The organism is Streptomyces rugosispiralis, assembly GCF_024505145.1.
GTDB classification, from domain to species: Bacteria; Actinomycetota; Actinomycetes; order Streptomycetales; family Streptomycetaceae; genus Streptomyces; species Streptomyces rugosispiralis.
The window spans coordinates 346030-402724 of record NZ_JANIAA010000001.1 but is presented as its reverse complement, the minus strand read 5'-3'; the positions used below and the strand labels follow the sequence as shown (position 1 = coordinate 402724).

The following is a 56695-nucleotide window of genomic DNA, read 5'->3' as shown; positions in this document are numbered from 1 at the left end:
TCCACCGGTCCGGGCGCGAACACCCCGTCGCGCCCGGACCGCCCGCCTCCGATGGCCAAGAGGAAACGAGGAAGAGAACAACGATGCCGACCGCAGGCGACACCGTGAGCATCACCGGCCGGACCACGGACACCCAGGGCCGTTTCCTGGTGACCGCCAGAAGCAACCACTTCGTCTCCGACGCCCGTACGGGACCGGCCGAGGCCGTCCAGGCCGGAGAGCTGCTGCTGTCGTCCCTGGCCTCCTGTTCCCTGAGCAACATCCAAGTCCACGCCCAGGAGCGCGCGTCCGGCCTGACCGGTGCCCAGGCCCAGGTCGCTTACGAACGTGACCCCCAGGACCCCACTCGATACGTCTGCATCCGCCTCGACCTGCGCCTGAGCGGAGTCACCCAGGAGGAGGCCGAGACCCTGGCCGGGCTCTTCACCGACAGCTGCCCCATCTACAACACCCTCCGCCGGGGCGGCAACGTCGTGATCGCGGTCCGGGCGGAACCCCCCGCCCTCCGCGCCGTCTGAGGGACGGACCCGGCGCGAGCACACGTCACATCGCGGCCGGGTGGCTTCCCGGTGGTCAGCCCTGGCCGTGACGGCCCGCGCCGGCCTCGAGCCTGCGCCGGATGAGGTCGCGCGCCTCGGCGTCACCGGTATCGAGGGTCGTGTCACGTATCGGGTGGGCGCGACCGGCGGCCATGACGAAGCGGGGCTTGTGGAGGCCCGCGATGTCCTGGGTGGGGTCGCCCTCGACGGCGATCAGGTCGGCGCTCAGGCCGGGGGCCAGCCGGCCGGTGACGTCTTTCAGCCCGCAGGCTTCGGCGGCGACGTCGGTCGCGCTGGCTATCACTTGGCGGAGGGTCATTCCGGCGTCGAGGTAGACCTCCAGGCAGTCGGCATAGCGCTCGAAGTGGACGAGCGGGATGCCGGCGTCGGTGCCGGCGACCACGACGGCGTCCAGTGCGATGAGCTTTCGGAGGTTTCCGATGACGGAGTCCCGCTCGTCCCAGGGACACATGTAGTGCTCGGCCGTGCAGGCGGTGTTCATCGCGGGGCTGACGACGACGTCCCGTTCGACGATCATGGCGGCGATGCGGGGATCGAATCGGGTGCCGGCCTGCGTGACCCAGCCGCAGTGTTCGATGCAGTCGACACCGGCGAGGACGGCCCGCTCGATGCCATCGACGCCGAGTACGTGCGTGGTCACGGGCAGGCCGTGGGCATGGGCCTCGGTGACGAGGGCGGTGAGTTCGTCGAGGGAGTAACGGGTCTGGGACGGGTGGCTGCCGGGTGTCATGAACCCGCCCGTGGTCATGACCTTGATCAGGTCCACCCCTTGTTCGGCGTGCTCGCGCACCCGTGCCCGTATCTGGTCGACGCCGTCGGCGACGCCGCCCATGGACCAGGCATGGCCGCCTGTCACGGTGATCGGCGCGTTCGCGACCAGCATCCGGGGGGTGGCGTGGGGGAGTGTGGTGAGCCGATCGCGTATCTCGGTTCCCAGGGTGCCGGGTGCCCCGAGGTCGCGGGCGGTGGTGACGCCGGCGTCGAGCAGCCGCCGCGCGTTGGCCACCATCGTCCGGCGCAGGGCGTCCTGGTCGGAGGACATCCCCACGAGCAGACCGCTCGAGGTCGGATCCTGGCACAGGTGCACATGGCAGTCGATGAGTCCGGGCATCAAGGTGGTGTCCCCGAGGTCGGTGACCGTCTCGGCGGTGCTCGCCCAGGCCGGCGCGGAGCCGCGGGGCCCGGCGTAGGCGATGGTGTCGCCTTCGACGCACACCATCGCGTCGTGGACCAGCGGTGCGGACGACTCGGTCAGCAGCCTGGCGGCCGCGAGGGTGGTACGGGGGGTCACGACTGCCTCCGGTAGTCCTTGATCGCCGCGCACAGGCGGTCGATGTCGTCGCTGGTGTTGTAGTAGTGGAAGGCGACGCGCAGGTTCGACCCGCGCGGTGCGGTGACGATCCGGCGGGTGGCCAGGAAGGCCGCCAGGGTGTCCGGGTCGGTGTCGGCCACCGCGACCTGCGGTCCGGGCCGGGCACCGGGGGCCGGCGGGCTCAGTGTCTCGCCCGCCTCGGTCAGCCGGGCACCGGCTTCGGCGACCAGGTTCTCGACGTGTTCCCACCGGGCGGCCGGGTCGACCTGGTTGAGCGTTTCGATTCCGGCCCGCGCCGCGTACACCGAGGGGATGGAGAGCGTACCGGATTCGAAGCGGCGGGCCTCCGCGGGAAATTCGAGAGCGGTCGGATCGAAGTCGAACGGGTTGGGACGTCCGAACCAGCCGGTCATCCGCGGGGACTGCTGGTCGGTGACACCGGACCGGGCGAAGAGCGCGGCGATCCCGGCAAGACCCAGCATGTACTTCAGCGTGCCGAAGACGAGGTAGTCGCAGTCGATCTCGGCCACGTCGATCGGTACCACGCCGGCCGCCTGGTAGGCATCGACCAGCACGCGCGCCCCCACCGCACGCGCGTGTTTGGCGATCTCGTTGACCGGCTGGAGGGATCCGTTGGTGTACAAGGCCAGCGGGACCGAAACCAGCCGGGTGCTGTCATCGATTTGGGCGCGGTAGGCCTCCACCACACCCAGCGTGTGCATCGCCTCCTGACCGACCCACCGAACCTCGCCGGGCCCCGGACGCTGGGCGTGCAGCACCTGACCGACGCTGGGGAACTCCGCGGCCATCGAGACGATCACACCGCCTGCTGCGAAGTCCACCGCGTTGGCCACCTGGAAGGCGCCATGCGATGCGGATGGTACGAGGGCGACCTCGCTGGTGGACGCGTTGAGGAAGCCTGCCACCGCGGTGCGCAGTCGCTCCACCTCCACCATCCAGTCACCCCACGGCGCGCCCTGATCACGCAGCGCGTAGGCCATTTCAGCCAGCGCCGTGGTGACACCGGCGGAGATGGCGCCCTGACTGCACGAGGCCAGGTGCGTGGTGTCAACCATGCTGGGGAACTGTGCCCGAAACCGGTCGGGATCCATGAGTCGCCTCCGTGAGCAACGTCTTTACAGATTCAGCCACAGTGAACACGCGTCAGCGTGGCTGCGCAATACCGGAGAGATATCTGCGTCCGAAGGGTTGACGGTGGGGCGTGCGTCACTCACATTGATGCAAATTCATCTCGGCTGAACACGTAGGCGGCGTTCGGTCAAGCCGAGTCAAGGCCATGTGCTGATCGGAGTAGCATGTCTAGACCACTAACCCCCGTGGCCGGGCCCACCCCCCGGCGCCGCTGGCACTGGCTCCTGCTGGCGGTCCCGCCCGTGTGGTGCATCGGCGTGATTCCCCTGGTCAACCGTGTCGACTACGTCCTTGGCTCGATCCCGTTCCTGCTGGTGTGGATGACACTCGGTGTCCTGATCGGATCGGCCGCCCTCGCGGGCGTCTACCTCGTCGACCGCTCCCGCGGCGACGCGGACCGGGTTTAGGAGCGCGACATGGCACTGATTCTGGCGTTCGTGATCGCGGTCGGTTCCATCGTGTGGGGAGCCGTGGCAGCCGCCCGCGGCCGGACGATGAACATGCAGGAGTGGTCCGTGGGCGGGCGGCGCTTCGGCACCCTGCTGTTCTGGTTCCTGCTCGTCGGGGAGACGTTCACCACGTCCGCGCTGCTCGGTGCGTCTCAGGGAGTCTTCAGCAACGGCGCGCCCGGCTTCTTCGTCCTCGGCACCGTGGTCCTCAATGCCACGGTCGGCTACTGGATGGTCCCCAAGATCTGGCGCGCGGGTAAGCGGCGTGGGCTGGTGACCATGGCGGACTACTTCACCGCGCGATTCGAGGCGCCGTGGTTCGGTGGCCTGATCGCCGTGTTCGGCATCGTGGTCCTGCTGCTCTACGGCCAGCTGCAGCTGACCGGACTGGGCCTCATCCTGGGCAGCCTGTTCGGTACCGGGGTGCCGACGGTTGCCTACATTGTGGCCGGTGGTGTCCTGGTGGCCGCGTTCGTCCTGGTCGGAGGCATGCGCAGTGCCGCTTACACGGCGATCGTCAAGGACATTCTCCTGGTCGTGGTCCTGATCGTGATCGCCGTCGGCGCGGCGAAGGCGGCCGGCGTCCACGGTCTGCCGGGCATCTTCGACGGTGTCAAGGACGCCCACCCCGCCGCGGCCACTCTCCCGGGAATCCTCGGAGGCGCCGCGACGAACACCTGGTGGTGGACGAGCTTCCTGCTGCTCACTCCGCTGGGCGCCTTCGCCCTGCCCCATGTGTTCCAGGTGTCCTACAGCGCCAAGGACGTGACGACGATCCGCCGCAACCAGGTGATCCAGCCGTTGTACTCGCTGTTCTACGTCCTGATCATCGTTATCGCGTTCGCCGCACTGCTCGCGCTGCCGCACCTGGGCGCCGACCAGGCCAATCAGTCCCTGCTGCTGTTCGTGCAGGAGAAGTATCCGGACTGGGTCATCGGCGTTCTCGGAGGCGTGGGCATCCTCGTGGCACTCGTGCCCACCGCGGTGCTCATGCTCGCGGCCAGCAGCCTGCTGAGCAGCAACGTGATCGGCGCGGTATCGCCACGGTGGTCGTCGTCGCTGCCGCTGACCCGGTTCGGTGTGGTCGTGTTCACCGGCCTGTCGGTGCTCCTGGCCGCCACCAGCAACGACCAGCTGCTCACCATCATGACCAGCGTATACAGCGCTGTCGGCCAGTTGGCACCCGCGTTGTTCCTGTCCATGATGTGGCGGCGGGTCACCGCACGGGGACTGGCCGCCGGTGCCATCTGCGGCGGGCTGATCGTCGGCGTCCCCGCCCTGGGCTCCGTCGTGCTCCAGGCCGTGCCCGCCGGCATGGTCGTCGGCCTGCCCGCCCTCGTCATCAACCTCGTGGTGACGGTCGTGGTCACCCTGGCCACCGCGCCTCCCTCGGACACCGCGATCGATGTCGGGATCGAAGAAGGGACGCCCACGGATCCGCGGGGAACCAAGGAAGCCAGCCTTGCCGGGTAACCCGGGGGGTACCGGCCTCGGTCGGGTGTGCCGGGCGCTCCGCCCGGTGCACCCGGCCGGGGACCGTACTGGATAATGACGCCGTGGCCGTGACAAGGATCCGTGAATACCGCACCCTCCGGGGCATGACCGTCCGGGAACTCGCCGACCGTGCCGGGGTGTCCACCGGCCTGATCAGCCAGGTCGAGCGCGGTGTCACTGATCCCAGCCTCGAGACGATGCGACGGATCGCCGAGGCCCTCGACACCCCCTTGTTCAATCTTTTCCAGGACGGGGACCAGCAGACGGTGGCCGTCATCCGCCACGACGACCGGTACCGGATCTCCTCGCCCCACCACGCCATCACCTACACCCGTGCCTCACCGGGCGGAGCGAGGCTGGAAGTCCTCGAAGGGGCGCTGGAACCCGGTGCCGTCTCCTCCGACACCCCCCGATCGCACCCCTCGGAGGAGTGCGTCGTCGTCCTCACCGGTCGGCTCACGGTCCAGGTGGGCGACCAGACGCACCTGCTGAAGGCCGGAGACAGCTGCCACTTCGACTCCAACATCCCCCACCGCTTTCTCAACGAGAGCAGGAGCACCGTTCGCTTCATGCTCAGCATCACGCCACCCAGCTACTGACGGCGCGGCCCAGGCGCGCCGGGCAGGCGTCGCGCCCCGCTCACCGGACCCCACGGCCCGGTGAGCGGGGCGCGGCGGCCCTCAGCGCCAGGACGCCGCCGCGTCGGCGGGCTTCAGCAGTCGGGCCGCGGAGAGCGGAGCGCCGTCGCCGTCCCGGGACTCCTCGGCGAGCAGGGACATCCGCACGGTGGGCCGCCCGCCCTCGGCGGTGACGACGACCAGGTCGGCGCGGAGCCCCGGGACGAGGGCTCCGCGGTCGGCAAGCCCCGCGGTGCGCGCGGCGCCCGAGGTGATGAGTGCCACCGCGGTGTGCAGCGGCACCACCCCACGCTCCGCCAGGCGCAGTGCGGCGGCGAGCAGGGCGGTGGGCATGTAGTCGCTGGACAGGTTGTCCACCAGGCCCTCGGCGATCAGCGCCTCGGCGCCGACGTTGCCGCTGTGCGACCCGCCGCGCAGCACGTTGGGGGCACCGGCGACGACCGGCATCCCGGCGTCCTGCGCGGCGCGGGCCGCCTCGTGGGTGGTGGGGAACTCGGCGACGGCGGCGCCCGCGGCCCGTACCCCGGCGAGCTCTTCCGCGCTCTCCACGTCGTGGGCGAGCAGCCGGATCCGCCCCGCGCGTACCTCCTCGCCGAGGTGGGCGAGGGTGCGGGCGCGCTGCGGGACGCCGTCGGCACGCTCGTCGATGCGGTGGCGGATGAACCGGTCGGCGTCCTCGGCGGACAGGTGCTCCTGCCGCTGGATGATCGCTCGGTACGCCTCCAGGTTCCGGTACTGGCCCTGGCCGGGGGTGTGGTCCTCGTACGAGACCAGCGGCGGCACGTCGGTGCACCGCTGCCCGGCGAGGGCGCCCTTGAGGGCGTCCAGCGCGTCGGCGTCGCGGGCGTCGAGGCGGTGCAGCAGCCGGTGGTCGATCAGGCCGACGCCGGACGCGGCCCGTTCCCGTACGGCGGCGGCGAGCGCCAGCGAACGCTCGATGGTGCGGTCCTTCTCGGCGTTGGTCTGGTAGCTGACCGCGTGGTGCATCGTGGTGACGCCCGCCGCCCGGACCCGTCCCTCGAAGCTCAGGACGGCGAAGCCCGGCTCGAACTCCACGGTGGGGCGGGGGCGTTGCTCCTTCTCCAGCGCGTCGCTGTGGGTGTCGACGATGCCCGGCAGCAGCAGGGCGCCGCCGAGGTCGACGGCTCCGGCCGGAACCGCGCCCGGGGTGACAGGGGCGACCTCGGTGATCCGGCCGTCCTCGACGACGACGAGGGCGTCGTCGAGGGTCCGGTCGGGAAGCACGGCGCGGGCGTGGACGAACGCGTAGCGGCTCATCGGGCCACCTCCAGCGGCAGGTTCGGGTCGTGCAGGATCTCCCCGGGGGCGCCGGTGGCCAGCACCTGGCCGCCGCCGAGCACCACCACGCGGGTGGCGAGGCGCTCGATGGCGTCGAGGTCGTGGAAGACGGACAGGACGGCGGTACCGGTCTCCTCCAGGCGGGCGATGAGATCCAGGACCGCGGCGCGGTTGGCCGGGTCGAGGGCGGAGACGGGCTCGTCCAGCAGCAGCAACCGGGGCGGCGCGATGGTGCCGGCGGCGATGTTGACGCGCTGCTTCTGGCCGCCGGACAGGACGGTGGCGTGCGTGTCCCACAGGTGTTCGGCGATGGCCACCTGGCGCAGCGCGGCGGCGGCGGCCTCCCGGGCGTCGGCCCGGCCCATACCGCGCGCGACCCCGGCCGAGGCGACGATGGAGATCACCGAGCGGCGCGGCTGGGGGCGCAGGAACTGCGATACGTACCCGATCTCCTGGCCGCGCAGCTCGGCGGCGTCGGCGTCGGGCAGCGCGGCCACGTCGAGGAGTTCACCGCCCGCGGTGCGGAACCAGATGTGGCCGGAGCCGGTGAGGTAGGTCCGGTACACACAGCGCAGCAGGGTGGACTTGCCGGCGCCCGAGGTGCCGGCCAGGGCGACGTGCTCGCCGGGCCGGACGTCGAGGTCGACGCCGTGCAGGGCGTCGACGGTCCGGCCGTCGATGGTGTGCAGGGTGAAGTCCTTGCGCAGCCCGCGCACCGACAGGACGGTGTCGCCGGGGACGCCGGGGACGTGCGCGGGGGTGCCGGGCCGGACGGGGGTCTGTACGGGAGTCACTGTGGTCATCCTCGGGCCGCCGCGACGAGTTGCTGGCTGTAGGGGTGCTGGGGGTCTTCCAGGAGCTGGTCGGTGAGGCCGGACTCGACCACCCGGCCGTGCTTCATGACCAGGACCCTGCGGGTGAGCATGTCGATGACGCCGAAGTCGTGGGAGACGACGACGGCGGCCACCCCGGTCTCCTCCAACAGACCGCGCAGCAGGTCGAGCACGCCCGCGGCGACGGAGGCGTCGAGCCCGGTGGTCGGCTCGTCCAGGAGCAGCACCGGCGGGTCGTTGGCGAGGGCCTTGGCGATCTGCACCCGCTGGCGCATGCCGCCGGAGAAGGTGCGGACCAGGTCGTCCATGCGGCTGAGCGGGACCTCGACCCGTTCCAGGAGTTCGGCCGCGCGCTGCCGGATGCCGTCGTAGGAGCGCCAGCCGACGGCGGTGAGCGGGTCGGCGATGTTGCCGCCGGCGGTCACGTCGAGGTTGAGCCCGGCGGCCGGGTCCTGGTAGACGGCGGCGATGTCCTTCAGGCGGAGCCGGCGCCGGGCGGACGGCAGGAGGTCGCACAGGTTGACGGTGCCGTCGGCGACGGAGCGCAGGGCGATGCCGCCGGTGGTGGCCGCCTCGTCGCCGGCGATGCAGCGCATCACGGTGGACTTGCCCGAGCCGGACTCGCCGATGATGCCGAGGGCTTCGCCGGGCGCCACCTCGAAGGAGACGTCCCAGGCCGCCACGACCGCACCGGTCGATGGTGAGACGGCGGTGCCGTGTTCCGGTCCGGTGCCGGTCAGGGACGCGGGCGACGGGTCGCCGTAGATACGGCCGAGGCCGGACACCTTCAGGGCCCAGGGGCGGGACTGCGGGGTGTGCGTGCTCATGAGGTTTCTTCCTGTTCTCGGGTGGCGCGCCGCAGTGCCGCGCGGGCCAGTTCGACCGGCTGCCCGGCGACGTCGGCGGGGGCGTCGCCGGTACGGCGGCGGGTGCAGAAGTCGGTGTCGGAGCAGGACCAGGTGCCGGGGGCGCCGTTCTCACCGGGTTCCTCGACGAGGTAGGTGTCGTCCGAGCCGCACAGCCGGCAGGCGGTGCCGGGGGTGTACTCGACCTCGAAGGGGCGGTCGTCGAAGGTGAGGGGGACGACACGGGTGTGCGGGGGGACGGCGAACAGCCGCTTCTCGCGGCCGGCCGACAGGATGGTGATCGCGTCGGAGTCGTTCATCTTGGGCACGTCCCAGCGCGGGATGGGGCTGGGCGTCATCACGTACCGGCCCTCGACGAGTACCGGGTAGCCGGCGGCCGCCGTGATCAGTCCGTTGTGGACGATGTCCTCATAGAGCCAGACCCACATCTTGGCGTAGTCCGCCTCGGCGTGCATGCGGCGCTGCTCGTCCATCTCCTGCACGATGCGGAACAACGGCTCGGCGTTGGGCACTTGGAGCACCAGGATCTGCCCGTCGGTGAGCGGCTGTTCGGGGATACGGTGCCGGGACTGGATGATGTCGGCGGCGCGGGTGTCGGTCTCCTCGCCGGCACCGGTGTGCTCGGTGATCAGGCGGCGCAGGTTGGAGGCATTGACGCCGGCGTCCTCGCCCTGGTCGATGACCTTGAGCTGGTCCTCGTCGCAGACCAGCGAGAGGGTGGCCTGCAGGCCACCGGACCCCCAGCCGCGGGCGACCGGCATCTCCCGGGAGCCGTAGGGGACCTGGTAGCCGGGGATGGCGATCCCGCTGAGCATGGCGCGCCGCAGCTCGCGCTTGGACAGCTCGTCGAAGATGCCGGGACGGGGATCGGGCCCGGCGAGGGCTCCGGCACGGGAGGCGCCGGTGCCGGTGCGGGTCGGGGACAAGGTGTTCATGCGGTCTCTCCCGGGGGGTTGGCGTCCTGGCCGGCGGCCTCGGCGCGGTCCAGCACCGAGCGGTACTCCACGTGGTGCGGCAGCTTCAGGTGCTGCGCATAGCCGGTGGAGTCCAGGCCGTCGAGAGTGAGCAGGACGTCGTGGTGGAGCTCGGAGTCGGCGTCGTAGTGGGCCAGCGCCAGGTCGAGGCCCGCCATGGCGATGGACTTGCGCTCGTTGTGACCGAAGCAGATGCCGTAGCCGACGCCGAGGTGGCGCTGGGCGGCGGCGCGGGGCACGTTGTAGAAGGACTCGACCTCGCTGACCCGCACCTCGGCGACCGTCACCGGCTTGCCGGTGTGCGGGTGGGCGATGCGCACCGGCAGTGCGCCGTGCCGCAGTTCGCCGGGGATCTCGTGGTCGGGGCGCCAGTCGCAGCCGTACCACCACAGGTGCACCAGCGAACCGGTGTCACCCCGCGCCATGGTCTGCAGCCACGCCGATCGCGGGGCACCGGGCCGTGCCGGGCGCCGGGTGATGTCGTAGGGCTCGGGGTCGTCCGGGCGCTCGGGGAGCGGGGCGACCAGGCCCATCTCGCGGAGGATGGCGAGGACGTTTCCCGGGACGCGCTCGACGGCGACAGGGTCGGCCGAGTGCTCGTGGTCGTGGTCGTGGTCGTGGTGGAGGTGCCCGTCATCGGCGGGAGCCAGGGGCTCGTCGGTGACGTGGGCCCGGCCCTCGTCCTCGGGGAGCAGATCCAGCAGGCGACCGGCGTAGTCCACGGTGCGGCCGAGGATCTGGCCTCCGGGCGGGTTGCGGAAGGCGGAGCTGATCCGGCGCACCACCCGCAGTTCCGAGGTGGCCACCGGGACGGACACCGCGAGGCGGGGCAGTGCGGCGCGGTGGGCGCGCAGCAGGTGCGCGGCCTCCGTCGGGTCGCCCTCCGCCTGACGCACGGCGCGGGCCGCGAGCATCGGAGCCCACAGGCCGGCCTCGCCCATCGCCCGGTCCACGGCGAGGTTGAGGCGCTCGGTGAGCTGGTCCAGTTCCAGCCACGCCGGTTCTTCCGGATGGACGGCGGCCGCGGAGGCGGGCGCCGGGGCGGGGGTGATCACAGGCCCTCCTCGGGGTCGGGCGCCTGCAGGGCGCGGAGCCGGTCGACGATCGAGCGGAAGTCCACGTAGTGCGGGAGTTTGAGGTGTTCGAGGTAGCCGGCCAGCTCAGGTCCGTCCAAAGCGGTCAGCACTCGCTGCTCCAGGCGGTTGGTGGTCTTGTCGCGGTGCACCAGCAGATCCAGGCCCGCCATGGCGAGTGCCTTGGCCTCGTTGTCGCCGAGGCACAGTCCGTAGCCGATGTCGAAGCGGCTGCCGTCCGGATGGGGTCGGGCGTCGGGTCGGACCGTGCGCGCCTCGCTCACCCGCACGCCCGCCACAGTCACCGGAGAGCCGGTGAAGGGGTGCTCGATGCGCAGCGGCAGGTGGCCGCGGCGCAGTTCGAGGGGTATCTCCGGCTGGGCGTTGCGTGGCGCTTGGGTGACCAGATACCACAGGTGGGTCAGCGAGCCGGTCTCGGCGCGGGCCATCGCGGTCAGCCGGGCCGAGCGTGGTACGCCGGGGCGGGCGGGTGCCCGGGTGATGTCGAAGGGGTCGGGGTCGGCGGGGTCACGGCGGTCGGCCAGCAGTCCGGCAGGCGGGAGTCCGACGGGCGGCACGGTCGGATCCGGTGCCACGACGGGCGCTCCGGCGGTGGCGGGCCTGCGCGGTGGCGGCGCCGTGGCGCGGGCCGTGTCCTCGTCGGTGAGGTCGAGGATCCGGGGTGTGTAGTCGTCGGTGGCGCCGAGGACCTGACCGCCTGGCGGATTGCGGTATGCCGGGGCGATTCGGCGCACCGGGCGCAGCGCGACGGCGGGGACCGGCGAGCTGTAGGCAAGCCGGGGCAGGGTGGAGCGGTGGGCCCGCAGCAGCTGCGCGGCCTCCAGCAGGTCGCCGCGTGACTGCCGGATCGCCCGCGCCGCGAGTTCCGGGGCCCACAGTCCTGCCTCGCCCATCACCCGGTCCACGGCCAGGCCCAGCCGCCCGGTGACCTGGTCCAGTTCCAGCCACCGGCTGGTTCCGCCCAACCGGTCCCGGCGGGCGAGGCGCTCGGCGGCGGCGATGGCCTCCTGGCCGCCGCGTACTCCGGAGTACCCCATCTCAGGCCTCCTCCGGGCGCCGGACCCGGGTGGTGCGGGGGAGCCCGGCCACGGAGCCGTCGGCGGCGGCGAGGAAGAGGTCGACGCCGCAGGGGAATTCCGCATTGGCCGCCGCGAGCGCCGCCACCGTGTCCGCGGTCAGCCCGCGCACCGCGAGGCGCCGCTCGGTGCCGTCCGGCACACCCGGTCCGCTCAGGAGGAGCTCCGTGTCATGAGGGCCCTGGCCGCCGACCGCGTCCACCTGGGCGAAGAGCCGGGCACCGGTCTCCGGGTCGAGCGGGGTGCCCCGGTGCAGGGCGGCGATGTCCTCGGGGGTGAGCGGGCGCAGGGCGATCACGGTGCGGGCGTCGGGCAGCGCCGCGCGCGGCGCGCCGGTCGCGGCGTACACCGCCTCCGCCCAGGCCGCGGAGTCCGGGTCGGGGCCGGTCAGCACGTGCACCGGAACCTCTACGTCGATCAGTCCGCAACCGGCGACGGCGGCGGCCGGTGCTGCCTCCGGGAGGGTGAGCCGGCGGATGCGGCCGGGCCGGGCGAGGACATCGAGCAGCGCGGTGAAGTCGCGCTGGGACTGCTGGGGCATGCGGCGCAGGGCGCGGACGCGCTTGGCGTCGGGGGCGCCGGAGGGCGCGCGGTGGACGGGGGCCGGGGCGGTGCCGGCCGCTCGGTCGGTCACGTCAGCTCCTCGAAGACGACGGTGGTGGCGGTGACATCGGCCCACTCCGCGGCGTCCTGGGAGGCGTGGCGCTCGGCCACGGCCGCGCACAGGGCGTCGATCTCCGCGGTGGCCGGGCCGCCGGCCGCGGCGAGGGCGTCCAGGAGCGCTCCGGAGAGGGCGGCGACCCGGTCGTCGCCGGGCCGCATGCACCAGCCGGGCACGCCGGCGACCTCGACGGAACACTCGGTGACCAGCACTTCACCGAGGTAGAAGCGGGTCTCCTCGACGGGCTCGCGCACCTGGAGGACCACCATGCCGGTCTCGGGGGACTTCAGGACGGTCGGTTCGGGAAGGGCGCCGTCGGCCAGGAGCCGTTCGGCGAGCGGGACGATCTCCTCGTGGGCGGCGGCCGCGAGCAGTTCACAGCGCCGTTCACGAGTCGGTGTCGAAGACACGCGTGTTCTCCTTACGTTCTTGCAGGGGTCGCCGCGCGTGCGAGGCTTCGCTCGCGGTCGCGGCCGTAGGGGTGTGGCGGGACGCGGTGGGGCCGACGGCCCCGGGCCCCGGGCGATCAGTCGAGGTCGTCGAGTTCGATCACGAGGCGCAGGCCGTCGGGTCGGGACCAGGACTCGCTGCACATCAGGGGAGCTCCGGTGCGGGAATCCCGGCTCATGCTCTCCAGCAGCCAGACCGGCCGGTTGCGCTCGGCATCCAGTTCCGCCGCCACCTCGGGCGGGGGCAGTACGCTGCTGACCCGGCACCAGGCGCGCACCGGCACAACACCGCACATCTGGCGCAGAATCACATCGAGCGACTCCACGGCGCGCACCGCCGGGCCGAGATCGGGCAGCAGGTCGACCGGGATCCACGCCTGGGTCCAGCTGCTGACCAGGCCGTTGAGATAGGTCTGCGACACGAGCAGATGGGCGGGACTGCCTTCGACGCGCCGTAGCCGGTCGGCGTGCTCCCCGCTGAGGCCGACGCGGCGTACATCCCGCACCACGCGGCGATGCACGCCGCCCGCCTCCTCGACGGTTCGGCTCCCCGACGGGGGCTGGCGCCGCGACAGCAGGTAGTCGATCGGCCGGTTGACGAACGTGCCGGCGCCGCGGACCCGCCGCACCAGCAGCCGGCCCTCCAGCTCCTGGAGGGCGGCTCGGGCCGCGGCACGGCTGACGCCGAAGCGCGCGGCGATCTCGTGCTCGCTGGAGACGCGAGTGCCGGCCGGCTGGTCGGCGATCTCGGCCGCGAGTACCTCGGCTATCTCTGCGTACCTGCTCTTCTTGGCCACGCCTTCGACTCTGGAACCCGTAGTTGTCCGTACAAGTGTCCGCACCTCATCGGCCCCCGGCGCGCAAGTGAACAAAGGGAACACTTGTTTCGCCTTTCCGGCCGCGTTCCGGCGGCGTCGAGTGGACGGCGCGGCCCGGGAGGGGAGGCGGGACGGGGAACGACGACGGCCCGCTCTGTCCGGGACAGAGCGGGCCGTCCGGGTCGGCACATGCCTCCACCGGCCTCCAGGCGTCGCGTCAGGCGTACACCTTCCGCACCCACACCGCGAGGCCCTCGACCAGCAGCACGACGGCGAGGACCATCAGGACCACGGTGGTCACCACGCCGAACTCCAGGACCCGGGCGGCGTTGAGCAGGTCGTAGCCGATGCCGCCCGCGCCCACGATGCCGAGCAGTGTGGCCGAGCGGATGTTGACATCGAGCTGATACAGCACATGGCCGAGCACGGCGGGCCAGGCACGTGGCAGGATCGCGCCGAAGAAGACCTGGTGCCGCCGGGCGCCGGTGGCCAGCAGGGCCCGGACGGGTCCTGGCTCCACTTCCTCCAGCGAATCGGCCACCAGCTTGCCGAGCAGCCCGATGGACCCGATGCCGAGTGCCAATGCCCCGGCCACCGGGCCGAGGCCGGTGACCACGACGAGGACGATGGCCAGGATGAGTTCCGGAACGCCCCGCACACACAGGATCACGGTCCTGAAGAACCGCGCCACACGCGGCGACCCCACCACGTTCCCCGCCGCCAGCACGCCCAGCAGCACGGCGGGCACCAGGCCGACCAGCGTGCCGGCGAGCGAGATCTGCAATGTGACCCACAGATCGTCCAGGAGTGTGCCGCCGGTTCCGGCGGTGCCGGGCGGCAGGAAGTCGCCGAGGGTGGGCAGGAAGGAGTCGGTGGCGCGGGCCAGGGCCTGCCAGGAGACGCCGGACCGTACGGCGGAGGCCACGACGAGCGCCAGGGCCAGGGTCAGCCAGACCGTACGGCGCACCCGTGCCCCGTTCCACGGCGGGCCGGTCCGTGGGCGAACGGCGGCCGTTCCGTCGCCACCCGCCACGGCGGTGCCGGCCGGGGCGTGGCCGGGCGCGCGGGCCACGGCCGACGGTGCGGCCTTCACTCCGGTGTTCCGTGCCGCCCAGCCGCGCCACCGCGAGTGACGGGACCGGGTGGTCACCTCCGGCAGCAGGGTGCGCCGGACGGCGCCGGAGACCGACTCGAACGCGAAACACGTCAGCAGCACCACGAGGGCGAGTGCCATGGCCCGCTGGTAGTCGAGCCGGTTGACGGCGGTGGCGAGGCTGTAGCCGATGCCGCCGACGCCGACGAAACCGAGCACCACCGATACGCGCAGGTTGATGTCGAGGCGGTGCAGGGCGGTGGCCACCAGGGAGGGCAGCACCTGGGGGAGGACGGCACCGGTGATCTGCTGGAGCCGGCCGGCGCCCGCCGCCCTGAGCGCGGTGCGCGGGCCCTCGTCGATCTGCTCGACGGCGTCCGCGGTGAGCTTTCCGACCATGCCGACGGAGTGCACACCGAGGGCCACGACACCGGTCATGCCGCCCAGGCCGAACACCCGGAAGGCGGCGATGGCGAAGACGACGTCGGGCACGGCGCGGCACAGCACGATGACCGCCCGCGCCATCACCCGGCAGGGCGTGTTGAGCGTGGTGTTGCGGGCGGCGAGGAGAGCCACCGGCACGCTCAGCACGACCGAGAGGGCCGTGCCCGCGATGACGACGGCCAGGGTCTGCCAGAGCAGGCCCAGCAGTTCCGGCGCGGGCGGGAAGTCCAGCGGCAGCATCCGGCTGGAGAAATCGACGGCGTTGCCCGCGCTGTCGATGAGGGTGGCGATGTTCAGGCGCAGACCGGTGATGGCCCAGACGCCACCGGCCAGGCAGATCAGCAGGGCGAGTCCGGCCGCCACTCCCGGGACACCCGGACGGGCCAGGGTCCGGCGCACGGTGGTCGGGCCGGACTCGGCGGTGGGGGTGAGCGGGGGGCGCTGGTCAATGGCGGACACGCCTCACCTCGTTCCCGTGGATGGCGCGACCGTCGCGGGGAGGGGTGCCGGATCCGCGCCGACCTCGGTGTACAGCCGCATCACCTCGGCGCGGTCGATGTCGCGTGTGGTGAGGTCCATCACCACCCGGCCCTGGCGCAGGCCGATGATCCGGTCGGCCCAGGAGAGGGCCACATCCACCTGGTGCAGGCTGCACAGGACGGTGAGGCGGCCCTGGTCGGCGACGTCCCTGAGCAGCCGCATGATCTGGGCGGAGGACTCGGGGTCGAGCGAGGCCACGGGCTCGTCCGCGAGCAGCAGCTCGGGACGCTGCATCAGGGATCTGGCCACGGCGACGCGCTGCTGCTGGCCGCCGGAGAGGGTGTCGGCCCGCTGGAAGGCGTGCCCGGCGAGGCCTACCCGCTCCAGCCCGTCCAAGGCGCGCTCGCGGATCGAGCGCGGGTAGGTGAACAGGCCGAGCCGGGGGCCGCGCAGCGAACCGAGCGCCCCGGTGCAGACGTTCTCCAGGACCGTGAGCCGGCCCACCAGGTGGAACTGCTGGAAGACGAACCCGATACGGCGGCGCAGCTCCCGCAGTCCGGCGTCGCCGGTGCGAGCCAGGTCGGTGCCGAGCACGGTGCCGGTGCCGGAGGTGGGCCGCCGCAACCCGTTGAGCTGGGCGAGGAGGGTGGACTTCCCGGAGCCGGACAGGCCCAGGAGCGCGACCACCTCACCGCCCGTGACGTCGAAGGAGATCTGGTCGAGAGCGGTCCGGGCGTCGGGGCCGCTGCCGAACCGCTTGGTGAGGCCGGTGAGCCGGATCACCGGCTGCGCACGCTCCGGCCCGGCCGGGGTCTCGGCCCGGGGGCCGGGGGCCGTCATGAGCCGGCCTTGCACTGCGGGTCCCCGGTGGTGGCGCACACATCGCGAACGGTCTGGTAGTCGGAGTCCTTGACCGGGACGTAACCCCAGTAGCCGTAGATGAAGCAGCCGTCGCCCTTGCAGTACCCCTTGGACTTCAGATAGTCGGCATTGGCCTTCTTGGTGAAGACGTCGGCGAGCTGCCGGCGCAGTGTGCCGCTGAGGTCGGTGGAGACCGCGACCGGGGAGCTGGGGATGAGCGGCGACTTCCACACCACCTTCAGGTCGCCCTTCTTCAGCTTGCCCTTCTGGATCAGCAGCTGGTCGACCATGGTGTTGTCCGCGAAGCCCGCGTCGCAGTCCCCATGGGCCACCGAGAGCGCCGAGGCGTCGTGGCCGCCCGCCATCACCTTGGTGTACGAGTCGTCCTTCACCCCGGCCTTCTTCAGCCCGGCGCGCGGGTACAGATAGCCGGACGTGGAGTTCTCGTCGACGAAGCACACCTTATGGCCCTTGAAGTCGGACAGACCGCTGATGTCCTTGTTCCCGCCGCGGGTGATGCCGTACGACCAGTAGCCGGGGGTGCCGCCCTTGGTGAGGAGCTGCCGGGCGATCGGCTCCACACCCACACCGCTCTTCTTGGCGACCACGTACGACAGCGGTCCGTAGACCGCGATCTGGGCCTTGTGCGCCCGCTGGGCCTCGATCACGGCGGCGTAGTTCGTCGCCTTCTGCAGCACGACCTTCTTGCCGGTCTCGTCCTCGATCAGCTTGACGAGCGGCTTGTAGTGCTGGGCCGTCGAGTTGGCATCCTCGGAGGGAATGATCGCCATCGTGAGAGTGCCGGGGTCCTCTTTGCCGGAGGAGGAGTCACCGGCGGCGCTGGAGCCGCAGGCGGTCAGCACGAGCGGCAGCAGGGCGGCGGCGGCGAGCGCGGACGGGCGCAGGGGGCGTGACATGAGGATGGTCCTTACGGGTTCTGGGCGGCGGGACACCGCCGGCGGTGCCGTAAGCCTCAGTACCGGGGGTGAGTCCCCCCGCGCCACCAAGTGAAGATCCGCTGAACAACCTCGGATGTGATGCGTGAGTTGGTTGCACAAGCGGGGTGCCGACGGAAGAGCCGGTTCCGCGGCCGTTCCCGCCGGCTGCGACCACGGTCGGGCCCGTGTAATGTTCCGGGCGTGGACCTGCGGCGACTGGAGTACTTCCTGGTGCTCGCGCGGGTGCTCCATTTCGGCCGGGCGGCCGAGGAACTGTACATTTCGCAGCCGGGCCTCTCACAGCAGATCAAGGTTCTGGAGCAGGAACTCGGCACACCGCTGATCCACCGGGGCACCAAGTCGATCACCCTCACCGCGGCCGGTGAAGTTCTGCGCGAGCATGGCGAGCGGGTGCTCGCCGAGTCCAGGTTGTGTGTCGAACGGGTTCGGGCGGCGGCGGAGCAGCCCACCGGAGTGCTGCGGGTGGCCTACACCCGCTCCGGTGCCGATCTGAACATGCACGAACTGGTGGAACGGTTCCGCGTGCGTTACCCGGGGGTTCGGCTGTCCCTGTCCACCGCGTGGACGAGCCGGAACCTGGAACTCCTCGAAGCGGACCAGGTGGACGTGGCGTTCGTGCGGGCGGCGGTGCGCCACCGCACGGTGGAGTCGCTGGTCGTCGCCGCGGAGGAGCTGGTGGTGGCGATGGCCGACGACCACCCGCTGGCGGCCCGGGAACGCGTCTCGCCGGACGAGGTGATCGGGCTGCCGCTGGTTCACTGGCCCAGAGCGCAGGGGCCGGGGTTCCACGACGAGATCCGGCGGCAGATCTGGGGCGACCGACCCCAGCGGGTGGTCCTGGAACAGCCCGACGCCGAGCACATCCTGCGTGAGGTCGCGGGCCGTGCCGGCATCGCCGTACTGGACGAGCACCGGGCGCGGAAGCTCTGCCCGCCCGGGGTGTGCGTGCGGCGGTTCGTCGAGCCCGTCCCGACCACCACGCTGGTGGTGGCGTGGCGGCCGCGGGCGGGGCACGCGTCGGTGGACCGGTTCATCGACCTGTGCCGGGAGCGTCCGGGCCCCACCGGTCGGTGACGGACGCGGCGACGACGGAAGGCCCCCGCCGTCCTGGGCAGGTGCCCCGGCTCGGGCGTCAGGTCCCGGGCCGGGGCACGTATCTGGGGGTGTCCCGGGTCAGACGTTGATCGTCGTCGTCAGGCGACGGTCCATGATCGAGCGGCCCACCTCGATCTCGTACGAACCGTTCACCAGGGACCACGTGCTGGTCTTCTCGTCCCATGTTTCGAAGGCGCGCCGCGGGAGGCCGATGGTGACCTCGGCGCTCTCGCCGGGCCCGGCCTCGACACCGGCGAAGCCGGCCAGCCAGCGGGCGGGTCGCTCGGCGTCCGGCTCGCTGGGGGAGAGGTACACCTGGACGACCTCGCGGCCCGCGCGCTCACCGGAGTTGCGGAGGCGGACGGTCGCCGTGGTGCCGTTGGACTCGACGGACTCGTAGGTCCAGTGGGTGTAGCCGAGCCCGTGTCCGAAGGCGTAGGCCGGGGTGCGGCCCTCCTTCTCCCAGGCTCGGTAGCCGATGAACACGCCCTCGGAGTAGGGAAGTTCACCGGCCTCCGGGACCACTTGGGTCACCGGGGCATCGTCGAGGGAGCCCCAGGTGGTGGGGAGCCGGCCGCCGGGTTCCCGGGCGCCGGTGAGCACGTCGGCCAGGGCAGCGCCGGCCTCCTGGCCGGGGAACCAGCTCAGCAGCACGGCGGCGACCTCCTCCCGCCACGGAAGCTCCACCGGGGAGCCGGAGTTGACGATCACGACGGTGCGGGGATTGGCGGCGGCGACGGCGCGGACGAGATCGTCCTGGCGTCCGGGGAGACGCAGATCGGTCCGGTCGAAGCCCTCCGACTCGACCCGGTCGGTGGTGGCGACGACGACCACGGCGGTGTCCGCGGCGCGGGCGGCCTCGACGGCCTCCGCGATCAGCTCATCGGGGTCGCGCCGCGGCCCCTGGTGGGCGAGGGCGAAGGTGATGTCCCTCATGAGGGCCTCGTCCCCGGACACCGCGACGTCGTGGACGAGGGAGACCTCGACGGGTTCGCCGGCGGTGAGTTCGGCCTCGGCGCGGGGCACCGGGGCGTCGAAGATCCCCGCGAAGGGGTCGTCGTTGTCGAGGCGCTGGATGTCGTCGTAGCACGTGGTGCCGTCGACGCTGAGCCGGAACGCGCCGATCCCCTTGATGCCGAAGGTGTGCGGGCCGGTCTCGCGCGGGGTGAAGGTGCCGGTGAGCTCGATGGTGTGGAGGGCTTCGGGGGTGACGCCCTCGGGGAGGTCCGAACCGTTCCAGTGGATCTGCCCGTCGGGGACGCCACGGGCGCCGAGGACCGCACCGTCGGCGCCCCGGCAGACGGCGCGCAGCTCGAAGCCCTGGCCGGCGACGGCGGGTTCGGTGCTGGGATCGGCGCCGACGGCGTAGCTGAGGGTGCCCTCGGGGAGGGCGGCGGTGAGGCCGTCGAGCGGGGAGACGACCCGGGAGGGGAAGACGGTGGCGGAGCCGCCCCCGAGGACACGGGCGTCGCGGGCGGCGGCACCGATCAGCGCCACCGTGCCGGGCTTCAGCGGCAGGGCTTCCCGCTCGTTGCGGACCAGGACGAAGGAGCGGTGGGCGATCTCGCGGGCCAGGTCCTCGCCGTCGATGAGGTCCGGCAGGTCGGTGACGACGGGGTTCGCGCCCTCCAGGATGCCGACGCGGGCGGCGAGCCGCAGCACGTTGCGTACGGCGTCGTCGACCGTGGTCTCCTCGACCCGGCCGTCCCGTACCGCCTGGGCGAGGGCGTCGCCGTAGACCGTCGTCGGGCCGGGCATGGCGACGTCGAGGCCGCCCTCGACGGCGTCCTTCGTCGACCGGGCAGCCGTCCAGTCGGAGACATTGAAGCCGTCGAAGCCCCATTCGGCGCGCAGGACCTCGTTCACCAGGCGGCGGTGTTCGGTCATCGTCGTGCCGTTGACCGCGTTGTAGGCGGTCATGATGCCCCAGGGGCGGGCATTCCCGACGATGAACTCGAAGGGAGCCAGGTACAGCTCGCGCAGGGCACGCTCGGAGATCAGGTTGTCCACGGTGAAGCGTTCGGTCTCGGCGTCGTTGGCGACGAAGTGCTTGACTGTGGTGCCGACGCCGCCGGACTGGACGCCGTTCACATAGCCGGCGCCGATGACGCCGGTCAGGTACGGGTCCTCGCTGTAGGCCTCGAAGTGGCGGCCGCCGAGCGGGGAGCGGTGCAGGTTGACGGTGGGGGCGAGCAGGACGTGCACGCCCTTGCGACGGGCCTCCTGGGCGAGCAGGACGCCGGCGCGGCGGGCCAGGTCCTGGTCCCAGGTCGCGGCGAGCGCGGTCGGGGACGGCAGGGCGATCGACGGGTCGTCGGCGGCCCAGCGCACACCGCGCACCCCGATCGGGCCGTCGGACATGACCAGGGACTTCAGACCGATCTGGGGGAGCGCGGGCAGGGACCACCTGTCCTGTCCGGCCAGGAGCCGGGCCTTCGCGTTCAGATCGAGCCTGGCAAGGGCCGTTTCGACGACCGCCTCGCGGGCCCGCTCCGCCTGTGCCACCAGGGCACCTCCTCGTTGAAAGCCATTCATCAAGTAACCATTCGCGGTAAAGAGGTGAATTCCTCTGTGTTTCATATGTTTTATAACGGGCCGATGTCTCAGCCCTTGACCGCGCCGGAGAGCATGCCGCGGATGAACTGCCGCTGACAGAACACATACAGGCCCACGACCGGGACGGAGATCAGCACCGCCGCCGCCGCGAGCAGGTTGACGTGCACCAGATAGCGGCCGGAGAAGGCGCCCAGGCCCAGCGTCATCGGCTGGTGAGCCGGATCGGAGACCAGGATCAGGGAGAGGAAGTAGTCGTTCCAGGTCCACATGAAGTTGAGCAGGACGAAGGTGACGATCGCGGGCCGGGAGATCGGCAGATAGATCCGCCACAGCGCGGTCCAGGTGCCGGCGCCGTCCACCTGAGCCGACTCGCCGATGCTGGAGGGCACCGTGCGGAAGGCCGCGCGCATCCAGAACGCGCCGAAGCTCACTCCCGTGCCCACATGGGCGAGGATGATGCCCTGGTAGGTGTCGGTCAGTCCCTGCGACTGGAAGTCGTAGTACATCGGGACGACGATCGCCTCCAGGGGGATCATGATCCCGAAGAGCAGCAGCGGAAAGAGCAGCTTTTCCCCCACCACGCCCAGCACTCCGAAGGCGTAGCCGCTGAGGATCGCCAGCGCGGTCGAGATGGCCACCGCCGTACCGGTGATGATCAGGCTGGACTTCAGATATTGCGTGAGGCCGGCCTGCTGCCAGGCATCGGCGAAGTTGGACCACCGCATATGACCGAGGTCCACCGACCCGGTGATCTCGGGGCTCACCGCGACGCCCAGGGTCCAGATCACCGGGAAGAGCACCGCGGCGGCGAGCAGGGTCAGAAAGGCGTAGTTGAAAACCTTTTCCCGCGTGGAGATCATCAGTCGTCACCTTCGGAGAGCTTGACCACGGCCAGCGACACGATCAGCGCGACCACTGCAAGTACCACGCCGATGGCGCAGGCCGCGCCGACGTCCGGATTGCTGAAGGCCCGCTTGTAGAGCACCACGCTGGGGGTGATGGTGGATGTTCCCGGGCCACCCTTGGTGGTGAGCCAGACGATGTCGAAGACCCTGATCGCGCCGAGCAGGGTGAGCGTCAGCGCCACGGCGAGCTGTCCGCGCAGGCCCGGCAGGGTCACCGTGAAGAACTCGCGCAGCGGGCCCGCCCCGTCCATGCGCGCGGCGTCGTAGAGCTCGTTCGGGATGTTCTGTGCTCCGGCGGCGAACAGCACCATGCACAGCCCGAACGCCCCCCAGGTTCCGGCCAGGCCGAGGGCGGGCAGCGCCCAGGCGAAGTCGCCCAGCCAGCCACGGGTCAGCCCGCCCAGGCCGAAGGCGCTGAGGACGCTGTTGAGGGGCCCGTCCGGGGCGTAGATCTGCTTCCACACCACCGCGACGACGGCCGGGGTGAGCACCTGGGGAAGGAAGATGATCCAGCGGTAGACCCCGGCACCGCGGGTGTCCTTGCGCGCGGTCAGTGCCGCACTCGTCATCCCCAGGACGACCGGCAGGAAGGAGAAGAAGACGATGAAGAACAGGGTGTGGCCGACCGCCTGGCGCAGCGTCGGGTCGGTGAAGAAGTCGGTGTAGTTCTCCACTCCCGCCCAGGTGGCCGCCGTGATTCCGTCCCAGTGGTAGAAGGACAGATTCACCCCCTGCCCGGCCGGCAGCAGCACCACGCATGCGTAGATCAGCAGTGCGGGGGCCAGGTACACCAGCCCCAGCCAGCGGCGCCGGCCCGACGACGACCGGGCGCGGTTCGTGCGCCGCGGGGTATGGACGGCCTCGCCGCCCGCGGACGCGGTGGCGGGCGCGGCGGCGGCCTCGGAGGCGCGGCTTTCGTTGAGTGTGGCCATGCCCTACCTCGCCAGGCTCTTCACGAATGCGGTGGCGTCCTTGTCGGCGGCGTCGACCACCGCTTTCGGCGTGGACTTCCCGGCCAGCGTGTTCTGCATGGCGCGGTTGATGGTGTCCAGCATCGTCGGCGTGGTCCAGTCCAGATAGGGCACGGATGTGCCCTCCGTGGAGATCTGCCCGGCGATGGCCACATCGTCGCTGAACAGCGGATTCCCCGCGGGAGCCTGCACATCCGGGTGCAGCAGCGGCATCGTCTCGTGCCCGACGGCGAGCTTGGCCGCCTCCTCGCTGGCGGCGAAGTCGAGGAAGGCCGCGGCGGCGTCGGCGTGCTTGGACTTCGAGGCGATGGAGAAGTTGGTCGCGGAGGAGGCCGTGGCCACCGGCTTGCCGCCGTCCGTACGGGGCAGGACGAACGAACCGAACCCCTTGGACTGCCCCGGCTTGAACGGGAGCGAGCCCGAGTAGTTGAAGTGGAACAGGCCCTTGCCGTTGACGAAGGACTGGGCGGCGTCGTCCGCGGCGGTCCCGGCGTAGTCCTTGACCAGGTAGCCCTTGTCGGCCCACTGCTTGAAGGCGGACACCGCCTGCGGGAAGCCGGTCTGGGAGATCTTCACCTTGCCCTGCGAGTAGACGAAGTCGGAGATCTTGCTCTGCGCGCCCAAGGCGTCCATCAGCGAGAAGAGCGGCATGGTGATGCCGACCTGGTCCGAGGTGCCCACCGTGATGGGGGCGATGCCGTCCGCCTTGGCCTTGGCGAGAGCGGCCTGGAATTCGGCGTAGCTGTGCGGGACCTTGGCGCCGATCTTCTTGAGCAGGGCCCGGTTGTAGTAGACCTCGATCAGCGAGGCACGGGCGACCGGGGCGCCGAACATCGAGCCGGTGCCCATCTGCTTGCCGTCGGGGCTGAACTCGTGCTCACTCAGGATGGACCGCGGGAAGGACCGCTCCCATCCGTAGGCCTTGGCGTAGTTGTCCAGATTGAGCACCAGCCCGCCGCGGACGAGGGTTCCCAGCGACTGCCAGCCGTTGTTGGCCGGGACGATGTCCGGGGGGTTGGCGGACTTCAGCTTGAGCGGCAGGGCGGCCATCACCTGGTCCCAGGGCAGCGAGTTCCGCTCGATGGTGATGTTGGGGTACTTCTTCTCGAATGCCTTGACGACATCCTTCATCCAGGCGTTGTCGGGATCGCCGGTGAAGTAGTCCAGTATGTGCAACGTGACCTTGCCCATCGCGGCTGGATCGGTGGCGACCGCGCCTGGTTTCGCGGAGTTGTCCGCACTGTTGCCATTGGTGCCCGGCATGCAGCCGGCGAGCAGGCCGGCCGCCGCCAAAGGCGTCAGCGCTCCGGCGATCCGTCGAGTTCTGCGGTGCGAGACCACGGTGTCTCCTGTCCTCGATGGGGTGTCCCGAAAGTCCGGATGCTCGCGAGCCTAGGCGCAGCAGACCACTTAGTCCAGATGTAGGAAGCTGGTTTGTTTACTCCCACTCGGCAGACCAGTCTTGGTAACGTAATGGGCATGACGAGCGTGGAGGACACCAAGGCGGGGGCCGCCGTTGCGCAGACCTACCGCCGACTCAGCGAGGCGTTGCGCCGCGGGGTCTATGCGGCGGGAAGCCGGTTGCCGGGGGAGCGGGATCTCGCCGCGGATCTCGGAGTCAGCCGCTCCACCCTGCGCCTGGCGCTGGGCCGGCTCGCCGAGGAGAACAAGCTGGAACGCTCCTCGCAGCGCGGCTGGTTCGTCCGCCGCAACGTCGTCGGCGAACCGCCGAGCACCCTGCAGAGCTTCTCCGAGATGGCGCGTGCCCGCGGGTTGCGCCCGCAGTCCGAGGTGCTGCGCCGCCGCGCCCGTCCGGCCACCTTCGAAGAGGCCGAGCAGCTGTCCGTCGCCCCCGCCTCCCGGGTCCTCGAACTGCGTCGGCTGCGCAGCATGGACGGCGTGCCGGTGTGCGTGGACTCCAGCGTGGTGGTCCTGGCGCTCGCACCCCGGCTCGCCGAGATCGACCTCACCGACCGTTCCCTGTACGAGACTTTGGAGCAGGACTGCGGGCTGCGTATCGCCCGCAGCTCCTACACGGTCCACGCGGCGGCCGCCGACCAGGCCACCGCCGAACTGCTCGACATCGAGCCGGGCGACCCGGTGCTGATCGGCGAGGAGCTGACCTATGCCGACGACGGCTCGCTGGTGCTGACCGGCCGCATGGTCTACCGCAGCGATGCCTACCGCTTCCAGGCCGACCTGTTCCGCCCGGTGCGCCGCTGACGTTCCGCCCGGTGCACCCCTGACGTTCCGCCCGGTGCACCCCTGACGCCGCCCCGGCGGCGGATGCCGGGGCGGCGCGTCTCAAGTGGCCAGGAACTCCCGGGGTGGCAGACTCCCCGTCACCTTCTCCAGTACGGCGTCGGCCACCACCGGGTCGGCCAACGCCACCCCGCCCTCGGCGAGGGCGTCCAGCAGCGCCCCGGCCACCGGTGGCAGGGAGCCGCGGTGCAGCACCGCTCCGGGGACATGCTCGGGCAGTTCCGCGAACAGCGCGTCGGCGACCGGAGAGCCCTCCGCCATCAGGACCGAGCCCGACAGCACGACACTCACCGGCCCTCCCGCCCGCGCCAGCCCGGTGCGCCGCGCGGCCACCCCGGCGTACTGGGCCAGATGGCGTCCTTGGGCCCGGACGATCTCCACGGCCGCCGGATCACCCGTCGCGGCGACCGCCGCGACCACGCGCGCACAACTGGTCCGCTCGCGGCCCGAGGCACGCGCCTCACGGCGGGTCAGCCAGTGGTTGAGGGCCGCCACGGTGGGCTTGCCGTAGTGCGCGAGCAGGGCTTCGGTCAGGGCGGTCGGCGGGCCGAGCCCCAACTCGGCCAGGAAGACCGCCCGGAACGCCTCGTTCGCCAGGCCCGTGGCGCCCATGCCGTACTGGCCCCACCAGCCCATGTCCCACAGCTCGCCGCCCGGCCCGCGGGCGGCGATCGCCCCCGACGTCCCGCCGGTCACCGAGATGCCGACGCCCCGGGCGTCGCCGCACCGGATGGCGGCATAGCCGTCGTTGAGGATGCTGCGCCTGGTCAGGACGCCGGGACAATGTCGCGTCAGAGCCGCGTCCCAGTAGCCTTGGTCCTCGGGCCAGTCGACCCCGGCCAGCCGGAAGGCCACGCTCCGGACGGCCCGGAACTCCGCCCCGGCCTGGGCCAGGGCCGCCCGCACCGCCGCCAGCACCTCGGACACCGCGACCTCGGGGGTCGGCGCCCCGTAGATGTCCCCACACCCCGAACGCCCGGCGCCCACCACCTCACCGGAGGTGGTGGACACCAGGGCCGCGGTCTTGCTGTTGCCCGCGTCCACGCCCAGGTAGAGCGCGGACGCGGGGTCTGCCTCCCGTGTCACGGCAGCAGACGCTCCGGCAGCCAGGCCCGCTGCGCCGTGGCCAGCTCGGCGTACAGCGCCTCGGCCACCGGCAGCGAGGGCACGAGCGGATTGGCCGTCATGGCACGGACGGCGTCCGCGGCGGTCCCCTCCCAGGCCGCCTTGGCGGTGAGGATCTGGTACTCGGCCAGCTGCTGGACGATGCCGCGCACCGAGTGCGGCAGCGGCTTCTGCTGCTCGGGGTGGAAGCCCCCGCCGTCCACCGTGCCCCACAGCTCGACGACAGTCGACTCCTCGAACCCGGGCAGCCAGCCACCGGTGTTGGTGATGTTGAAGGGGAGACGCGCCGGGGCGTCGTTGTAGAACGCGCTGATCGCCTCGATGGCCAGCTCCAGCTCGTGGATCCCGCCGCGCGAACGGTCCTTCTCGAGCTGCGGGGCGTCGGAGGCGGCCTGCTCCCGGTAGTGCTCCCAGTAGTCGGGCAGCGAGTCCAGGATGACCTCGGAGCGGGTCTTGGCGGCCAGCTGCCGCTCGCGCAGGATCTCGTCCTTGAAGTAGTAGTAGTTGAAGTAGTCCGAGGGAATGGACTCCATCGCCACCGCCAGGTGCAGCGCACGCATGCCGTTGCGGTCCTCGGTGGGCTTGTCCTTGAGCGCCTCGTAGCGCTCGCGCAGGATCGGGAAGGCGTCCTGCCCGTCGTAGGTCGCCTCGTTCGACCAGCAGTTGTGGTTGACGCCGACGAGGTTCGCCTTGAGCTTGTCCGGGTCGAGCCCGGCGGCCTTGGCGACGACCGGCGGGAAGACGATCGGGCCCTCGCAGAAGGAGACGATCGGGATGTCGGTGTAGTCGGAGACCGCCTGGGAGACGATGTTGACCGGGTTGGTGTAGTTGAAGATCCGGGCGCGGGGGGCGACCTCGGCCAGATTGGCGCAGACCTCCTTGATGATGTTGATCGAACGCAACGCCATCATCATGCCGCCCGGCCCCTGCGTCTCCTGGCCGATGACCCCGTACTTGAGCGGGATCCGCTCGTCCAGCGCACGGGCCTCGAAGCCGCCGGGACGGTAGCTGCTGAGCACGGCGTCGACGTCGCGCAGGCCCTCACGCTGGTCGGTCGCGGTGCTGATGGTGATGTCGAGGCCCGCGTTGCGGGCCATCTTCTCGGTGAGCGTCCGGACCACGTCGAGTCGGTCCTGGTCGAGGTCGATCAGCACGAACTCCGAGCCGTCGAACTCCTTGCCGTGGTGCATGAAGGAGGCCATGGTCCCCGCTCCACGCGAGGACCCACCACCGAGGTAGGCAATCTTGACGCGAGCCATCGATCCTCCAGGATCTCTTGGTGATTCAGCTTGGGATTCCGGTGTGAGCTGCGGCTTCAGAGCGAGGTGAGCGCCGCTGAGGCGGCCACCGCCGCCTGGTCGAGATAGAGCCGCGGGTGTGCGCAGTCGGCGAAGACGGTGGCCGGCCAGTCGGCCTCGTACCCTTCCGCCTGGGCGAGCCGTGCCGCCGCCTTGCCCTTGTCGCTGCCGTGGGCCACCATCACCACCCGCTTGGACTGCGTACGGATGGTGGCGATGCCGACCGTGACACCGTGGCCGGGAACGTCGTCCAACCCGCCGAACGTCGGGAAGGTCGCCAGGTTGTCGGTCCTGGTCTGTTCGCCCAGCCGGACCACCCTGGTCCGCGAGTCCGCCGGGCTGCCCACCGGGTTGAAGGCGATGTGCCCATCGCCCGCCCCGGAGGCCAGCAGGAACAGATCGATCCCGCCGAGCTCCGCGATCCGCCGGTCATAGGCTTCGGGATCGGCCGGATCCGGCCCCCACAGCCGCTCCGGTGCGATCCCCCGTCCCGGGCCCGCCGCGGCGTTCATCGGCCCGGCGATCTCCTCCCGCCCGAAGCGAAGGCAGCTGTGCGGCAGTCCGGAGTCGATCGCGCGGTACTCCCAGCCGTGCGAACCCAGCGGGGTGGCCTCCACGTACTCGTCCATCATCACGATGACGACGTGCCCCAGGTCCAGCTTCCGCGCGGCCACCTCGTCCGCGAGCGCCCGGTATGTGCTGGCGGCACTGCGTCCGCCCGGACACCCGAGCACATACGGCCGCCCCGCTCGCGCGGCATCCTCGATTTCCACGGCGATCTCCACGGCCAGCTTGCGTCCCAGGGTCTCTGGGTCCGGGAAGACGATCGGCGACACCCGCACAGGAGGAACTCCCTCTCGGTCAACTCTTTCGCAGACCAGTTACGCCACAGACCATACTGTGGTCTGACTGGTATAGGCAATGCTCGGAAGGTGACGTCGTGGCGAGAAGGGCAGCAGGAGACCAGCCCGGTCCCCGTCCATGACCAGGCCGTCTACGACGAACTCGCCGCACGGGCCGGTGCCGGTGATCCGTGGAGACGGCCCCTAAACGGTTTCACCGAAGTCCGGTGCGGTTCGGTTGCGCCCCGAAGGGGCGCGGGGAACTGCGCGACCAGCCACGACGCAGCCGCGGATGAACGACCGCACCTCGCGCCACTTCGCGCGGAGCGCTCAGCGCACGCCTTGCCAGAGCCGTCGCTCCGCTTTCCGCGGGTCGTCCCGCAGGGCGCGGTCCGCGGCGAAGACCCTCGTGGCGCGGGTGGTGGTGTCGTACGCGGGCCAGCCGGGGTCGCCGGTCTTCGCGAAGGAGACCCACGCTCCGTGCATCGCGTCCGCGAGGTCCTGGGGCGGGCGGTCGCCGAGGATCGGGCCGTAGGACGGGTCCTGGAGACGGTCGAAGACGAAGGCCAGCTCCAGCGTGTGGCAGGCGCCGAGGGCGGCGCGGAATCGCGGGGAGCGCCAGGCGAACTCGTACAGGTACGAGCCCGGGACGGACTCGGCCAGGCGGATGGCGGGGATCCGGTAGAACCAGTCCGTCGCCACCGCGGCCAGGAGCTCGCCCGGGGTGGCACCGGGGCGTTCGGCTCGGTAGAGGGGGAGCGCCTGGTCCGGGTCCAGGCCGTAGGCGGCTGTTCCGGCACGCAGCGCCGCTTCGGAGACGGTTTCCAGGCGCTCCGTGGGGACCAGGAAGAAGCGGTATTCCTCGCTGTTGCTGCCGATCAGGAGGTCGACGCCGCAGTCGGGGCCGGGCAGGGGAAGATCGGCCGCCACCGGTTCGAACGGCATGATGTTGAGCACCGCCTCGCCCCACAGCGCCGGGTCGGGGCGAGCGCCCATCTCGGCGCGGAGTTCCGCTTGCGCGGGGAGGAGGTCGGCGAGGGGGACCGCGGCGAAGGCGTCCGGGGCCGGTTCGATGCCGAGCTTCGCGGCAAGGCGGGAGGCGATCCGGGCCGCCGAGGCGGGGCGCAGGAAGTGGTGGCACGCGCCGCTCTGCAGGATCGCCCGGCGGAACAGGCCGCGTGCCCTGCCGCTGGACAGCAGGACGCCGATGCTCATCGCCCCCGCCGATTCGCCGAAGACGGTCACCTGATCGGGATCGCCCCCGAAGGCGGCGATATGGGTGCGGATCCAGTTCAGGGCCGCCACCTGGTCCAGCAGGCCGCGGTTGTCGGGGACGCCGGGCAGACGCAGGAAGCCGTCCGCGCCCAAGCGGTAGTTGAGGGTGACGCACACGACCCCGTCGCGGGCGAAGGCGCTGCCGTCGTACGCCGACGCCGAACCCGCACCGTTGGAGAAGGCCCCTCCGTGCAGCCACACCATCACCGGCAGACCCGATCCCGGCTCCGGCGCGGGGGTCCAGATATTGAGGTTCAGGCAGTCCGCACCGGGGATGACGTCGTCCGGCACGAGGGCGTCGAACGGCGGTGCGTAGGGCGCGTGCGGCGCGGTGGGACCGTAGGCCGTGGCATCGCGCACTCCGGTCCATGGCTCGGGCGGGGCCGGTGCGCGGAAGCGGCGGGGGCCGAAGGGCGGGGCGGCGTAGGGAACGCCCAGGAAGGACGCCACACCGTCCGGGGACATACTGCCGCGGACGGCGCCCAGGGCGGTGACGCACACCGTCACGTCGACAGGACCTCCAGCAGCGCCGCGCCGAACTCCTCGGGCCGCTCCAGATGCACCGCGTGCCCGGCGTCGGACACGACCACCTCCCGTACCGTACCGCCCCCGGCCGCGTACCGGTCCAGCACGTGGCGGGTCTGCGCCACCATCGGCTGGGCGGGTGTCCCGTCCCAGCCCGGCACCGCGCCGATCGCTCCCAGGTGCGCCAGGTCGAACAGCGAGGTGTCCGAGACGATGACGTCGTCCTCGCCGCGGATCCACAGGATCGGCGGCTTGGGGTCGATCAGACGCACTTCGTCGAGGCGGAGGTGGAGCGGGGACAAGCAGTTGAGGACTCCCCGGGTGCCGGGTGCGACGCCCGGCCAGGCGGGGGAGGCCACGCTGTCGCCCGGGTAGTGGTCGTCGCCGGTCCGGGTGGTGAGCATGGCCTCGACGTACGCGTCCTCGTGCCCGGAACGCCATGGCGGCTTGAGGTAGTAGTTCGCCAGGACGGCGCGGGGTGAGAGCGGGGAACCCTCCCCGCGGTCGCCCTTGGCGAGCCGCGCGACCAGCTCCGGGTTGGCCGTGCCGCCGCCCGAGCCGGCCCCGTCCGGGGAGTTGAGGGCGCCGTCCACCCCGTGCGTGCCGCCGAAGCCGTACGGGGAGACCGGGTTGACCAGGGTCAGGGAGCGCACCGCGCCCGGGTGGTCGCAGAGATACTGCAGACCCACGCCCCCGCCCATGGACCAGCCCACCAGATGCGCCCGGTCGATCCCGAGGGCCGCCAGCAGCGCCGCGAGGTCGTCGACGTGGTCGCGCAGGCCGCGCGTGGCGTCGATGGGCAGTGGGTCGGTGCCGCCGAAGCCGCGAAGGTCCGGTGCGATGGGGCGGTAGTGGTCCGGCAGCAGGGGCAGGGTGGTGTGCCAGAAAGCGGCGGAGGAGACGTTGCCGTGGACGAAGACGACCGGTTCCCCCTCGTCCCGGACCTCGGCGAGCTGGACGGTGAGTCGCTCGGTGGGCACGCGCCGGGTGCGGACGCCGTTCGTACTCGTGGTCATGTGCGGTCCTTCACGGGAGCCCTAGGCGAGCCAGGCGGCGACCTGGGCGGCGACGGAGGTGTTCCAGCCCAGTTCGAGGTGGTTGGCGCCGACGATGGTGGCCGTGCCCCCGACCGTGGGGATGCCGGTGGTGTCGAGTGCGCTGGCGATGAAGACGACACCGTCGCTGGGGGCGCGGTTCTCATTGAAGATGCCGAGGACATTCGGGGACCCGCCGGCCAGCAGGTAGGTGGTGACGGCGGCGGGCACTCCGGCGTTGTGCAGCGGCTTGACCAGTGAGCCGGCGTCGATGGCGGCCTGGATGCCGCTGCCCGCCGTGTACAGGCCCTGGCCGCCGTAGTACGTGGTGTACCAGTCCTGCGCGGCGCCGTCGACTCCGTAGACGCCGTCCCAGCGGGCCAGCATCTGGCGCTGGCCGGGATAGTCGTCGTACCCGCCGGAGGGGATCATCGAGAACTCGGGGTGCGCGGTGTACGTCCCGTAGCACGTCATATGCGAGTGCGGTGAGGGGGCGTTGACCTTGCCGCCGCACTCGGGCCAGATGGAGAAGTCGTGCGCCCAGCCGTGGGCGTACGGGTAGTCGTAGCCGCCGTTCGGGCCGCCGAGGGTGATGAGCTTGCGCACGTCGCCCGCGTAGGCCCGTCCCCAGCTCGGCTTCACCGACGACACATAGGCGCGGGCCGCCATCTCCCCCTTGCTCCAGCCGACCAGGTCGACCTTGCCGACGCCCAGCTTCGCCTTGATGACGGCGATCGCGTCGCCGACGACCTGCGCCTGCATCAGGTTGTCGCCCTGCTTGTGCGCGAAGCCGACGGCGAAGACCCGGTGCCCGCGCGCGGACAGGTACTGCATCAGTCCGGTGGACGGGCAGGAGATGGCGCCGCAGCCGTAGCCGCCCGCCTCGCCCGGGTTGGCCCAGGCGCGGTCCGCGGTGTCATTGGCGCCGTGTACGAGGAGCACGGGTGTGGCGTGGGCGCCGGTGTCCCAGCCGGGTGCCGAGTAGAGCAGGAAGCGGCCGGAGTACGGGCGGGAGACGCCGCCGAAGTACGTCAGGCGCCGTCCGTCCTGGTCGCCGCGGCCATCCGGTGGGTAGTCCTCGGTGCGGAATCCGGCGGTGGTGTCGAGATAGCGCTCCACGCGCTCCCATCCGCCTGTCACCACATCGGCGCCGTAGCTCGCCTCTTGGGTGAGATAGGAGGGCGGCCCGGCGGCGGACGCGGTGCCGCCGGCGGTCGGCAGCCCGGCCACCACCGCCATCATGAGGGCGAATAACAGCCGCCGGCCGCCTGCCCGGATTCGTCGGCACCGCATGTTCCGACCCCTTTGTCGAAGGTTTTCACCACACTGCCCCGCTCGGCGCACACGCTAGGGAAGGGCCACCGGAAATGGCATGTGTGCGCGCTCCATAAGGAAGGCGGTCCATGTGGGGACGGCGGCCGCCGTTCGGCTTGAGGAGCGGTCCGTCCAGGGGCGACGGCGCACCGCCGGCTCCCAAGACGCTGGGCTGCCCGAGCCCAGCGCCTGAATGGCGGCGGCCGGCGCTCACAGGGCGCCCAGTGCCCGTACGCGATTGCCGACCGCGCGGCGGCTGACGGCTGCCGCGGGATCGAAGGTGCCGAAGGCGTGGGGTACGGCGGGGTACTGGATCAGCTCGACCGGCACCCCGGCGCGGCTGAGCCGTTGTGCGTAGGCGATGTTCTCATCGCGGAAAATGTCGAGCTGACCTGTTTCGATGTAAGCGGGTGGAAGCGTGCCCAGGTCGTCGGCGCGGGCGGGGGCGGCATAGGCGGGGGTGTCAGGGCCGCCTGCCGCATCACCCAACAGGCAGCGCCAGCCGGTGAGGTTGTCCGCCGCGCTCCAGGTCGCCGTGTCGGCGAGGTCGGGCTGGGCGAGATCCGGATGTGTCGGTCCTCTACGGTGAGGTCGCCCCGGACACGCCGCCGGTGCACCTCGTCACGGCGGGATTCGATCCGCTGCGTGATGAAGGTGAGTCCTACGCCGGCAAGCTTCGTTCCGCGGGCGTCCCGGTCACAGCCGTCCGCGAAGCGGACCTGCCGCACGGCTTCCTGCCGTTCGTCCATCTCGGCCCCCGGTTCAACCAGGCCGTCACCGCGAGCGCTCACGCGCTGCGCCGGATGCTGGGCTGACCGGTTTCCCCTTCTGCCTCCGGCGCTGTAGCACCGACCGCTCTTCCTGACTATGACCAGACAAAGGACTTGTGTCATGCACGTACAGATCGCGCTCTACGACGGCTTCGACCCCCTCGATGTCCTTGGTCCCTTCGAAGTCTTCCACTCCGCGGGCGAGTTCTCCGGCGGAGAGGTGTCCACCGAGTTCGTCAGTGCCGAAGGCGCACGGGAAGTGGTCAGTGGATTCCCGTCGATCAAGCTCACCGCGACCTCCGCCGTGGACGTGAACAAGAAAAGCGTGATCGTCGTCCCCGGCGCCGCGGGAGGTCTCTCGCTGGATCCCGGCGTCGCCGGGGGCATCGGCTGGATTCCCGGCCAGGCGGGGTCCACGGATCTGCCGGGCCTGCTGCGCGAGGCGCTGGCCCGCCCGGACATGACCGTTGCCACCGTCTGCGGGGGTTCCATCCTCCTCGCCCATGCCGGTCTGGCGGACGGCCGTCCGCGGTGGAAGTCGCCGGCGTCCACGCCCGGATTGCGGCGGTGGAACTCCCGTAGCAGCACTCCGGCGGCGAGCTTGGCCCGGGGCGTAGGTGCGGTGGCCCGTCACACGCGGCTCTCCCGCGAGGGCGGCCGCGAGGTTCTGCGGGGAGAGGACCGCGTTGGCGTGGGACCGGGAGTTGGTCAGAAGGACGCGGCCGGTACCGAGCGGCCCGGCGAGCTGTGTCATCAGCAGCCACGGCGCCAGGGCGTTGGCCTGGAAGTTGGCGTCGATCCCGTCGTCGGTGAGGCGCGGGGGCATGACGCCTCCGGCGTTGAGTGCCAGTACGTCGATGTTCGGCACGGCGCGGGCCAACCGCGCGGCCAGGCCGCGCGTCTGGGACAGGCTGGTGAAGTCGGCCGTGTAGGTGGGCGCGTGCAGGTCCTCGCCGATGGCCCTTGTACGTTTCTCGTCGCGACCCACGAGGTGCAGTGCGGCGCCCTGGGCGCTGAGGAGGCGGGCGGCCTCGGCGCCCAGACCCGAACTCGCCCCCGTCAGCACGATGGTCTTGCCCGTGAGGTTCAAGGGAGCGTCATCCTTTCGGTGCGCCGCTGACCGAGAGGCGGTTGGCGGTGGGGCTGGGGATTCGACGGCGTCCAGCAGGCACTGGGCCAGGTCGGCGCGGCTGATCGCCAGGGGTGAGGGGGTTTTGATGTCGGGGTGGGCGGCCCAGGCGGGCGAGGCGGGCTGGTCGGTCAGCGAGCCGAAGCAGGCGATGGTGAAGTCGAGCCCCGAGGCGGCGAGGATCGCCTCCGCGGTGTCGAAGTCCTGGTAGTCGCGGCGGATGAGCAGCCGGGTCAGCGCCTTGAGCGGCCACGCGGTGTGCTGTCGTGAGGCGCCGCTTCCCCAGGCCAGTGGCATGGCGATACGGCGTACCCGATGCAGATGCATGGCGGCCACCAGATTCGCGGTGGCGCGGGCCATCACGGCCGAGCCGGTACGTGCCTTGAGCCAGAGCGGATTGCCCAGTGCGCTGACGATCGCGTCCTGCCCGTCGACGGCGCGGCGGACGGCGGCCAGATCGTCGCCCACGGCACCCTCCACGATGCGCGGCCCCGGCGTCTCGGCCTGCCCTGCGCCTCGTCGTACGAGTGCGGTGACCTGGTGTCCGCGCTCCAGGGAGTGGGTGACCAGCTGCCTGCCCAGACCGCCATTGGCGCCGACCACGAGGAGCTTCATCTTCGTCATCTCACTTCATCTGGATCACCAGGCATCCGCGGTGATCGTCCTGGCGGCTCCACGGGGGTGCACGGGTCACGGCAAGATCCACTCCCGTCATGTTTCAGTGGGTATGAAACTCGGGGCCCAGTCCTGCGCCGCGCCCGCTGGAAGTGGAGATTGCCCGGATCTCCAGTCAAAGCCAAACTGAAACTTTATGAGGAGGAACGAGGAGTCGTGACCGCCCAGCCCCCGCCCACCAGCACCGCCTTCCTGCTCGCCGCCCTGGGCCGGCGAGCACGTGAGGACGTCGAACGGGCGCTCAAGCCGACCGGTTACACGCTGCGCCACCTCTCGGCCCTCGGTCACCTGATGGGGGAACCGGGAATGTCCTACAGCGAACTGGGCCGCAGGGCAGGGATCACCGCACAGAGCGCCCAGGCCACCGTCCGGCAACTGGAAGAGCGCGGTGCCGTCGAGCGCCGCACCGACCCCGGACGGGGCCGCACCGCGGAACTCCACGTCACGGCGAGCGGCCAGGAACTCCTCCGGGCGGGGCGCGAGGCCTACGCCGAAGTGGATGCCGCCCTGGAACGCGTACTCGGGAAGCAGCGGCGCCACGACCTCACCGGGCTTCTCCTGTCGGCGTTGTCCGGAGGCCCTTCAGGGAGTGGCTGAGCCGGTGCTTTACGGCCGAGTGGTCGACGCCACGATGACACTGCCTCCGGCCCGGCTCAGGGCGGTGCGCAGTTCGGCCGGGCACGGCTTGTCGGTGACGAGGGTGTCGAAGCCGTTCAGCTCACACACGCGATGTGCTGCCGTGCGGCCGAACTTGCTCGAATCGGCCAGCACGTAGCGGTGGGAGGCGTTGTCGAGCATCGCGCGCTTGGTGGCGACCTCATCGAGGTGGAAATCGGTCAGGCCGTAGGTGGCGATGCCGCCGGAGCCCAGGAAGACGGCGTCGGCCCGCAGGTTGCCGAAGAAGTCGACGGCCTGTGCGTTTGAGCAGGCCAGGTCGCCGGGCCGGAGCCGACCGCCGCTGACCAGGACCTCCACCCGAGGGCGCGTGCTGACTTCCGTGGCTACGAGCAGGGAGGGGGTGGCGACGACGCCGACGTGATCGGCCGGCAGGGCGCGGGCCACTTCCAGAGCAGTGGTGCCGACGTCGATGACGATGGTCTGGTTCGGCTCGATGAGCGCCGCCGCGGCCCGTCCGATCGCTTCCTTCTCCGCGGCCAGCGTGCCGCTGCGCTCGTTGAAGGATGCTTCCTCCCCGACCGGCGCCTGGCGGCTGGTGGCGCCGCCGTGCACCCGGGAGAGCTCGCCGCGGCGCTCGAGCAGCGCGAGATCCCTGCGGATCGTTTCGTGGGAGACGCCGAGCAAGGTGGTGAGGTGATCGGTGGTGATGAAGTTGAGCCGGGCGATCTCGGCGACGATTCTGCGATGGCGCTCGGCAGCGAGCACGGCTCACCCCTCGATGGTGACTGCTTCTGTGGACCTGTGACTGAATCCTACCGGTGCCCGGACCCCTCCCGAGTTGGATCACGGCCCTCGTGCGGGCTTCGCCGTGCGGGTGATGGGCCGCGATCGCCCGGCTGTCCCGGGGTTTGCGGGCAGACGAACCCTTGACGCGATGCGTGCCCTAAGCCACACTTCCAGAAATCGACGGTCAGATTCCCACGGAATCGGTCACCCTCGGGCGTGGCCAGGCCGTGCCGCGCATGCTCGTGGCATGGCCTCGGTCCGGCCCAGGTGCGGCGGTCGCGCTCGTCCGCCCCGGACGGGTGGGCCGGTGGCGTCGATCACCTTCGGTTTCCTTCACGTCCGACGGCCCCCACCCGCAACACCGGGGGCACCCCCCGAGCAGGGATTCGAGTCATGGCACATGCAGATGAAGGTCTTCACGCAGTGGGACCAGACGCCCCGACGAGTGGCGAGGGTCCCCAGCGCATGTCCCGGGAGCTGGGCTGGTACGCCTCGTTCTCCGTGGCCTTCGGGTTCGTGTCGATCGCGACGGGCATCTTCACCACCTATGGGTCGGTGCTCGCGAGCTCCGGTCCCCGTGGCATCTGGGCCTGGCCCATCACGGTGATCGGCCAGCTGTCCGTCGCCCTGGTCTTCGGCGCCCTCGCGGCCCGGATTCCGATCAGCGGCTACTCCTACCAGTGGGTGTCCAGGATCGTGGGCCCGGTGTGGGGCTGGATCATGGGCTGGATCTCGTTCGCCTTCCTGGGCGTGGTCCTCGTGGCCGTGGACTACACGATCGCTTCCACCATCCTTCCCGAGCTCTTCCGCTACGTCGGAACGACACAGAACGCCTGGGCGATCACGGCGTGTGTGGTGCTGCTCCAGGCCGTTCTCGTCGCCGCCTCCACCCGGACCACGCACCGGGTCAACAACGTGGCGGTGACGATCCAGCTGATCGGCATGGTCGCCCTGACCACGCTGCTGTTCGTCGTGGGCGCCTTCACCGGAAAGCTCGATTTCGGGCACCTCTTCGACAGCGGACCGGTCCCCGAAAGCGGCTACTACGCGCTGGGCGGCGCCACCCACGCCGGCCCGTTCGCCCTGGCATTCCTGCTCGGCGCGTTCACCATCGTCGGTTTCGAGTCGGCGGCCAACCTGGCCGAGGAGACGCGGAACCCGGCCCGGGTCATCCCCAAGGCGATGGCGCAGGCGGTGCTGTCGCTGGGCGTGCTCGGCTTCCTCTTCCTGGTCGCGATCACCGCCGCGGCCGGCCGGGTCAGCGGCGTGGGCGCGTCGGCGACTCCGGTCGCCACGGTGATCACCGCCGTGCTGGGGTCGGTCGTCGGAAAGATCCTGCTGGTCCTCGTCGTGGTCTCGATCTTCTCCTGCGGACTGGTGATCACCCTGAGCGGCACCCGGCTGGTGTACGCGATGGCCCGGGACGAACGTTTTCCCGGCTGGCAGTTGCTGAAGCGCATCGACCGGCGTACGGCGACTCCGCTGAACGCCTCGGTGTTCATGATGCTGATCGCCCAGATCATCCTCGCGGTTTTCTCCCGCTCCACGGACGCGCTCTTCCAGCTGTTCTCCGCCGGTACGTTGCTGCCGGCCATCATCTACGCGGGAACCGTCGCGATGTACGCGGTCAAGCGCCGGTCCCTGCCTCCGACCAAGGGCTTCGCACTGGGCCGCTGGGAGATTCCGGTCCTCATCGTCGCCGCTGTCTGGCTGCTGTACGAGCTGCTGATCTTCCGCGACGCCTCGTTCCGCGGCCCGTGGACTTACATCCTGGTGCTGTTCGCGCTCGGCGCCGTCTATCTCGCCGGGTTGCTCGCGCTCAGGCGCCGGAGCGGGCTGACCATGCCGGACCTGGCGGACGTCGATCGCGTGCTGGACACCACCGGCACCGCCACCCGGAAGCCGAGTGACGTCGCCCCCGGAGGTGGTGCGCGATGACCGCGATCCTCGCCATCGATCAGGGGACCTCCGGCACGAAGGCCATCGTCGTCGACGACGCGGACGGCACCGTCGCGATCGCCGAGGAGACCATCTGTCCCGCCTATCTGGCCGGGGGAGGCGTCGAACAGGATCCGCACGAGCTGCTCGAATCCGTCATCGAGGCCGGCCGCAGAGCCATCGGCGCGGCAGGCCGGCCGATCGACTGCGTGGCCCTGGCCAATCAGGGCGAGACCGTTCTGGCGTGGGATCCCCGAACCGGGGCGCCCCTCTCACCGGCCATCGTGTGGCAGGACCGCCGCGCGGAGAGCGTGTGCCGGGAACTGGCCGCTCATGCCGAACGGATCGCCCGGCGCACCGGGCTGGTCCTGGACCCTTACTTCTCCGCGCCGAAGATGGCCTGGCTGCGCCGCAACGTCACCCGCGAGGGCGTGGTGACGACCACGGACACCTGGCTGGTGCACCAGCTCACCGGCGAATTCGTCACCGACGCCGCCACCGCGAGCCGGTCGCTGATCCTCGACCTGGACAGCGTGACCTGGGACGGCGAACTCGCCGATCTCTTCGGTCTCGGGGAGGAACGGCTGCCGCGCGTGGTCGCCGGCGACGAGATCGTCGGCACCACCCGGGCCTTCGGCGGGGACATCCCGGTGGCCGGCCTGATCGTCGACCAGCAGGCGGCGCTGCTGGCCGAGAACTGCCTGGAGCCGGGCACGGCCAAGTGCACCTACGGCACCGGAGCCTTCCTGCTGGCCAACACCGGCCGGAACGCGGTGCGATCCGCTGCCGGTCTGACCACGTCGGTGGCCTGGCGGATCGCCGGGCAGACGCCGTACTGCGTGGACGGTCAGGTCTACACCGTCGCGTCCGCGGTGCGCTGGCTGCGGGACCTCGGCCTGATCCGGTCAGCCACCGATCTCGACGCGGTGGCCGCGGCGGATGCCGGGGGAGCGCTGTGCGTGCCGGCCTTCGCCGGTCTCGCCGCCCCCTGGTGGGCGCCGCGGGCGGCCGCGTCGTTCACCGGACTGACGCTCGCCACCCGTCGCGAACACCTCGTCCTGGCCGTCCTGCAAGGCGTCGCCGCCCAGGTCGCCGAGTTGTGCTCCCTGGTCGCGGCCGATCTGGGCCGGCCGCCGACCCGGCTGCGCGCCGACGGCGGACTGACCCAGTCCGCCACCCTGATGCAGGCCCAGGCCGATATCGGCCAGATCCCGGTCGACATCTACCCCCACGCTCATGCCACCCCCCTCGGCGCGGCCGCCCTCGCCCGCCGCGCCCTCGACCCCACGCTCAGCCTCGAGGAGGCGGTCGGCGACTGGCAACCGGCCACCGTCTACGAACCCCGCTGGTCCCCGGACCGGGCCGAGGAGTTCCGCACCACATGGGCACAGGCCGCCGCGGCCTGTGCCGACAAGGGAGAACACACATGACCGCCACACCCCACCGCCCCGCGGGGGGCGTCTTCGACGTCGCCGTCATCGGCGGAGGCATCGTCGGCGCGGCCATCGCACGCGAGCTGTCCGGATGCGACGTCTCCGTCGCCTTGCTCGAAGCCCGCGACGACGTGGGCGACGGGACGAGCAAAGCCAACACCGCCATCCTCCACACGGGCTTCGACGCCAAGCCCGGCACGCTCGAATCCCGGCTGGTCGCCCGCGGCTACCACCTGCTCAGCGCCTACGCCAAGGCCACGGGCATCCCCGTCGAGCACACCGGCGCCGTACTGGTGGCCTGGACCGGGGAAGAGCTCCGGGCGCTGCCCGGCCTGAAGGAGAAGGCCGAGGCCAACGGCTACGAACACTGCCGGATCGTCGACGCCGACGAGGTCTACCGCATCCTTCCCGACCTCGCGGACGGCGCGCTCGGCGGACTGACCGTGCCGGACGAGTCCATCATCTGCACCTGGACCACCAATCTCGCCCTGGCCACCGACGCACAGCGGCGGGGCACCACGATCCTGCTCCAGCACGCCGTCACCGGCATCGACGAGGGCCCCGAGAGCACCACGCTGCACACGTCCTCGGGGGACGTGCGGGCCCGCTGGGTCGTCAATGCCGCCGGCCTGGGCGCCGACCACATCGACCGGCTCTTCGGCCACGACCGATTCACCGTCACCCCGCGCCGCGGCGAGCTGTTCGTCTTCGACAAACTCGCCCGCCCCATGGTCGACAAGATCGTGCTGCCGGTCCCCACCTCGCGCGGCAAGGGCGTGCTGATCTCCCCGACCATCTACGGCAACGTCATGCTCGGCCCCACCGCCGAGGACCTCACCGACCGCACGGACACATCGACATCCGAGGACGGCTTCGACTTCCTCCTCCGCAAGGGCGAAGGGCTCATGCCCCGGCTGCTGGCGGAGGAGATCACCGCGAGCTACGCCGGTCTGCGCGCGGCCATCGACCACCCCGACTACCTCATCGAGGCCACCCCCCAGCAGCGCTACCTCCTCGTCGGCGGAATCCGTTCCACCGGACTGACCGCAGGCATCGCCATCGCCGAACACGCCCGCACCCTCCTGGAGGAGGCGGGCCTGAACCTGCGTTCCCGCGGTGACCTGCCCGAGCCGCCCCGGATGCCCAACATCGGCGAAGCCGCCCAGCGCCCCTACCAGGACGCCGACCTCATCGCCCGCGACCCCGCCTACGGCACCATCGTCTGCTTTTGCGAACGCGTCACCGAAGGTGAGATCCGCGACGCCTGCCACGCCCCCCTGCCCGCCCGCGACCTCGAGGGGCTGCGTCGCCGCACCCGCGCCATGAACGGCCGCTGCCAGGGCTTCTTCTGCGGAGCGGCCGTAACGGCCCTGAAGGAAGAGCACCACGGCCACGACGGCCGCGACAGCCGACAGCACAAGGACAACCGATGACCCAGCAGCCGTCCCTGATCACCCCCGACGTCCTGATCATCGGCGCCGGACCGGCGGGCCTGACCGCGGCCGCGGAACTGGCCTCCCGGCACGGCGGCCGAATCCTCGCCGTCGACCGCGAACCCGCCGCCGGCGGCATTCCCCGCCACAGCGACCACACCGGCTACGGCCTGCGAGACCTGCACCGTGTCATGTCCGGACCCGCGTACGCACGCCACCTCGTGCGGCGGGCCACCGCCGCCGGGGCCGAGATCCGTACCCACACCATGGTCACCGGATGGTCCGACGACCACACGGTCGATGTCACCGGCCCCGAGGGCCGCTACCGGATCCGCCCCCGGGCCATCGTGCTGGCCACCGGTGCCCGTGAACGACCCAGGACCGCGCGCCGTGTCCCCGGCGACCGCCCGCACGGTGTCTACACCACGGGGCAGCTCCAGAACCTCGTCCACCTCCACCACCGCCCCGTCGGCAAGCGGGCCGTCATCGTCGGCGGAGAACTGGTGAGCTGGTCGGCGGCCGTCACCCTGCGCGAAGCGGGCTGCACACCCGCCCTCATGATCAGCCGGTATCCGAAGGCCGAATCCTACGGTGTCTTCAACGTCGCGGGACGCGCCGTGCTGCGGGTCCCCGTCGCCACCCGCAGCCGCGTCACGCGGATCATCGGCAAGGGCCGCTGTGAGGCCGTCGAGATCGAGCACCTGGACACCGGCCGACGCCGGACCGTCGCCTGCGACACCGTCGTCTTCACCGGTGACTGGATCCCCGACCACGAACTGGCCCGCACCGCCGGGATCACCCTCGACCCCGGCACCCTCGGTCCCCTCACCGACACGGCCCTGCGCACCAGTCGGCCCGGTGTCTACGCGGCGGGGAACATGCTGCACCCCGTCGACACCGCCGACATCGCCGCCCTCGACGGCCGGCACGTCGCCCACCAGGTCATCAGCTACCTCCAGGGCATGCGCGAACACGCCGAGGGGGTACGTCTGCTCGCCGACGCCCCCTTCCGCTGGGTGGCCCCGCAGATCCTGCGCCCCCAGGACCCCGCGCCTCCACGCGGCCGACTCCTGCTGTGGAGCGATCAGTTCGTCCGCTTCCCGAAGGTCGCGGTCCGGCAAGACGGGCGCGTCATCACCCGCCGCTCCCTGTCCTGGCCGGCCGCGCCCGGGCGTGTCTTCCGCGTCCCCTCGAGCGTGCTCGAGGGAGTCTCTCCCAGCGGGGGACCCGTGCACATCGGACTGGAGCGGGTCTGAAGGCGCGGGCTCCGGCCGGCCGAAGCCCTGCGGGGCGGTGGTGGGTCCGGCGGGGGAGCGGCGGGCTGTCCGGCGGCGCCGCACAGCCCGCCGTCGGTCAGCCCGCGAGCGCGGTCAGCAAGGGCAGGTATCCGTATTGGTGCCCGGCCTTGTTGGGGTGGTAGGACTCGTTGATCTTGTCCCACTCCAGACTTGTCACCCAGGTCTCGCCGTGCGAGCAGATGGTGTGCGGGTCGAAGGCGCCACGTGGGTCGAGGAAGGTGAACCCGGCCCTCGTGGCCTGCTCCGCCAGTACCGAGTCGAGGGTGTCGGCAAGCGAGTTGAGCGCCGTGCGTTCGGTGTCGCTCAGCCCGAAGATGCCGCAGGTGCCGCCGATCGTGTATAGCCGCGGATAGCCCACCACCACGACCTTGGCGTTCGGCGCCTTCGCCCGCACCGACGCGTAGGCGCTTGCCAGGGCGCTCGGCAGGTTGCTGGTCGCGATGGCCTTCGCGGCCTCCACCCCGGCGACGCAGTCCTTGTCGTCGATGGTGAGGATGCAGTGCGTCATGGTGTCGACGACGCCGACGTCATTGCCGCCCACCTGCACCGTCACCAGTGTGGTGTCCGCGGTGAGTTGCGGCACCTGCCGGCTCTGCAGCTCCGCCGTGGTGGCCCCGGAGCACGACGCCTCCACGAAGGCGTACGAGGGGTGCTGTTGTGCCCACAGCCGGGGGTAGGCCAACGGGCCGCGGCGGCACGCGTCGTCGGGGTTGTCGTATACCCGTGTGCCGGGCGCGACGGCGTATGAGTCGCCGAGGGCCACGTATGTACCGGCGGCCGCTGGCTCAACCTCGGCGGCGTACGCACCGGGTGCCGCCGTGACCGCCAGGCAGGCGGTGGCCAGGGTGAGGAAGAGGGAGGCGAGGCGTCTGTGACGTTTTGAAGAGCGCATGCTTCACTCCTGGAGTGTGGGTGCCGTCTCAGCGGAGGAACTGTCAGCCCTGAGAGGTTCCGTGATCAGAGCGAGTGCCTTGCCCTTGCTGGAATCGCCTGGCCCGGAATGCATGGTGGCCTGCACCGGGTCCATGCACTCGGCGGACCGTGGTCGAGAGGCGAAGGACACGGACCCGCCGACCATTTATCGGTGGCTCTGTCCGTCCTTCGAGCGCGAGCTTGGCAGTCGACCCGGGAAATGCATATGGAGCCCAGCGGCATACCGGGAATCTCGACAGTGTTGCCCGGGGCCATAGGGGGAAGATGCGAGTGCGTCTACCATTGGCGTCCGGAAGGACGCTGGTCAATGTCGCCCGTGTTCAGCGGGCCGTCCAGCCCCCGTCGATGACGATGTCGGTGCCGGTCATCGCGGCCGCCTGGGGACCGCACAGGAACGCCACCGCCTCGGCCACCTCCTCCGGCTCGACGAGACGCTTGAGAGCGGCTGACTCCAGAAGGACCGAGTCCAGGACCTCCGCCTCGGTGATGTGGTGGGCGCGGGCCTGGTCGGCGATCTGCTGGTCCACCAGCGGGGTGCGCACGTAGCCGGGGTTGACGCAGTTGGAGGTGACGCCGTGGGGGCCGCCCTCCAGTGCGACGACCTTGGACAGGCCCTCCAGCCCGTGCTTGGCCGTCACATAGGCGCTCTTGAACTCGGAGGCACGCAGGCCGTGCACCGATGAGATGTTGACGATGCGTCCCCACCGCTGCGCGTACATGGACGGCAGAGCCTTGCGGATGATCCTGAACGGAGCCTCAAGCATGATGCGCAGCATGAGCGAGAAACGCGCCGGATCGAATTCGTGAACGGGCGCCACCTGCTGAATCCCCGCGCAGTTGACGATGATGTCGGCCTGTGGAATCAGCCCGTCGAGAGCGTCGAGGTCGGACAGGTCCGCGGTGATCGCTTCGCCGCCGGTCTCGTGTGCGAGGTCTCGTACGGCTTGCTCGTTCAGGTCGAGCCCGATGACGTGGGCGCCCGAGCGTGCGAGCCGTACAGCGGTGGCCCGGCCGATGCCGCTGCCCGCGCCCGTGACGAGGGCCCGGCGGCCGGTGAGGGCGGGAAGGGCAACCGGCATATCGGTTCGGTCAGATTGAGCGCTCACTTGAGTTCCTTCCGGCTGGAAAGGGGGGTATTCGTGCGGGAATCATGCGGCTGGGCCAGGTAGTCGTGTGCGATCTCGGCGCGCGGGAGGGTGAGGTCGGTGAGTACGTGTGTGGCCTTGACGATGTCGAGCACCGGCAGATCGGCCAGCGGGGCCAGCGCATGCTCGAACAGTTGGAGGCGTGCGGGCCCCGTCCAGGCGCCGCGGACAGTGAGGTCGGTGATGCGGGAGCACACCAGTTCGCAGATCCGCGGAGCGCCGTCGTACCCCGGAAGCACCTTCAGCATGTAGGTGGGCGCGGCGATTTCCGCTCGCGCCTCGCGCTCGCTGAGCTCCGTGTGTTTGAAGCCCATGGTGGCGGTCGCCACCCGGAGCGATCCGTAGTCCAGGGTGCCGACCAGTGTGTCGGAGTCGGTGTACAGGCGCGGCTTGCCCAGCTTCTTGGGATACGCGCTTGCCTCGCGGCCCAGGGATATCGCGGGCCCGTTGTCCAGGTACATGCAGTGGATGTAGTCGGCCGGCTCACCCTGGTGCCGGACCCGCAGGACCTGACCGGACTCGGTGTAGTTCCCCAGACCGCTGCTGTCGGGCATGCGGATCACCTCGAACCGCACCAGCGGCTCGCCGACCTCCAGCGGTTCGGGAACCACCGCCCGCATGGCGTCGGGGTCGGTGCGATAGGTGATGTTCAGGTACTCCCGGCTGAGGAAGCGGTACGGGCCGTGGGGGTAGGCCGGTCCGCTCACCGGAGTGGCAGAGGTGCGGAGGATACCGCCGATGTCCATGGGGTCGCCTGTCCATGCGGCGCGATCTTGTCTGGTGCCGGGCGGTCTCGCGCCGCGGGCCGTCCGGCTTTCTCGGCTTCGACGTTAGGGACCGGGCAGCGGCGACGGAAATACGAGGCTGCCATGATTTATGCAGTTCGCGTATGGATGTTGAACCGCGGGAGGCCCACGGGGACGGTGACCACCGATGTCAGCGGCCGGTCCGCCGGCCACGGAGAGCGGGCCGGTAGGCTGGTGGCCTGCGGCAGCCTGTGTGATTGCTGCGCGGCGGTGGGGCTCGCCGTACTCGAGCCGCGGCACTGGTGCCGCCTACGGTCCCTACTTGTGAGCAGACGCACCCACATGCCCGGGAGCCGCACGAGTAGGAGACACAACCGGCGATGAACCCACCACGCGACCCGGCCATCGAGTTCACGGATCCCGCGCACCGGCTGGTGCGGCCCTTTTTCGGCACCGGCCTGCGCGGGGCGCGCCCCTTCGCCGCTGCCGACGTGGTCGCCGACGTGGTCGCCGGGCTCGGAGCCGCGCTCCTCGGCGCGGCCTTCGCGCAGGCGGTGTGGGCATGAAGCCGGTGCCGGGGGCCGAAGCACCTATGGACGGGACGGTGGGAATGCGGCCGTGGCGGTTCGTGGTGTGGTTCGGCACGGTCAGCCTGCTGGCCGACTTCGTCTACGAGGGCGCCCGCTCCGTCACCGGCCCGCTGCTCGCATCGCTGGGGGCTTCCTCCCTGGTCGTCGGCGTGGTCACGGGTGCGGGTGAGGCGGCGGCACTCGGACTGCGGCTGGTCTCCGGGCCGCTTGCGGATCGCACGCGCCGCTTCTGGGGCCTGGCCATCGCCGGATACGCGCTGACGGTGGTCTCGGTGCCGCTTCTGGGCGTGGCGGGGGTGCTGTGGGCGGCCTGCGTGCTGGTGATCGCCGAACGAGTCGGCAAGGCGGTGCGCTCCCCGGCCAAGGACACCCTGCTTTCGCATGCCACGGCGGCCACCGGCCGTGGCAGGGGTTTCGCCGTCCACGAGGCCATGGACCAGATCGGCGCCCTGGTGGGCCCGCTGCTGGTGGCCGGGGTGCTCGCGCTCACCGGTGACGACTACGCCCCGGCGCTGGGCGTCCTGGCCGTGCCCGGTGTGGCGGCTCTGGGGGTGCTGGTCTGGCTGCGGACCCGCGTCCCCGACCCCGAGGCGTACGAGCGCGAGGCGGTTCCCAGGACGCCGCGGGCCGCGTCGGGGGGCCGTCTGCCGACGGCGTTCTGGACGTATGCGGCGTTCACCGCGGCCACCACTGCCGGGTTCGCCACCTTCGGTGTGCTCTCCTATCACCTCGTCCAGCGCCACCTGCTGACCACCGCCTGGGTACCCGTGCTCTACGCCGGCGCCATGGCCGTGGATGCCGTCGCCGCGCTCGCGACCGGGTGGCTGTACGACCGGCACGGCCCCCGGGTCCTGGTGGTCCTGCCGGTGCTGACCGCCGCGGTCGCGTGCCTGGCTTTCACCGACACCGTCGCGCCGGCCGCGGCCGGTTCGCTGGTGTGGGGCGCGGCCATGGGCATCCAGGAATCCACTCTGCGCGCCATGGTGGCCGATCTGGTGCCCTCCGGGCGCAGGGCGACCGCCTACGGCATCTTCGCCGGCGTCGTCGGCGCCGCCAGCCTCGCGGGTGGTGCGCTGACCGGTGGCCTGTACGGCTACTCCATCCCCGTGCTGATCACCGTTGTGGTGGGCATCCAGGTCCTCGCCCTGGCCCTCCTGGCAGTCACCGCCGCCGGCCGTACCAGGGTCGGGGCAGGGTGAGGTGGCCCGTCCGTTGTTCGAGCGGGACGGTCGGCCTGACCCCGTGACCGCTGTTGCCGCCGCGCACGGCCGAACCACGCGAACGGCCGTTCAGCCGACGGCATCTCGCGGCGAGCCAGGAGCGAGGCGGCCGTCGGTGATCAGGGCGGCCGGCCCGCACGGGGCCCTGAAATCCCCGCACCGCACGGGCACCGTTTCCGGATTAATCGATTCCTCGTGCGATTTCGGTGCGCATGGGAGATCATCTGGATACCTGAAGTTCGAACACGGAGGCACATATTCATGAGACCGACGCGTGCCGTTCTGCTCGTCGTGGCCACCGCCCTGACCCCAGCCCTCCTCTTCACCGCCCCGGCGTTCGCCAACGGTTCGGCGGCCCCGGTCACCACCACCGTGGCGACCGTGTCCGACACACCGGTGGACGAGATGTCGGAGGACGAACTGCGTGCGGCGATCGCCGCCATCCTGGCGGACGAGGACAGCGGCCGGGGGGTCGTCCGAGAGGCCAATGAGGCCCTCAACGGCACCGTGGACGACATGCGCGCCTTCTTGAAGACCGGCTATCGACTGGCTCAGGCCGAGGACGACCGGGTCGCCATCGCCCGCATTCTCTACGCGGCGAGGCAGAACAATGACAAGCGAGTCATCGGGGAGGCCAACAAGCTCCTCGACAACAACTCCAACAACTCCCCGGAGGAGATGCGCGCCTGGCTGGAGACCGGCTATCGACTGGCCCAGGCCGAGGACGACGCCGTCTACATAGCTCGCCTGCTCGCGGCTCCGGACATCAGTGATGCCCTGCGCGCCGCGGCCAACGCCGCCCTCGACGACGGCTCCCCGGAGGGCCTGCGCTACTTCCGTGAGGTGGGGCAGTACGAGGTGGCCGGTTAGGCAGGCAGGCGACGGACCTGGCGGTCACCTGCTCGGGGGCGGAGTCCTCGCCGTACTTGTCGAAGAACCGGAAGTGCTCGGAGCCGGGGTGCACCGGGCCACCGGAACAGTAGGCCGGGTCGTTGCGAGCGACGCTCGGAATGACGTACGAACCCCAGAACTCCTCGGGATTGAGCAGGTGTTCCGCCACCAGGATCCGGGCTCGGTCCTGTGTGGCGAGACCGGCGAACATCGGGTAGAAGACGGTCGGCGTCACCACCTCGTTCCAGGTTCCGTCCAGGTAGCGGCTCAGGTACAGGCGCTTGCCGGGATGCCACAGCCGGTCGTTGAGCAGTCGCCGGATCGTCTCGTGCCGTGCCGCGAAGCGGGCGGCGTCCTGTGGCCGATCCAGCACCCGGGCCATCTTGGCCAGGGTCTCGGCGAGCAGCGCGTAGTAGGAGTTGAGGGCCACGTCGGTGAGGTCGGTGTTGTCGCGGCGGTCGCCGCTGCCGCCCCGCTTGGCGATCCGGTGGTATGCGGCGTAGACGGGGCTGTCGTCCAGTCCGAGGTGGTTGCCCCGGCCGCCGACCCGGTCTCCGAAGTAGGGGCTCTCCAGCAGGCCGTCTCCGTCGGTGCCCCACTCCGGCAGGAGGTCGTGGTGCTTCACCGAGGAGTGGTTCGACATCGTCGGTCATGTCCTGCGCACCGCGGAGCGCACCGGCATGCGCCGGCAGCACGGCGGAAGTCCACGTCCCCACCTCCGGCGGCCCTGCCGGGGCCCCACCGGGAGCGGCCCTTGTGCGCACCACCGGCACCGAGGCGGTCTACCACGTCGGGTCGGGCCGCTGGACCTTCCGCTCGGGCGGTCAGCCTGCGGTGCCACGCCAGTAGCGTCGCCGGCGGCACCGGGAGAACTCATGGCTGCGGAAGTTCGATGCCGTACTCATGGATCTTGCGGTAGATGGTGGCGCGGGAGACTCCGAGCGCTCGGGCGGCTCTGCTCCGGTTGCCGTTGGCATCGATCAGGCTGCGCACGATCGCATCGCGTTCGAGGGACTCCAGGGGGCTGAGCACCCGGCGGGACACCGTCTGGCATTCGGGAGGCAGGTCGCTCGCCTCCATCACACCGGACCTGCGGTGCTGCACCACGGTACTGAGGATCTTCCGCAACTGGGCGACGTTCCCGGGCCAGGTGGCGCGCATCAGCAGCCGCATCGCGGCGGGGGAGCAGGTCAGTGTCGTGGGCGAGGTCAGCTTCGCGAGGAGGAACGGGACGAGTTCGGCCATGTCGTCGATGTGGTGGCGCAGCGGTGGGACCTCCATGGCCGCGGGAAATACGCGCAACAGGCCGGCGAGGTCCTGATCGTGCCCGGGGGAGCAGTGGGTCGCCGTCACCCACAGGCGCTCCTCGTCCTGTCCGGCGGCCCGGCGCCGTTGGTGCATGCGCTGGTGAGAGCGCAGGAGATCGGTGAGGGCTCGGGCGCGATCGGGCGGCAGCCGGTCGATGTGCCGTAGCACCAGTGCGCCGCTGCCCTGCTGGAGTTCCTCTCGCACACGGGTCAGGAACGCGGTGGAGCCGGTCGCTTCGGCGGCGTCCAGCACACGGAAGCGGCCGGCGGGCTCGTGGTGGCGGTACACGGCGCGCAGCAGAGCGAGCTTGCCGGTGCCGGCCTCCCCGTGCACGGTGATCCATTCACCGGCCCGGTAGTGCGTGCGCACCTGTTCCAAGGCGCGCTGCCACACGGCGGAGGAGCCGACGAGGCCGGGCAGCATGGGACGGAAGGCCGGTGTGCCGGGCCGCGGCCGCGCGGTCGTCCCGGTGAGCCGGACGCGGAAGACGCCACCGGCAGGGCCCGATGGGGTGTGCACCGGGGCGCAGGACATCCGGACCCTCGCGCCGCTGGGCAGATCCCTATCGATCATGACGCGTTTCTTGCCCCTCATGGCCTCGACGGCGGTGGCCAGCAGCGCGGCCTGGTCCGAGGCCGTGAGCGCCTGGCGGGCGTGGTCATTCATCATGACGACGTCGTTGTTGAGTGCGAACACGATGCCGCGGCTGTGCCGGCAGGCCCGCAGGTACTCCTCGAACAGCGCGAACTCCCGAAGTCCGGTCATCGTCGTCAGTTCCCGCTCGATATGCTCGGCCGTGGCCTTGGCCAGCGCCGACAGCAGCGGCGAGGCGTCGCGGCTCCAGCAGGTCAGGTCCAGGACGCCGAGCAACTGGCCGGATACGGGGTGGCGCACCGGCACTCCGAAACAGCCGAACTCCTCGAGGCCCTCGGCATAGTGTTCGTGTCCGAACACGCCGGTGGCCTGGCGGCCTTCCAGGGCCGTGCCGATGCCGTTGGTCCCCACGAATTGCTCCGCGTAGCTGAAGCCGGGGGCGAGCTGCACCCGGTCCAGGTGGCGCTCGAGCCGACGGTCCCCGGTGCGCCGGTCCAGGACGAGGCCTGCCGCGTCGGTGAGGATGACGCTCACCGGCTCATCGCTCACCTGTTCCTGAAGCCGATTGAGGACCGGTGCGGCGCCGAGCACCAGCGGGGTCTCGAGGTCCGGGTCCCTGGCGTACGCCAGCTGGACATGGTCGGCTTCGACCTTCCAGCTCTTCGATCTCCACCACGAGGCCGCGATTGTCTCGCGTACCTGATTCGAGTCGACGGACCCGGCTGTCAGGAACCGCTCCCGTGCCGCCGCGAGTACACGCCCGCGCGGCGGATGCGGAGCATCGGAGTCGTTCGAGCGCATCACGTCTCCCTGGACCGGCTCGTGCCAAACCGGAATCACGTCCGGCGCGTTTCGGCCATGCAACCAGGTCGGACACACCAGTGGAAGACTGCGGGATTGTCTCATATTGAGACCTCTCCCAGCTGCCGAATGCCCTGTGATTTAGGGCACCAGGACGCCATCGCCCGGTACGCCCCCGCGATCGCCGGGTCGTACCGGGTGACACCCGGGTGATCAGTGCGGTGACGGCGACGTCGCGGGCACCGGAGCCGCGCACCACCCATCCCCAGGAGGCATGGAGTGAGCCGACAGAGTCTGAGCAAGGCGCACAAGAAAATCACCGAGCTGTCGTGGGAGCCGACCTTCGCCACACCGGCGAAGCGGTTCGGCACCGACTACACGTTCGACAAGGCCCCGAAGAAGGACCCCCTCAAGCAGATCCTGCGCTCCTACTTCCCGATGGAGGAGGAGAAGGACAACCGCGTCTACGGCGCGATGGACGGCGCCATCCGCGGGAACATGTTCCGCCAGGTGCAGGAGCGCTGGATGGAGTGGCAGAAGCTGTTCCTGTCGATCATCCCGTTCCCGGAGATCTCGGCCGCCCGGGCCATGCCCATGGCCATCGACGCGGTTCCCAACCCCGAGGTTCACAACGGCCTGGCGGTGCAGATGATCGACGAGGTCAGGCACTCGACGATCCAGATGAACCTCAAGCGCCTGTACATGAACCACTACATCGACCCGGCCGGGTTCGACGTCACCGAGAAGGCGTTCGCGAACAACTACGCCGGCACCATCGGCCGGCAGTTCGGCGAGGGCTTCATCACCGGCGACGCGATCACCGCCGCCAACATCTACCTGACCGTGGTCGCCGAGACCGCCTTCACCAACACCCTGTTCGTGGCCATGCCGTCGGAGGCCGCGGCCAACGGCGACTACCTGCTGCCCACCGTGTTCCACTCGGTGCAGTCGGACGAGTCCCGGCACATCTCCAACGGCTACTCCATCCTGCTGATGGCGCTGGCCGACGAGGACAACCGCAAGCTGCTCGAGCGCGATCTGCGCTACGCGTGGTGGAACAACCACTGCGTGGTGGACGCCGCGATCGGCACCTTCATCGAGTACGGCACCAAGGACCGCCGCAAGGAGCGGGACAGCTACGCCGAGATGTGGCGCCGGTGGATCTACGACGACTACTACCGCAGCTACCTCATCCCACTGGAGAAGTACGGCCTGGTCATCCCGCACGACCTGGTCGAGGAGGCGTGGGACCGGATCTACACCAAGCACTATGTGCACCGCGTGGCCCAGTTCTTCGCCACCGGATGGCCGGTCAACTACTGGCGCATCGACCCGATGACCGACCAGGACTTCGAGTGGTTCGAGTCGAAGTACCCCGGCTGGTACAACCAGTTCGGCCGCTGGTGGGAGGAGTACAACCGGCTGCGCTACCCGGGCCGCAACAAGCCGATCGCGTTCGAGGACGTCGGCTACGAGTACCCGCACCGCTGCTGGACCTGCATGGTGCCGTGCCTGGTCCGCGAGGACATGGTGGTCGACAAGGTCGACGACCAGTGGCGGACGTACTGCTCCGAGACCTGCCACTGGACCGACAAGGTGGCCTTCCGCCCCGAGTACGAGGGCACCCCGACCCCGAACATGGGGCGGCTGACCGGAAAGCGCGAGTGGGAGACGCTGCACCACGGCCGGGACCTGGCAGACATCATCGCCGACCTCGGCTACGTCCGCGACGACGGCAACACGCTGATCCCGCAGCCGCATCTGGACCTGGACGACCCGAAGAAGCTGTGGACCCTCGACGACGTGCGCGGCATCCCGTTCGCCAGCCCCAATGTGCTGCTCAACGAGATGTCCGACGCCGAGCGTGAGGCGCACATCGCGGCCTACAAGGCAAACCCGAACGTCACCTCCGCCACGGCCTGACGCCGACCCGTACCGGCCCTCGCCGCGGCGCGCAGCCGCGACGTGCCGTGGCGAGGGCCCTCACCTTACGAGGAGCGGCATCATGGCCGACACGCACAAGGTGCGATTTGAACCGGTAGGCATGGAAATCGAGGCCGACGAGGACGAAACCGTCCTCGATGCCGCGTTCCGGCAGGGCGTCATGCTGATCCACGGCTGCAAGGAGGGCCAGTGCTCGGCCTGCAAGTCCTTCCTGCTCGACGGCGATCTCCAGATGGGCCGGTACTCCACGTTCGCCCTTCCCGACTTCGAAAGGGACGAGGGGTACGTGCTGCTGTGCCGGTCACACATCTACAGCGACACGGAGATCGAACTCGTCAACTACGACGAGGACATGATCAGGTCCGGTCTGCCGGTCGTCACCGTACAGACCGAGGTGGACTCGCTGGTGGAGCTCACCCATGACATCTCCCTGCTGCGGCTGAGGCTGCCCGCGGAGTCGCAGTCCACCCTTCGCTTCCACCCCGGCCAGTATGTCGACATCACTGTCCCCGGAACCGACGAACACCGCTCCTTCTCCATGGCCAACCACTCGGCGGCCGAGGGCCATCTGGAGTTCATCATCAAGCGCTACCCCGGGGGCCGGTTCTCCAGTCTCCTCGAGGACGGACTCGCGGTCGGCGACCCGCTGCGGGTGACCGGCCCGTACGGCACCTTCACCCTGCGCGTCGCATCCGACCGCCGCCTGGTTTTCATCGGCGGTGGCGCCGGAATGGCCCCCATCCTGTCGCTGCTGCGCCAGATGGCCGAGAGCGGGAACGAGCGGGAGGCGGTCTACTACTACGGCGCCCGCACCGAAGGCGACCTGATCCAGCTCGCCGAACTGGCCCACCTCGCCGAGCAGTTGCCCTCCTTCCGCTTCGTGCCCTGTCTGTCCGGGCGCCGGCCGCGGGACTGGGCCGGGGAGACCGGCCTGGTCACCGACGTGCTGGAGCGCCAGGAGGACGACCTCGCCGACTGCGACGTCTACCTGTGCGGCCCGCCGCCGATGATCGACGCCGCCCTGTCGCTGCTGGCGGGCATGGGGGTGCCCGAAGAACAGATCTTCTTCGACAAGTTCACCATCACCGCCGCCGCCGGGGACTGACGGATCGCTGACGGATACCGGTTCCACCCATGAGCCAAGAGACAGAAAGGTGCGCGCCCATGGCCACAGCGGAGAATACCGCGCCAAGGAGCTTCCCCCGTATCGAATTCACCGGTGCGGAAGCGGGCCTGAAGGAGTTCCCCGGCTCGAAGAGCCGCTCCTACAACTACTTCACGCCCCGGAAGAAGCGGGCGACGATGTACGAGGACGTCACGGTCGATGTGCAGCCCGATCCGGAGCGACACCTGAGCCAGGGCTGGATCTACGGGTTCGCGGACGGCAAGGGCGGCTACCCCCTGGACTGGACCGCGCTTCGGTCCGGCGACTGGCATCTCTTCCTCGACCCGAATGAGGAGTGGGAGCAGACGATCTACCGGAACAACTCCAACGTCGTCCGGCAGATCCAGCTCAACCTGGAGAACGCGAAGAAGGCCGGCGCGTACCGCGACTGGCCGATGGCCTGGGTGACGTTCCTGGAGCGGCACCTGGGCGCATGGATGCACGCCGAGCACGGACTGGGCATGCACGTGTTCACCTCCGAGCAGCGTTCCGCGCCCACGAACATGATCAACACCGCGATCGCGGTGAACAGCGCCCACAAGCTGCGCTTCGCCCAGGACCTGGCCCTGTACAACCTGGACCTGTCCGAGGCGGAGATCGGTTTCGACGGAGCGGCCCACAAGGAGGTCTGGCACGCCGATCCGGCCTGGCAGGGAGTACGGGAGAACGTCGAGCGGCTCACCGCCATCGGCGACTGGGCCGAGTCGCTGTTCGCCACCAACGTGGTGTTCGAGTCGCTGGTCGGCGCGCTGTTCCGCAGCCACCTGGTGATGCAGATCGCCGCGCGCAACGGCGACTACGTCACCCCGACGCTGGTCGGCACCGGGGAACACGACCACGACCGCGACCTGCGCTACACCCGCGCGCTGTTCCGCATGCTCACCACGGACGAGACCCACGGTGAGCACAACCGGGACGTTCTGCGGGGCTGGCTGGAGACATGGGTACCGCTGAGCGTCCGGGCGGCACACGAACTGCAGCCGATCTGGTCCCAGCCGCAGGAGAAGCCGGCCACCTTCGCCGACTCCTTCGACGCCGCGACGGCGGGCCTGCGCGGCCTGCTGTCCGACTTGAACCTCTCCGAGCCGAAGGGACTGTCGCAGTGACCGCCGGCAAGAGCCAGAAATTCGACTCCGACCGCACCTTCTCCAACCTGTGCGGCGTGACCTTGATGAACAACCAGAACGGCCATGTCGTCGCCGAGGTGATGCGCGGCAGGTCCGGCGTGTCCGTCGAGGAGTACCCGTCGATGATCCGGGTCGACGGCGAAGGGAAGCTGCTCTTCGACTTCGATGAGATCTCCGAGGCGATCGGCTTCGAGTTCGACCAGACCGACTTCGAAGAGATCATGTCGACCCACTACGGACGCATGGTCCACTTCGACGACAAGACGATGCTCTTCGCCAGCCCGGAGGAAGCGGCAGAGTACATCGACTTCGACCTCAAGCCCGTCCAGTAGCGCCGGTACCGCGGTTCCGCTCGCCGAGCGCCCGGCGGACGCTGTCCCGCACATCGGCACCAGGACCGGTCCGGGGAGTGCGTACGTCCCAACGCGCCTCCCCGCGCTCCCCGCACTCCCCGGACCGGGGACCTCACCCACTCACCAGGAATTCGAGGTAGCACATGTACACCAAGGACGGCGTGGATTACTTCGTGGTCGACGGCCACATCCACTTCTGGGACGGCAGCGAGGAGAACACCGCCAACAAGTACGGTGAGGGCTTCATCCGCTGCTTCCACGACTACCAGCGCAACCTCAGCCCCGCCGAGTGGGTGTGGCCGCTGGAGAAGTTCCGCAAGTACTCCGAGCAGGACCTGATGCACGACCTGTTCGAAACCGGATACGTGGACGTGGCCATCTTCCAGCCCACCTACCTCAGCGAGTTCTACGTCAACGGCTTCAACACCACCGAACGCAACGGCCGGCTGGCCGCCAAACACCCCGACCGGCTGATCGTCAACGGCTCCTTCGACCCCCGGGCCGGGGAGGCGGGCCTGGCCGAGCTGGAGCGACTGGCGGCCGAGTGGCGACTGCGCGGGATCAAGCTCTACACCGCCGAATGGCGCGGTGACTCCAAGGGCTGGAAGCTCACCGACCCGGGCGCGCAGGACTATCTGGCCAAATGCGCCGAGCTGGGGATCCGCAACATCCACGTCCACAAGGGCCCCACCATCTGGCCGCTGAACCGCGACGCCTTCGACGTCGCCGACGTCGACCACGCCGCCACCGCGTTCCCGGAACTGAACTTCATCGTCGAGCACTCCGGCCTGCCGCGGCTCGAGGACTTCTGCTGGATCGCCACCCAGGAGCCCAACGTCTATGCCGGCCTGTCGGTGGTCATGCCGTTCGTCCACTCCCGGCCCGGCTACTTCGCCCGGGTCCTCGGCGAGCTCCTGTACTGGCTGGATGAGGACCGCATCACCTTCGGCAGTGACTACGCCATCTGGAGCCCGCGCTGGCTCATCGAGAAGTTCGTCGACTTCCAGATGCCCGAGGAGCTGCAGTCCGAATACGGCGTCCTCACCACCGACGTCAAGCGCAAGATCCTCGGTCTGAACCTTGC

At 70.5% G+C, this 56695-nt stretch carries 51 protein-coding genes and 1 pseudogene (1 of these 52 cut by a window edge); 20 read left to right on the top strand and 32 right to left on the bottom strand.

Annotation, left to right across the window (positions count from 1 at the left end; translation table 11 throughout):
- Nucleotides 1-83 precede the first annotated feature (83 nt).
- Complete coding sequence (locus tag NP777_RS01735; RefSeq protein WP_256648187.1) at nucleotides 84-518, top strand: OsmC family protein; 435 nt, start codon at nucleotides 84-86, stop codon at nucleotides 516-518.
- A gap of 55 nt (nucleotides 519-573) precedes the next feature.
- Here the strand turns inward: NP777_RS01735 and NP777_RS01730 are convergent, their stop codons facing one another.
- Both NP777_RS01730 and NP777_RS01725 read right to left on the bottom strand, forming a co-directional pair.
- Nucleotides 574-1851, bottom strand: coding sequence for a metal-dependent hydrolase family protein (locus tag NP777_RS01730; RefSeq protein WP_256648186.1), 1278 nt, complete (start codon nucleotides 1849-1851; stop codon nucleotides 574-576).
- Nucleotides 1848-2948 (bottom strand): aminotransferase class V-fold PLP-dependent enzyme, encoded by a 1101-nt coding sequence (locus NP777_RS01725; protein ID WP_256648185.1) that lies wholly within the window; start codon nucleotides 2946-2948, stop codon nucleotides 1848-1850. The genes NP777_RS01730 and NP777_RS01725 overlap by 4 nt, the downstream gene beginning before the upstream one ends.
- A gap of 240 nt (nucleotides 2949-3188) precedes the next feature.
- Between NP777_RS01725 and NP777_RS01720 the strand changes: the two genes are divergently transcribed.
- The 3 genes from NP777_RS01720 to NP777_RS01710 all read left to right on the top strand — a co-directional run bounded on the left by NP777_RS01720 (nucleotide 3189) and on the right by NP777_RS01710 (nucleotide 5566).
- Nucleotides 3189-3431, top strand: a complete 243-nt coding sequence (locus NP777_RS01720; RefSeq protein ID WP_256648184.1) for a DUF3311 domain-containing protein — start codon at nucleotides 3189-3191, stop codon at nucleotides 3429-3431.
- Nucleotides 3432-3440: 9 nt separating this feature from the next.
- Entirely contained in the window at nucleotides 3441-4946 is a 1506-nt protein-coding gene (locus tag NP777_RS01715; RefSeq protein ID WP_256648183.1) for a sodium:solute symporter family protein, read from the top strand.
- Nucleotides 4947-5029: 83 nt separating this feature from the next.
- Entirely contained in the window at nucleotides 5030-5566 is a 537-nt protein-coding gene (locus tag NP777_RS01710; protein ID WP_256648182.1) for a helix-turn-helix domain-containing protein, read from the top strand.
- Between the two features lie 81 nt (nucleotides 5567-5647).
- Here NP777_RS01710 and NP777_RS01705 read toward each other — a convergent pair whose 3' ends face one another.
- The 12 genes from NP777_RS01705 to NP777_RS01650 form a co-directional block, all read right to left on the bottom strand.
- On the bottom strand, nucleotides 5648-6883 hold the full coding sequence (locus NP777_RS01705; protein WP_256648181.1) for an alpha-D-ribose 1-methylphosphonate 5-triphosphate diphosphatase: 1236 nt from the start codon (nucleotides 6881-6883) through the stop codon (nucleotides 5648-5650).
- Nucleotides 6880-7698, bottom strand: a complete 819-nt coding sequence (locus NP777_RS01700) for an ATP-binding cassette domain-containing protein (RefSeq protein ID WP_256648180.1) — start codon at nucleotides 7696-7698, stop codon at nucleotides 6880-6882. The genes NP777_RS01705 and NP777_RS01700 overlap by 4 nt, the downstream gene beginning before the upstream one ends.
- A 5-nt stretch (nucleotides 7699-7703) precedes the next feature.
- On the bottom strand, nucleotides 7704-8564 hold the full coding sequence (locus NP777_RS01695) for an ATP-binding cassette domain-containing protein (protein WP_256648179.1): 861 nt from the start codon (nucleotides 8562-8564) through the stop codon (nucleotides 7704-7706).
- Nucleotides 8561-9538 (bottom strand): alpha-D-ribose 1-methylphosphonate 5-phosphate C-P-lyase PhnJ, encoded by a 978-nt coding sequence (locus NP777_RS01690; protein WP_256648178.1) that lies wholly within the window; start codon nucleotides 9536-9538, stop codon nucleotides 8561-8563. The genes NP777_RS01695 and NP777_RS01690 overlap by 4 nt, the downstream gene beginning before the upstream one ends.
- On the bottom strand, nucleotides 9535-10632 hold the full coding sequence (locus tag NP777_RS01685) for a carbon-phosphorus lyase complex subunit PhnI (protein WP_256648177.1): 1098 nt from the start codon (nucleotides 10630-10632) through the stop codon (nucleotides 9535-9537). Before NP777_RS01685 ends, NP777_RS01690 begins: the two co-directional genes overlap by 4 nt.
- Complete coding sequence (locus tag NP777_RS01680) at nucleotides 10629-11708, bottom strand: carbon-phosphorus lyase complex subunit PhnI (RefSeq protein ID WP_256648176.1); 1080 nt, start codon at nucleotides 11706-11708, stop codon at nucleotides 10629-10631. The genes NP777_RS01685 and NP777_RS01680 overlap by 4 nt, the downstream gene beginning before the upstream one ends.
- A 1-nt stretch (nucleotide 11709) precedes the next feature.
- A complete protein-coding gene (phnH, locus tag NP777_RS01675) occupies nucleotides 11710-12381 on the bottom strand; it encodes a phosphonate C-P lyase system protein PhnH (RefSeq protein ID WP_256648175.1) in 672 nt (223 codons plus the stop codon).
- Nucleotides 12378-12818, bottom strand: a complete 441-nt coding sequence (gene phnG / locus NP777_RS01670) for a phosphonate C-P lyase system protein PhnG (protein ID WP_164425995.1) — start codon at nucleotides 12816-12818, stop codon at nucleotides 12378-12380. Before phnG ends, phnH begins: the two co-directional genes overlap by 4 nt.
- Before the next feature lie 116 nt (nucleotides 12819-12934).
- On the bottom strand, nucleotides 12935-13654 hold the full coding sequence (locus NP777_RS01665) for a GntR family transcriptional regulator (RefSeq protein ID WP_256648174.1): 720 nt from the start codon (nucleotides 13652-13654) through the stop codon (nucleotides 12935-12937).
- Between the two features lie 238 nt (nucleotides 13655-13892).
- The gene (gene phnE, locus NP777_RS01660; RefSeq protein WP_256648173.1) at nucleotides 13893-15671 is read right to left on the bottom strand and encodes a phosphonate ABC transporter, permease protein PhnE; all 1779 of its coding nucleotides are present in this window, start codon (nucleotides 15669-15671) and stop codon (nucleotides 13893-13895) included.
- 3 nt (nucleotides 15672-15674) lie between these two features.
- Nucleotides 15675-16532 (bottom strand): phosphonate ABC transporter ATP-binding protein, encoded by an 858-nt coding sequence (gene phnC, locus NP777_RS01655; protein WP_256648172.1) that lies wholly within the window; start codon nucleotides 16530-16532, stop codon nucleotides 15675-15677.
- Complete coding sequence (locus tag NP777_RS01650; RefSeq protein WP_256648171.1) at nucleotides 16529-17470, bottom strand: phosphate/phosphite/phosphonate ABC transporter substrate-binding protein; 942 nt, start codon at nucleotides 17468-17470, stop codon at nucleotides 16529-16531. The genes phnC and NP777_RS01650 overlap by 4 nt, the downstream gene beginning before the upstream one ends.
- Nucleotides 17471-17692: 222 nt before the next feature.
- Between NP777_RS01650 and NP777_RS01645 the strand changes: the two genes are divergently transcribed.
- Nucleotides 17693-18586, top strand: a complete 894-nt coding sequence (locus tag NP777_RS01645) for a LysR family transcriptional regulator (RefSeq protein ID WP_256648170.1) — start codon at nucleotides 17693-17695, stop codon at nucleotides 18584-18586.
- A gap of 99 nt (nucleotides 18587-18685) precedes the next feature.
- Here the strand turns inward: NP777_RS01645 and NP777_RS01640 are convergent, their stop codons facing one another.
- The 4 genes from NP777_RS01640 to NP777_RS01625 form a co-directional block, all read right to left on the bottom strand.
- Entirely contained in the window at nucleotides 18686-21112 is a 2427-nt protein-coding gene (locus NP777_RS01640; RefSeq protein WP_256648169.1) for a beta-glucosidase H, read from the bottom strand.
- 98 nt (nucleotides 21113-21210) lie between these two features.
- Nucleotides 21211-22023, bottom strand: a complete 813-nt coding sequence (locus NP777_RS01635) for a carbohydrate ABC transporter permease (RefSeq protein ID WP_256648168.1) — start codon at nucleotides 22021-22023, stop codon at nucleotides 21211-21213.
- Nucleotides 22023-23000, bottom strand: a complete 978-nt coding sequence (locus NP777_RS01630) for a carbohydrate ABC transporter permease (RefSeq protein ID WP_256648167.1) — start codon at nucleotides 22998-23000, stop codon at nucleotides 22023-22025. Before NP777_RS01630 ends, NP777_RS01635 begins: the two co-directional genes overlap by 1 nt.
- 3 nt (nucleotides 23001-23003) lie before the next feature.
- Nucleotides 23004-24380, bottom strand: coding sequence for an ABC transporter substrate-binding protein (locus tag NP777_RS01625; RefSeq protein WP_256648166.1), 1377 nt, complete (start codon nucleotides 24378-24380; stop codon nucleotides 23004-23006).
- A 138-nt stretch (nucleotides 24381-24518) separates the two neighbouring features.
- Here NP777_RS01625 and NP777_RS01620 point away from each other — a divergent pair, with 138 nt between their 5' ends.
- Nucleotides 24519-25262: a GntR family transcriptional regulator gene (locus NP777_RS01620; protein ID WP_256648165.1), complete on the top strand. Its 744-nt coding sequence runs from the start codon at nucleotides 24519-24521 to the stop codon at nucleotides 25260-25262.
- Between the two features lie 81 nt (nucleotides 25263-25343).
- Here NP777_RS01620 and NP777_RS01615 read toward each other — a convergent pair whose 3' ends face one another.
- The 7 genes and pseudogenes from NP777_RS01615 to NP777_RS01585 all read right to left on the bottom strand — a co-directional run.
- Complete coding sequence (locus NP777_RS01615; RefSeq protein ID WP_256648164.1) at nucleotides 25344-26387, bottom strand: BadF/BadG/BcrA/BcrD ATPase family protein; 1044 nt, start codon at nucleotides 26385-26387, stop codon at nucleotides 25344-25346.
- Nucleotides 26384-27685 carry a family 4 glycosyl hydrolase gene (locus NP777_RS01610; protein WP_256648163.1) on the bottom strand — a complete coding sequence of 434 codons (1302 nt, stop codon included), beginning with the start codon at nucleotides 27683-27685 and terminating at the stop codon, nucleotides 26384-26386. The genes NP777_RS01615 and NP777_RS01610 overlap by 4 nt, the downstream gene beginning before the upstream one ends.
- A gap of 56 nt (nucleotides 27686-27741) precedes the next feature.
- Nucleotides 27742-28566, bottom strand: a complete 825-nt coding sequence (locus NP777_RS01605; RefSeq protein ID WP_256648162.1) for a 6-phosphogluconolactonase — start codon at nucleotides 28564-28566, stop codon at nucleotides 27742-27744.
- 330 nt (nucleotides 28567-28896) lie between these two features.
- Complete coding sequence (locus tag NP777_RS01600) at nucleotides 28897-30348, bottom strand: carboxylesterase/lipase family protein (RefSeq protein ID WP_256648161.1); 1452 nt, start codon at nucleotides 30346-30348, stop codon at nucleotides 28897-28899.
- On the bottom strand, nucleotides 30345-31382 hold the full coding sequence (locus NP777_RS01595) for an alpha/beta fold hydrolase (protein WP_256648160.1): 1038 nt from the start codon (nucleotides 31380-31382) through the stop codon (nucleotides 30345-30347). Before NP777_RS01595 ends, NP777_RS01600 begins: the two co-directional genes overlap by 4 nt.
- A gap of 21 nt (nucleotides 31383-31403) precedes the next feature.
- Complete coding sequence (locus NP777_RS01590; protein ID WP_256648159.1) at nucleotides 31404-32693, bottom strand: esterase/lipase family protein; 1290 nt, start codon at nucleotides 32691-32693, stop codon at nucleotides 31404-31406.
- A 231-nt stretch (nucleotides 32694-32924) separates the two neighbouring features.
- Nucleotides 32925-33254: pseudogene (locus NP777_RS01585) on the bottom strand (alpha/beta hydrolase fold domain-containing protein); the annotation flags it as partial.
- Between the two features lie 29 nt (nucleotides 33255-33283).
- Between NP777_RS01585 and NP777_RS01580 the strand changes: the two are divergent.
- A complete protein-coding gene (locus NP777_RS01580) occupies nucleotides 33284-33529 on the top strand; it encodes an alpha/beta hydrolase fold domain-containing protein (RefSeq protein WP_391858439.1) in 246 nt (81 codons plus the stop codon).
- Here the strand turns inward: NP777_RS01580 and NP777_RS01575 are convergent.
- Nucleotides 33489-35237 carry an SDR family NAD(P)-dependent oxidoreductase gene (locus NP777_RS01575; protein ID WP_256648158.1) on the bottom strand — a complete coding sequence of 583 codons (1749 nt, stop codon included), beginning with the start codon at nucleotides 35235-35237 and terminating at the stop codon, nucleotides 33489-33491. The two genes, NP777_RS01580 and NP777_RS01575, sit on opposite strands and share 41 nt — an antisense overlap.
- Nucleotides 35238-35444: 207 nt before the next feature.
- Here NP777_RS01575 and NP777_RS01570 point away from each other — a divergent pair, with 207 nt between their 5' ends.
- Nucleotides 35445-35885: a MarR family winged helix-turn-helix transcriptional regulator gene (locus NP777_RS01570; protein ID WP_256648157.1), complete on the top strand. Its 441-nt coding sequence runs from the start codon at nucleotides 35445-35447 to the stop codon at nucleotides 35883-35885.
- Nucleotides 35886-35894: 9 nt separating this feature from the next.
- On the opposite strand, the gene NP777_RS01565 is transcribed toward NP777_RS01570, so the two are convergent.
- Nucleotides 35895-36671 carry a DeoR/GlpR family DNA-binding transcription regulator gene (locus NP777_RS01565; RefSeq protein ID WP_256648156.1) on the bottom strand — a complete coding sequence of 259 codons (777 nt, stop codon included), beginning with the start codon at nucleotides 36669-36671 and terminating at the stop codon, nucleotides 35895-35897.
- A 486-nt stretch (nucleotides 36672-37157) separates the two neighbouring features.
- Here NP777_RS01565 and NP777_RS01560 point away from each other — a divergent pair, with 486 nt between their 5' ends.
- The 4 genes from NP777_RS01560 to NP777_RS01545 are packed head-to-tail and all read left to right on the top strand — an operon-like array spanning nucleotide 37158 to nucleotide 42752.
- Nucleotides 37158-38630, top strand: coding sequence for an APC family permease (locus NP777_RS01560; protein ID WP_256648155.1), 1473 nt, complete (start codon nucleotides 37158-37160; stop codon nucleotides 38628-38630).
- Nucleotides 38627-40060 carry an FGGY family carbohydrate kinase gene (locus NP777_RS01555; protein WP_256648154.1) on the top strand — a complete coding sequence of 478 codons (1434 nt, stop codon included), beginning with the start codon at nucleotides 38627-38629 and terminating at the stop codon, nucleotides 40058-40060. The genes NP777_RS01560 and NP777_RS01555 overlap by 4 nt, the downstream gene beginning before the upstream one ends.
- Nucleotides 40057-41496, top strand: coding sequence for an NAD(P)/FAD-dependent oxidoreductase (locus NP777_RS01550; protein WP_256648153.1), 1440 nt, complete (start codon nucleotides 40057-40059; stop codon nucleotides 41494-41496). Before NP777_RS01555 ends, NP777_RS01550 begins: the two co-directional genes overlap by 4 nt.
- Nucleotides 41493-42752 carry an NAD(P)/FAD-dependent oxidoreductase gene (locus NP777_RS01545; protein WP_256648152.1) on the top strand — a complete coding sequence of 420 codons (1260 nt, stop codon included), beginning with the start codon at nucleotides 41493-41495 and terminating at the stop codon, nucleotides 42750-42752. Before NP777_RS01550 ends, NP777_RS01545 begins: the two co-directional genes overlap by 4 nt.
- Before the next feature lie 97 nt (nucleotides 42753-42849).
- Here NP777_RS01545 and NP777_RS01540 read toward each other — a convergent pair whose 3' ends face one another.
- From NP777_RS01540 to NP777_RS01530, 3 genes are all read right to left on the bottom strand, one after another.
- Nucleotides 42850-43686, bottom strand: a complete 837-nt coding sequence (locus tag NP777_RS01540) for an SGNH/GDSL hydrolase family protein (RefSeq protein WP_256648151.1) — start codon at nucleotides 43684-43686, stop codon at nucleotides 42850-42852.
- Between the two features lie 361 nt (nucleotides 43687-44047).
- The gene (locus tag NP777_RS01535; protein ID WP_256648617.1) at nucleotides 44048-44806 is read right to left on the bottom strand and encodes a 3-hydroxybutyrate dehydrogenase; all 759 of its coding nucleotides are present in this window, start codon (nucleotides 44804-44806) and stop codon (nucleotides 44048-44050) included.
- A 23-nt stretch (nucleotides 44807-44829) separates the two neighbouring features.
- Nucleotides 44830-45618 (bottom strand): acetoacetate decarboxylase, encoded by a 789-nt coding sequence (locus NP777_RS01530; RefSeq protein ID WP_256648150.1) that lies wholly within the window; start codon nucleotides 45616-45618, stop codon nucleotides 44830-44832.
- A 380-nt stretch (nucleotides 45619-45998) separates the two neighbouring features.
- Here NP777_RS01530 and NP777_RS48405 point away from each other — a divergent pair, with 380 nt between their 5' ends.
- The 3 genes from NP777_RS48405 to NP777_RS01515 all read left to right on the top strand — a co-directional run bounded on the left by NP777_RS48405 (nucleotide 45999) and on the right by NP777_RS01515 (nucleotide 48298).
- Entirely contained in the window at nucleotides 45999-46184 is a 186-nt protein-coding gene (locus tag NP777_RS48405) for a hypothetical protein (protein WP_391858438.1), read from the top strand.
- Between the two features lie 44 nt (nucleotides 46185-46228).
- Nucleotides 46229-47407 carry an MFS transporter gene (locus NP777_RS01520; RefSeq protein ID WP_256648616.1) on the top strand — a complete coding sequence of 393 codons (1179 nt, stop codon included), beginning with the start codon at nucleotides 46229-46231 and terminating at the stop codon, nucleotides 47405-47407.
- Nucleotides 47408-47689: 282 nt separating this feature from the next.
- Nucleotides 47690-48298 (top strand): ALF repeat-containing protein, encoded by a 609-nt coding sequence (locus NP777_RS01515; RefSeq protein ID WP_256648149.1) that lies wholly within the window; start codon nucleotides 47690-47692, stop codon nucleotides 48296-48298.
- On the opposite strand, the gene NP777_RS01510 is transcribed toward NP777_RS01515, so the two are convergent.
- Nucleotides 48195-48962, bottom strand: coding sequence for an MGH1-like glycoside hydrolase domain-containing protein (locus NP777_RS01510; RefSeq protein ID WP_256648148.1), 768 nt, complete (start codon nucleotides 48960-48962; stop codon nucleotides 48195-48197). The genes NP777_RS01515 and NP777_RS01510 overlap by 104 nt on opposite strands.
- Before the next feature lie 230 nt (nucleotides 48963-49192).
- Nucleotides 49193-51022: a sigma-54-dependent Fis family transcriptional regulator gene (locus NP777_RS01505; protein WP_256648147.1), complete on the bottom strand. Its 1830-nt coding sequence runs from the start codon at nucleotides 51020-51022 to the stop codon at nucleotides 49193-49195.
- A 279-nt stretch (nucleotides 51023-51301) separates the two neighbouring features.
- On the opposite strand from NP777_RS01505, the gene NP777_RS01500 reads away from it, so the two are divergent.
- The 5 genes from NP777_RS01500 to NP777_RS01480 all read left to right on the top strand — a co-directional run.
- Nucleotides 51302-52945 (top strand): methane monooxygenase, encoded by a 1644-nt coding sequence (locus tag NP777_RS01500; RefSeq protein ID WP_256648146.1) that lies wholly within the window; start codon nucleotides 51302-51304, stop codon nucleotides 52943-52945.
- 82 nt (nucleotides 52946-53027) lie between these two features.
- Nucleotides 53028-54071 carry an FAD-binding oxidoreductase gene (locus NP777_RS01495; protein ID WP_256648145.1) on the top strand — a complete coding sequence of 348 codons (1044 nt, stop codon included), beginning with the start codon at nucleotides 53028-53030 and terminating at the stop codon, nucleotides 54069-54071.
- Between the two features lie 59 nt (nucleotides 54072-54130).
- Nucleotides 54131-55237 (top strand): aromatic/alkene monooxygenase hydroxylase subunit beta, encoded by a 1107-nt coding sequence (locus NP777_RS01490; protein ID WP_256648144.1) that lies wholly within the window; start codon nucleotides 54131-54133, stop codon nucleotides 55235-55237.
- A complete protein-coding gene (gene mimD / locus NP777_RS01485; RefSeq protein WP_256648143.1) occupies nucleotides 55234-55590 on the top strand; it encodes a propane 2-monooxygenase effector subunit MimD in 357 nt (118 codons plus the stop codon). Before NP777_RS01490 ends, mimD begins: the two co-directional genes overlap by 4 nt.
- A gap of 164 nt (nucleotides 55591-55754) precedes the next feature.
- Nucleotides 55755-56695 carry the 5' portion of an amidohydrolase family protein gene (locus NP777_RS01480; protein WP_256648142.1) on the top strand. Its footprint extends 91 nt past the window's final position, so 941 of the gene's 1032 nt are visible here — the first part of the coding sequence; the start codon lies at nucleotides 55755-55757; its stop codon lies beyond the right edge, outside the window.

What these genes read in the sequence shown, in the direction of transcription:
- NP777_RS01735 (WP_256648187.1), top strand. Translation starts at nt 84, where the DNA reads ATGCCGACCGCAGGCGACACCGTGAGCATCACCGGCCGGACCACGGAC.
- NP777_RS01725 (WP_256648185.1), bottom strand. Translation starts at nt 2,948, where the DNA reads ATGGTTGACACCACGCACCTGGCCTCGTGCAGTCAGGGCGCCATCTCC.
- NP777_RS01720 (WP_256648184.1), top strand. Translation starts at nt 3,189, where the DNA reads ATGTCTAGACCACTAACCCCCGTGGCCGGGCCCACCCCCCGGCGCCGC.
- NP777_RS01715 (WP_256648183.1), top strand. Translation starts at nt 3,441, where the DNA reads ATGGCACTGATTCTGGCGTTCGTGATCGCGGTCGGTTCCATCGTGTGG.
- NP777_RS01705 (WP_256648181.1), bottom strand. Translation starts at nt 6,883, where the DNA reads ATGAGCCGCTACGCGTTCGTCCACGCCCGCGCCGTGCTTCCCGACCGG.
- NP777_RS01695 (WP_256648179.1), bottom strand. Translation starts at nt 8,564, where the DNA reads ATGAGCACGCACACCCCGCAGTCCCGCCCCTGGGCCCTGAAGGTGTCC.
- NP777_RS01690 (WP_256648178.1), bottom strand. Translation starts at nt 9,538, where the DNA reads ATGAACACCTTGTCCCCGACCCGCACCGGCACCGGCGCCTCCCGTGCC.
- NP777_RS01680 (WP_256648176.1), bottom strand. Translation starts at nt 11,708, where the DNA reads ATGGGGTACTCCGGAGTACGCGGCGGCCAGGAGGCCATCGCCGCCGCC.
- phnC (WP_256648172.1), bottom strand. Translation starts at nt 16,532, where the DNA reads ATGACGGCCCCCGGCCCCCGGGCCGAGACCCCGGCCGGGCCGGAGCGT.
- NP777_RS01650 (WP_256648171.1), bottom strand. Translation starts at nt 17,470, where the DNA reads ATGTCACGCCCCCTGCGCCCGTCCGCGCTCGCCGCCGCCGCCCTGCTG.
- NP777_RS01635 (WP_256648168.1), bottom strand. Translation starts at nt 22,023, where the DNA reads ATGATCTCCACGCGGGAAAAGGTTTTCAACTACGCCTTTCTGACCCTG.
- NP777_RS01630 (WP_256648167.1), bottom strand. Translation starts at nt 23,000, where the DNA reads ATGGCCACACTCAACGAAAGCCGCGCCTCCGAGGCCGCCGCCGCGCCC.
- NP777_RS01620 (WP_256648165.1), top strand. Translation starts at nt 24,519, where the DNA reads ATGACGAGCGTGGAGGACACCAAGGCGGGGGCCGCCGTTGCGCAGACC.
- NP777_RS01610 (WP_256648163.1), bottom strand. Translation starts at nt 27,685, where the DNA reads ATGGCTCGCGTCAAGATTGCCTACCTCGGTGGTGGGTCCTCGCGTGGA.
- NP777_RS01595 (WP_256648160.1), bottom strand. Translation starts at nt 31,382, where the DNA reads ATGACCACGAGTACGAACGGCGTCCGCACCCGGCGCGTGCCCACCGAG.
- NP777_RS01590 (WP_256648159.1), bottom strand. Translation starts at nt 32,693, where the DNA reads ATGCGGTGCCGACGAATCCGGGCAGGCGGCCGGCGGCTGTTATTCGCC.
- NP777_RS01575 (WP_256648158.1), bottom strand. Translation starts at nt 35,237, where the DNA reads ATGACGAAGATGAAGCTCCTCGTGGTCGGCGCCAATGGCGGTCTGGGC.
- NP777_RS01560 (WP_256648155.1), top strand. Translation starts at nt 37,158, where the DNA reads ATGTCCCGGGAGCTGGGCTGGTACGCCTCGTTCTCCGTGGCCTTCGGG.
- NP777_RS01555 (WP_256648154.1), top strand. Translation starts at nt 38,627, where the DNA reads ATGACCGCGATCCTCGCCATCGATCAGGGGACCTCCGGCACGAAGGCC.
- NP777_RS01550 (WP_256648153.1), top strand. Translation starts at nt 40,057, where the DNA reads ATGACCGCCACACCCCACCGCCCCGCGGGGGGCGTCTTCGACGTCGCC.
- NP777_RS01545 (WP_256648152.1), top strand. Translation starts at nt 41,493, where the DNA reads ATGACCCAGCAGCCGTCCCTGATCACCCCCGACGTCCTGATCATCGGC.
- NP777_RS01540 (WP_256648151.1), bottom strand. Translation starts at nt 43,686, where the DNA reads ATGCGCTCTTCAAAACGTCACAGACGCCTCGCCTCCCTCTTCCTCACC.
- NP777_RS01535 (WP_256648617.1), bottom strand. Translation starts at nt 44,806, where the DNA reads ATGCCGGTTGCCCTTCCCGCCCTCACCGGCCGCCGGGCCCTCGTCACG.
- NP777_RS01530 (WP_256648150.1), bottom strand. Translation starts at nt 45,618, where the DNA reads ATGGACATCGGCGGTATCCTCCGCACCTCTGCCACTCCGGTGAGCGGA.
- NP777_RS48405 (WP_391858438.1), top strand. Translation starts at nt 45,999, where the DNA reads ATGAACCCACCACGCGACCCGGCCATCGAGTTCACGGATCCCGCGCAC.
- NP777_RS01520 (WP_256648616.1), top strand. Translation starts at nt 46,229, where the DNA reads ATGCGGCCGTGGCGGTTCGTGGTGTGGTTCGGCACGGTCAGCCTGCTG.
- NP777_RS01515 (WP_256648149.1), top strand. Translation starts at nt 47,690, where the DNA reads ATGAGACCGACGCGTGCCGTTCTGCTCGTCGTGGCCACCGCCCTGACC.
- NP777_RS01510 (WP_256648148.1), bottom strand. Translation starts at nt 48,962, where the DNA reads ATGTCGAACCACTCCTCGGTGAAGCACCACGACCTCCTGCCGGAGTGG.
- NP777_RS01505 (WP_256648147.1), bottom strand. Translation starts at nt 51,022, where the DNA reads ATGCGCTCGAACGACTCCGATGCTCCGCATCCGCCGCGCGGGCGTGTA.
- NP777_RS01495 (WP_256648145.1), top strand. Translation starts at nt 53,028, where the DNA reads ATGGCCGACACGCACAAGGTGCGATTTGAACCGGTAGGCATGGAAATC.
- NP777_RS01490 (WP_256648144.1), top strand. Translation starts at nt 54,131, where the DNA reads ATGGCCACAGCGGAGAATACCGCGCCAAGGAGCTTCCCCCGTATCGAA.